Genomic DNA, 57671 nt, shown 5'->3' with positions numbered 1-57671 from the left:
TCTGAAGCAAGGTCAATGCAATAGGTTGCGATACGATGCGGCTCACGTGCAAGGGCTGCGGCTTCAACCTGCCGTGGCAAGCCCGCTATACGCCGCAACACCGCAAGCTCTTCCTCCGCATGGATGGACGAGAGATCAACCTGCGCAAGAGCGGCTTCTGACACAGCGTCTGCACCATATTTCTCTGCGCCTAAACGCAGCACAGAGCGACAACGTGCGTGAGCGTAATTGACGTAAAACACGGGGTTATCACGCGTTTGTGCGACCACAGCGTTAAGGTCAAACTCCATTTGCGCATCAGCTTTGCGCGTCAGCATCGTAAAGCGCACCGCATCACGGCCTACCTCATCGAGCAAATCACGCAAGGTGACAAACGTCCCCGCACGTTTGGACATCCGTACAGGCTCACCGTCTTTCACCACGCGCACAATCTGACACAGAACCGCTTCAAAGCCTGTTTTACCCTCTGTCAGAGCCGATACCGCAGCCCGCATACGAGAGACATAACCGCCATGGTCGGCACCCAGCACATCAATAAGCATATCCGAACGGCTGGCTTTACGGGCATGATAGCCCACGTCATTAGCAAAATAGGTGTTCGTACCATCAGACTTCTTCAGCGCACGGTCGGTATCATCCCCAAACTCTGTCGAACGGAACAAAGTCTGTGGACGTGCTTCCCAATCCTCAAGCTTCTTACCTTTGGGAGGTTCAAGTACGCCTTCATAAAGCAAGCCTTTACGGTCTAGCGTCGCGATAGCCTCGTCAACCTGCCCGCTTTTGAGCACCTCAGCTTCACTGCTAAACAGCTCATGATGGATCCCAAGAGCAGAAAGGTCTTCCTTAATAGCGGCCATCATATGCTCAAGAGCGACGTGGCGAACCGCCTCAAACCAGACATCCTGCGGAGCAACGCCGCCCTCATCAGTGGCAAGGGCTCGGCCATGCTCTTTTGCCAACGCCTCCCCAACCGGGATTAAATAAGCGCCTTGATATTGCAAACCATTCGGCGTGAATTCCGCAAAGGCTTCTGCGTCAATCTCTGTGCCAATCGCCTGAAGGTAGCGCCAGTAGGTGGCCCATGTTAACGCCACAACCTGCGTGCCTGCATCGTTGACATAATATTCCTTGGTCGTCTGGTAGCCTGCAGCCCCAAGCAAGTTTGCCAACGCATCACCCACAACGGCCCCACGACAATGCCCGACATGCATCGGCCCTGTTGGGTTGGCAGAGACATACTCAATATTAACGCGCTGCCCTTCTCCAAGAGTGGAGCGCCCATAAGCCTGCTCACCACGCGTTAAGACCGTACGCGCCACATCCTGCAACACCGTCGGCTTGAGTGTCATATTCACAAAGCCAGGGCCTGCCGCTGACACTTCGGCAATTTCTGGACATTGAGCCAGCTTTTCAACGAGTTCTTCAGCAATATCACGAGGCTTACGCCGTGCTGGCTTCGCCGCCAACAGCGCAGCATTGGTCGCCATATCACCATGAGCAGGATCACGCGTAGGAGTGACTTCAACACGTGCTACAATGGCGTCATCAATCTCTGGCAAGACCTCTTTAAGAACCGTGCACACACGTGTGCGCAGAAGCCCAAATAGACAGTCAGGAGAAGAAGTGGTCGCGGTAATGCCAGCCATGGTCACGGTGATCCTGTTTATTCAACGTCAAAGACAATGCAATCAATCTGTTGTGCTTATAGAGGGGGAGAGCCGTTTAGGGAACGCATCCTCTGCCCTCACACTCTAAAACTCTCTTATCCCAGCACAGAAAGATCCATCAAACGACGATGTTCCTCCATCGCAAAGCGGTCTGTCATACCGGCGATGAAGTCTGCCACAACGCGGCGTGCCGCCATTTCGTTGCTCTGTTTTTGGTAATGGAGGGCTTTCTCACGCCATGGCGGTGGGAGAAGCTGTGGCTCATCACCCAAGATCGTACAAATCTGCCCTAGGGCTAAACGCGCTTTACGCGCCATACGCACCACGCGCCAATGCCGATACATATTCGCATACAAGAAGATGCGAATCTCTTTATTCTTTCGCGCCATAGCCGGTGAAAAAGCCACCACATCTTTGCCAGCATAACGCACATCATCAGCACATGTCGGTGCCAACTCAGCAAGATTGAGACGCGTACGCTCGGTTAAGTCGCTCACGAGGCGATTAATGACACGCCGCACTGTTTCATGACGAATCCGCTGCTCACACTCAAACGAGCTATAGCCAGACCAATCAAGAGAACGAGCCTCTGTTAAACATTCGTTTAAAAGAGGCACGGCTTCAATATCGTCCAAACTGAGCAGCCCGGCCCGCAATCCATCGTCAAGATCATGCCCATGATACGCAATATCATCACAAATGGCTGCAATCTGCGCTTCAACCGACGCATGTGTCTTCAAGAGCAGCCCACCTTCTTGCGGATAGCGCTCGTCAAATGTTTTCAGCCACGCTGATGGCCTGCGCACGGGGCCATGATGTTTCGCGAGGCCCTCCAGACTCTCCCACGTCAAATTGAGCCCATTAAAGCCATGATAGCGAGATTCGATTTCTGTCACCTGACGCAAAGACTGCACATTATGGTCAAACCCACCCCAAGACGCCATGGCCCCTTGCAGAGCATCCTCCCCAGCATGGCCAAATGGCGTATGCCCTAAATCATGCGCAAGAGCGATCACCTCAGCGAGATCCTCATTCACCCCAAGAGCGCGGGCGATAGAGCGCGATATTTGCGCGACCTCAAGGGAATGCGTCAAACGTGTTCTGAAAAAATCACCCTCATGATTGAGGAAAACCTGCGTCTTATATTGCAGCGTGCGAAAACCCGCCGAATGGAGAACGCGGTCACGGTCACGTTGCCAAGGTGAGCGCGTTGCACTCTCTTCTTCAGAAAATTGGCGCCCTCGGGCCTCCTTATCTTGCACAGCGTAACAAGCAGTCATGGTGGCGTTCTTCTCCCCTTTTAGAGGTCATCATAGAAGAAGATGGACAGAGTTCCTCCTCTTTCCCTTCGATTCTCAGCTGTGCTTCCTATATAGTCAACCATGTTATCTCTCTCTGTTGAGAAACGTTTTTCCATAAGGAAGGATTTATGGCCCCCTCTTTCCGTATTTCTCCGGCCGCTGCAGCCCGCATCGTCGAGATTGTGAACGCACAACCCGACGCCGATACACTTGCCCTCCGCGTCGCCGTGCTGGCAGGTGGCTGTAACGGCTTTCAATATCAATTCAAACTTGAGCGTGACCGCCAGGAGGATGATCATCTTATTGAAGACAATGGTGCACGGGTGCTGATTGATCCCGACAGTTTGGAACTTCTCGAAGATTCTGAGCTGGAGTTTGTCGATAAACTCATGGGGGCACATTTCACGATCAGCAATCCCAATGCGGCTTCTGCCTGTGGGTGTGGTAGTAGCTTTTCGCTAACCTAAGCGACATATTTTGAAAGGAACGTCTCTGATGCCCCTCACCTTTGCCAGCTGGAACATTAACTCAATCCGCGTTCGCGCACATCTGGTGAAGGATTGGCTGGATCGTCATCAAGACTGCCAGCTTTTGGGGGTTCAAGAGATCAAATGTGAAGCGGCCCAGTTCCCCAAACTTTTTGAAGAGGAAGGCCTTCACACCGCCGTTGTTGGGCAGAAAAGCTATAATGGTGTGGCCTTTATCAGCCGCTCACCGCTCACGATCACGACCGACCATCTCCCCGGCTTTGACGACCCCGCCGCACGTTACATTGAATGTGAACTCAATGGTGTGGTGATCGGTAATCTGTACCTTCCCAACGGGAATTCCGGTGGTGATGCTGGCTTTCAAACAAAGCTTGCTTTTTTTGATGCGCTTTATAAGCGCGCACAGTCCCTCCGTGCAGCAGGCAAGCCTTTCGCCCTCATGGGGGATTATAATCTGTGCCCAACAGACCAAGACTTCGCCCCCGGTGCGCTCTCACCTAATGATGCCCTTGTCCGCCCTGAAAGTCGTGCGGCTTTCCGCCGTCTTCTTTGGTCTGGCCTCACCGATGCGGTAAAGATCGACCATCCGACAACGCATCCTTATACATTCTGGGACTATCAAGCGGGCGCCTTCCAGCGGAATGCCGGCTTACGCATTGACCATGCCCTTCTCTCCCCTGCACTCGCCGACCGCTTCCTTAAAAGCACCATTGATCGTGATGAACGCGGGAGAGAACGCCCCTCTGACCATGTACCCCTTATGGTAACGATGAGGGATTCCTAACTATTTTCATACATCTTTATGACGTCGGTCGCTCCTATAGTTTCTTCTTGAGTGAAGAAACTTAGGTGGCTCACCATGAAGTCAGAGAAAATAGCATTTTTCTTTTTCAAAAACTTTGGAATTTCAACAGACAAAAGCCCTTCATCATCATCCCATCTTACAGCCATATGTCTGAGATTCTCACCTCTCCAACCAACAAAATTAATAGAGATCCTCACGTCATGTTCAACTAAAACCTCTTCAAATAATAAGGGCCTTTTATTATTCATAACAAAATACTCATGAAGAGCACGTGCCTTTTCACCGCTCTCCCACAATGACCCCCCAAAACCATCATCTATTTTTTCAAATATTCCGACTTCTTTAGGCAGATTCCCGGCCTCTTGCTGAAGAGAAGCGCAGACCCCATTATTGAGGACATTAGCTGAAATGAGAAAATACTCTTTATAATCCCGTATCACCCTTATAAAATCAGGAAGTTTTCCTTCATCTAAATAAACAATATCATCATCACATTTAAGGAAAATGTCATTCTTAAAGTCTTTATAATGTTCTGTATAAAATTGATATGCTTGCCAATAAGGCTTTTCCGCCCCTACATCTCCTATAAATCTAAATATCTTCTCATCAATATCACACATCTCTAATGAGCTACCCAATCCTCCCTTCACATATAAATCAATATCACTTCCATCAATTTTTGTTTCTGGATACACAAAACCATTTACAGAAAAACTAATAATACCTTCAGATGATAATTCTATAGTCATCTCACTGTCAAAATCACCATGAAATATTCCCGGTGTTAAGTGTTTACAAAGTACATGGTTATTATCTCTCTCACAGGCTTGAAAAAATTTATTTTCTACTTTCCGCATGACAGAAGTACTATTCTTCCATCCTCCAGTAACATATTCTATAAAGAAATCTGCGTTTTTTATTTTCAATGCAAGATGGAAATCAGCCGCAATACGGAATCTACGTTTTATCTTATGCCCTTTTGTGAGAGAGCCAATTTTCTGATAATCAGCATCTGGCCTTAGAAACTTAGCGGGACCATAATTTTTAGCTATATAATCTTTGTCTCTCTCATTTCTTGTAAAGTCCCACACATGCCACTCATCAATAACTTTTTTATCCAAAAGCGACCTAATATGCTTGCGCAGCATACCCATTCTATCCTCACGCCCAGCAAATGTAATAAGTATCGTCTTCGACATATTTCCCATGCCTTCAAAAATCTATGATGACAAACAACTAATACGACCATGAGAAGAAGAGCTCTCTCAAACCTTTTTTATAACATCATAAGCAGTCTCTCATCCAATCATTGACGGACTATCTTCTCAGCATACAAAGATGATAGATTTTCTACGCAAACAAATCCAATAATTGCTATAAAGGTCCCTATTTATATGAGCACCTCTCAGGCAGCCACGGTTAGCATTCTTCTACGCACAAAAGATCGTCCACTTTTTCTCGACCGCGCGCTGAAGAAAATTAAAGCGCAAAGCTACCCACATTGGCATATTCATCTTCTCAATGATGGTGGAAATGAAGAACAGGTTCAAACCGTTCTGGCACAGCATGACGAGGCTTTTCTGAACCACGTCACCGTTATGCACAACCCCGCACCTGTCGGCCGTGGCCGTGCGCTTTCCCAGCTTCTCTGTGCAGCGTCTGAGACGTATCTTCTTCTTCACGACGACGATGATTATCTCGAACCCGATTTTCTGCGTGTCACGGTAAATTTCTTAGAGACCCCAAAGAACGCTCATTGCGCTGGGGTTGTGGCGAGCAATAGCGACATCATTGAAGCCGTTACGCCCGGTGGCCTGCGGGAACTTTCCCGCGATGCAACCTCTGGCAAACGCACAAACGGTTATATTAGCTTTCTCTCTTTCCTCAGCCAATCGAATGGGGTGTTCCCCCCAATCAGTACACTCTTCCGCAAAAGTGCTGTTAAAGAAGCAACAACAGACAGCTACACACGCAACTACAATGAAGATGTCGATCTATTCATTGATCTCATGAAACATGGCGAACTTGCTACTTTAGATGAGACACTCGCTGTTTATTCTATCCGCGCCACCAACACAGAAGACGACACCACACGGCCCGTTAAAGAAGAACAAACCATCCTTTATATGAACAGCAAAATTCGAGAGGCTCTATCGAAAGGTGATACACTAAACACCTTGCGTAGCCTTCTTAATGCTGACCGCGGCTACGCAGACTATACCGGTGCTCTTCTACAAACGAGCCATGAGGACATCATTAAACATATCGTCGAGAGTAATGTTCACATTCAGAAGAACATTAAACTTCTCGCAGAAATACTCGAAAATCTGAATCACAAGGTCTCTTCGATTGAGAAGAATATGAAATAACCCCTTCACAACATACAGCCGGCTCAAGGTATCTCACCATCAGCCGGCTGTGTTTATACAATCGTTAAACCTTCGCGAAAAAATCAAAAATATGGGTGCTTTCTGTCACCACCATCCTTTTTGGTAGTCCTGGAAAATCTTGGTGATGATAAGCTCCCACCGTAATACCACTCACAAGCGGGTCAATCGATTTATGTGTATTCCATCCAATCATCAATAAAGCATTCTCTTTAGAGAGATAATGAATATTTTTTATCGCCTCTTCTTGTTCAGAACGACTATTGATCCCCCAACCGATAACACCATTGAGCAGAACAATATCAAAATAACCTTTTCTAAAATACTTATCTATATCTTCTGTCGAAGCCGTAATATGTCTTCCCTTTCTAACTCCATAAACACGATTTCCTTCCTTGATATCAAGCGTCCAAACCTCGTCACATTCATTGCCAATTTGGTCTGCATCATACTTGCTACATGACTCTGTGCCTATAACAAGGATTTTTAGATCACTTTTACCGAGAAAACTATTTTGCTTTTTAATCGCCATCAAAATAGTACGCTTCATCGTTTGCCGCACATTGCCTTGTCTGACAGAGAAACCAACCATTTCATCGCCTATCCGACCAGGAATAATATTCCCTATTTTTTTGATAACCTTCAGAAAACTCAAGATATTCACCTCTCTTAATATAGAAATAATCTATTTTATATAGAAATTTACGATTAACTTACTTAGGTAATACTTATATTACCTTTATAATACTTATATTATATTTTTAGAACGCTCTCAAGAAAACCTCAAAAAATAACCCTTGCCGAATCTAAAAAAAATTTCATAATTGTGTTGAAAATAATTCTCATTTGCGGAGCTTCTCCCTCATGGTCACCAGAAGAGCCTCTTTCTTGGCCTGTGCTAGTACTGTCTTCCTCCCCTGTTCAATTGAGCGTGCTTATAGTGCCGCTAACAAAATTGTTGAAAAGGAAACCGCTCAGCACGAAAAAACGTCACACCAGCAAACGCCTCCACCCCGTAAAGAACATCTGCATGTCCATGGGGAAAAACATTCTTATGCGGCCCTGAGCAGCTCTATTGGTGACAAAATCCCCACCAGCTTCCTTCAACAAACGCAAACAACCAACACCGTCACCCATCAAACGATTGAGGATATGGCTCCTCAAACAATGGAAGATGTCAGCAAATACATTCCCGGTATTTCAATCGGTAATAGCTTTGGTGGCACGCAAGACAGCCTGATCAAACGCGGTTTCGGTGGTGCCGATGATGGGTCTATTCTTCGCAATGGGGTGCGTATGCCCATCGGGCGTAACTTTGACCCCGCAACGACTGAGCGTGTCGAAGTCCTCAAAGGGCCGGCTTCCCTCTTTTATGGCATGCAGGAGCCTGGTGGTGTAATTAATGTCATCACCAAACAGCCACGTAAAAAATGGGGTGCATCCGTTGATACAAGCTGGGCTTCTCTCGGGGGTGGCTTTGGGAATATTGATGTGGGCGGACCCCTCGCACCGGGGCTTGCCTTCCGCTTGATCGGTGGGTTTAAAAATGAGAATTACTGGCGCAATTTTGGTGCTAATAAACAAAAGCTTGTCGCCCCTTCACTGAGCTACACGCACGGGCCTTTAAGTGCAGAGGTCTCTTATCAATGGACTGATTATCATAATGTCCTCGATCGCGGCGCTGTCTTTTATAATGGTAGCCCTATTAGTGGACGCAAACACCGCCTTGATGAACATTGGGCGGCCGACTATGGAACGCGTCATCTCTTGGCAGGCTCCATCAATTATCGCCTTACCGCTCATGATAAACTCCGTCTTTCCAGCGGATGGAATGAGGACAACTATCATGACCGTCAAGCAGACCCTTCCTCTTACAATCCAACAACAGGGCTCTTAACACGTCGCTTCCGCAGTAATGCGGGCACGGTTCGTGACAATAGCTATGTCTCTCTCGATTTTATTTCCAATCACCACTTTCTGGGTATGACGCATGATTTCGTCACCGGTGGGGATTATGAAAATCGTCGTATTACTCAGGGTGACTTTCTCACTGGGAAAAATACAGGGGGCTTCAACCCCTATAGCCCTGTTTATGGCATGATCACGCCCAGCGCCCCTGTGGATAATAATTTAAGTGGTTATCATACACGGATCAATAGTGCCTCTTGGTATCTGAAAGACAGCATTCATCTTGGGCATGGCATCACGATTGCCCCGGGTGTTCGCTATCAATGGTTCCATTACAGCTATGGCGGGCGCTATCCTTTTGTGAAAATGACCGATGCGTCTTACACCAAAGCGTTGCCTTTCATCGGGATTGTGTACCAGCCAACCAAACATTTCTCTCTTTTTGGGGACTATTCACAATCGTTCAATCCCAATCAGATTTCTGCTGGAAGTCTTCTCAGCGGCCCTTATAAACCCACCAGCGGACGGCAATTTGAAGTGGGCGCCCGTTACCAAAACGCTCTGTTGACCGCTGATGTTGCCCTCTACAATATTCATAAAAAGAATGTTCTTCAGGCAGCTGGTCTAACGGCAGATAACGCCATTCTTCAGCGTCTCTCAGGCCTTGTCGCCTCTAAGGGGATTGAAGCAGAAATAACAGGTCATCTGACCCGTCACTGGAATATCTTAGCCAACTACGCCTTCACCTACGCACGGACGATTAAAGACACGCCACAAACTGCCGGGAAACTGGTCTATAACGTCGCTAAACATACCGGCGGCGGCTTTTTGACCTATCAAACGACGATGCCATGGCACCAATCCGCTTTCCGTATCGGGGCTGGTGCGCGTTATGTTGGCCGTCGTCCGGGGGATATTCGCAATACATTCTGGCTGCCCGGCTACGCTACAGTCGATATGTTCGCCTCTTGGAAACTCCGCAAGATCTATCACCACACCGCTTCCCTGCAGGTAAATGCTGAAAATATCGCCAATAAAGCCTACTTCACCTCGACAGCCGGCACCGCCAACCGTGTTTCATGGGGGCAAGGCCGCACCATCCGCGTGAGTGTCGGTGTAGAACTCTAACACTCTCCCACAGCCTCTATAAAAAAGCCCGGCTCCCCCGTAAGAGAGCCGGGCTTTTTACATTCTCATAAATGAGAATATATCACTTGGACGTTGTCTTCGGTTTAGGAAGATCCAGCTTCAAGGAAAGTTCTTTTAAACGAGATGGTTCAACAGGTGCTGGTGCTTCCATCATCGGGTCAGACCCATTCTGGCTCAGTGGGAAGAGGATCACCTCACGAATATTGGGCTCATCCGCCAACAACATCACGATACGATCCACACCCGGTGCCGCCCCACCATGTGGCGGTGCCCCATAACGGAACGCATTGAGCATGCCGCCAAAGCGCTCTTCCACGACTTCTGGACCATAACCAGCAATTTCAAAAGCACGAAGCATGACATCTGGGCGATGGTTCCGCACAGCACCAGACGAAAGCTCTACACCGTTACAGACAATGTCATACTGATACGCGTTAATGGTCAGCGGATCTTGCGTGTTCAGCGCCTCAAGCCCACCTTGCGGCATGGAGAATGGGTTGTGGGAGAAATCAATCTCACCTGTTTCCTCATTGCGCTCATACATCGGGAAGTCCACAATCCAGCAGAAGCGGAAAGCGTTCTTCTCAATCAGGTCGAGGTCTGTTGCAATCTTGGTGCGCACAAGACCTGAGAACTTCACGACCTCGTCGCCCTTACCTGCAGCAAAGAAGACCGCATCACCAGCCTTCAACCCACATGCTTGGCGGATCTGCTCAACACGCTCTGGCTCTAGGTTCTTAGCGATGGGGCCTTTCCCGCCCTCTTCACCAAAGATGATATAGCCCAGACCACCAGCGCCCTGCTCACGTGCCCAATTATTGAGCTTATCGAAGAATGCCCGTGGACGGTCTCCAGCACCCGGAGCGGGAATAGCGCGCACACGTCCGCCCGACGCTGCGATCTTCGCAAACAGGCCAAAGCCAGAGTCCGCAAAAGAGTCCGTCACGTCTTTAATCAGCAGCGGATTACGCAGATCAGGCTTGTCGGAACCATAGTCACGCATGGCATCAGCATACGGAATGCGCGGGAATGTCCCTTCCGTAATCTTCCAGCCTTCTGGGGTGAACTCATCAAAGATGCCGGCTAGGACGGGCTCAAGAACCCCAAAAATATCTTCCTGAGTGGCAAACGCCATCTCGAAATCCAGCTGATAGAACTCACCCGGGCTACGATCCGCACGTGACGCTTCATCGCGGAAGCATGGTGCAATCTGGAAATAACGTTCAAAACCCGCCACCATCGCAAGCTGCTTAAATTGCTGCGGGGCCTGTGGCAGTGCGTAGAACTTACCCGGGTGCAGTCGCGCAGGCACCAAGAAGTCACGCGCTCCTTCAGGAGAAGACGCTGTGAGAATAGGTGTCTGAAACTCAGTAAAGCCCTGCTCTACCATCCGGCGACGCATGCTGGTAATCACCTGACTACGCAGCATGATATTACGGTGCATCTTTTCACGACGCAGGTCGAGATAACGATATTTCAGGCGCAAATCTTCAGGGTAATGCTCTTGACCTGCCACTTGGAACGGCAGCACATCAGCACTGGATTGCACGTCAATGCTCTCAGCACGAACCTCAATCTCACCGGTTGGAAGCGAAGGATTACGCTGCCCTTCATCGCGCACCACAACCTCACCGGTTACCGTAATGACACTTTCAACACGCAGACGCTCTGCCTGCTCCAAAAGCGCTCCACCAGCTGGCACGACGATCTGTGTCATACCGTGATGGTCGCGTAAATCGATAAAGAGCAAACCGCCATGATCGCGCTTGCTATGAATCCAGCCAGAGAGCCGTACAGTCTTGCCTGCATCATCAGCCCGCAAGGCGTTACAAGTGTGGGTACGGTACTGGTGCATGAATAATAACCTCGTCTCTCTTACGGCTGAACAAGCGCATGATCATAATGCTAAGGGAGAAAGCCTGCCAGCCCCTCCACTGTCAAGCAACCTCTTAACATTTAACACCGCATTGCAGAAGCCACGACAAACAGTACGCCGTTTTGGTTTACCTTATAAAGGCACGCTCGGGGCCTCTTTCTCAGCAAATTCATCAAAGCTAACCGCGGCTCGCGCCATCTCTGTTGCACGTCCAGCGCCACTTAATGCAACAACACGATTGTTAGACCGATAAGTCGCTAGGAATTTAAAATCCTCAAGCGCCCCCTCAATCAACACATGGTCAAAGGCTTCCCCCCAACCCAACCATTCAATCTTCTTGCCAAATTGCTGCGTCCAAAACCACGGCACAGGCATCTTTTCCACCGGAAAACCCATAATCGCCTGAGCTGCAATCCGTCCCTGCACTTGCGCATGACGCCAATGCTCGACTCGCCATACACGGCCATCCTTCGTCACAGCGGCAACATCACCAGCTGCATAGACCCCCGGCGCAGCACGCATCGCCTCATCGACCAACACACTACCCTCAGGCCCTTTGAGACTGTCACGAACATAGTCACTCTGGGGTTGAACACCCGTTGCAATCAAGACATGCCGGCACGGAAGGCGCATGCCATCGTCCAGCTCCACCCCTTCAACACGCCCTTCACCATAGATCCGCGTCACCTGAGCATCCGAGATAAAAGCAACGCTATTTTCCTCGTGAAGCTGGTGCAAACGCAGGCCAATCTCTCGCCCAAGCTGGGCTTCCATCGGCACGCCCTCGTTCGTGATGATCGTGACCCCTACGCCTTTTTGACGGAGAGAAGACGCGACTTCCAAGCCAATCAACCCCCCACCAATAAGAATAACGGGCTGATCTGGCGTAATCTCTTCAGCCATTTTTAACGCATCGGCCTGGCTATGAAGGCCCATCACCCCATCGCGCTCAATGCCAGCAATGTCCGGGCTGCGCGGCCGCGACCCTGTCGCGATAACGATATGATCACCCTGTAATGTTTGACCATCCTCAAGCGTAACGGTCTTCGTATGATGGTCTAATGCGGTAACGCGCCCCTGCAAGCGCGTGATGTTATGACGAATATAATAATTTTTATCTAAAATATCCGGGGCCTGCCGCCGGGATGGCTCTGCGAGAAGGAATGATTTACTGAGCATCGTCCGGTCATAAGGAGCCCATTCTTCATCCCCTATAATCGTAATCTTTCCAGCAAATCCTTCATGACGGAGGGTATACACCACACTGGCAGCCGCCGCACCGCCTCCTAAGACCAGAACATGCTCGCCTTCTTGACGCGCTACAGCTGGAGCTGATGGTAAAGGGCGAGCGCCGACAATGATACGCCCCTGCACAATTTCCACCGGATAACGTGGCAAATCCTCAAAGGCGATCGGCTCAACGACCTTGCCCGTTTCCGCACTAAACACAGCCTTATGCCACGGGCACACGAGCACATCACCGTGAGACGCGCTCTTGCAATAGGCTCCTTTATTGAGGGGGGCGCCCTTATGTGGGCACTTGCCCCCAAGGGCATGAATGCGCCCCTCTCGACGCATCAACACAATGGAACGCTTACCAATGGTGACGATCTTCAGACCATCTTCTTTAATCTCTTCCAAAGACGCGACATCATGGAAGCTCTGTTGCTCAGCGCGGTCGGACATAACTTGATGACTCCTTAGAAAGAGTTGTCATCAAAGCCGCCACCATCATCGAAGCCACCGCCTCCCATATCTTGGCCAGTGTCTTCTTGCGCAAAGCCATCATTACCGCCGAAATCCTGCTGTGTGAAACCACTTGCATCACTTCCAGCACCACCGAAGGGATCGCTCTGCTGCGCAGCATCGCCTGCTGAATCACCGTAATTATTGGTAATATAGGTGTCACCGCCTTGGTCAGCACCAAAACCTCCAGCGGCATCACCGCCTTCATGGCCATGATGATCCGAAAAGAGCCCTTCCAAGGCGTTCGCCGCCATCATCCCACCAGCAACACCGGCGGCTGTGGTCAAGGCAGAGCCTAAAAAGCCAGAACCAGAACGCGGGAACATCCCGGCCTGCACGCCCGGTGCAGGAGCATAATTCCCAGCGGCTGCCGTTGGAGCGCCACCGCCCGCGGCTGGCCCCCACCCTGGAGGTAAAGCCGAGCTACGCTGCTGCGGTTGCGGCTGTGCAGGGCCGGAACGACCAAACATATTAGACAAGAACCCACCGCCAGATTGAGGCGCTGATTGTTGCGCTTGCTGCTGGCTGAGCTGAGTGCGCGCCTGCTGAAGCTGCATTTCAAGCTCGCGAATACGATTCTGTGCTTGCGCTAAAGCGGCCTCTTGCACAACGGCAAGCTGCGTCACGCGATAACGTGCTTCAGGATATTGCTGGAAATTTTCCGCAATAAAACGGTCTGCTTCGGGGTCAATAGCAGGGAGGTTGCTCGCTGCTGGCGTGCCACCACTTCCCTGACCGCCGCCAACGCGGGCAATAAAACGGCTGATTACATCCCGTTCTTCGGAGTTCATCGCTAGCTTGTCCTTAAACACTATTCAGAGCCGACTCATCGCCGAGCCATCTTTCAGAAATATGATACGCTATCGTGAGCCTCGCAAGGGCTCCTGTACGAGAACATCCACTCTCCTTAAAAGGCTCACTAGAGATTATGCGCACCATTCGATAAGATAGTGTGTATCGTCTGTTCAATCGGAGCCTAGTGAATTGTCCGTAACCCGGCCGCCCAGCTTTCAGGAATTGATCCTGCGTCTTCATCAGTTCTGGTCAGAGAAAGGCTGCGCCATCTTGCAGCCTTACGATACCGAACTTGGTGCAGGGACGCTTTCGCCCCATACAACCCTTCGCGCTCTTGGTGCCAAGCCTTGGGCTGCGGCCTATGTGCAGCCATGCCGTCGCCCGTCCGATGGACGCTATGGGGAAAACCCGAACCGCCTTCAGCATTATTATCAGTATCAGGTTCTTATCAAACCAACGCCACAAAACAGCCAAGAGCTGCTGCTGGAAAGCTACCGTGCGATTGGGATTGATCCTGATAAACATGATATTCGCTTTGTCGAGGACGACTGGGAAAACCCCACGATTGGCGCTTGGGGCCTCGGCTGGGAAGTCTGGTGTGATGGAATGGAAGTCACCCAATTTACCTATTTCCAGCAAGTGGGCGGTATTCCAACAGTCGTTCCGTCAACAGAGCTTACCTATGGGCTTGAACGCCTTGCGATGTATGTCCAAGGTGTCGAAAATGTGTATGACCTCGACTTTAACGGTCGCGGCCTAACCTATGGTGACGTCTTCTTGCGCGCGGAACGTGACTATTCACGGTATAATTTTGAACTTGCTGATACAGACATGCTGCTCACCCAGTTCAATAATGCTGAGAAAGAAGCCATTCGCCTTGCTGAAGCCGGGGTGGCCCAGCCAGCGTATGATCAGTGCTTGAAGGCTTCTCATACCTTTAACTTGCTGGATGCACGCGGGGTCATTTCCGTCTCTGAACGTGCGTCCTACATTGGGCGCGTGCGGACACTCGCCAGAGCGGCCTGCGAAGCGTGGCTTGCTGGTGAAGAGGAGGAGAAATAACCGTGGCTGAACTGCTTCTTGACCTCTTCTGTGAGGAAATCCCTTCTGGCATGCAGGCGCGTGGCGCCAATGATCTCACGCGGTTGCTGACCCAAGCGCTAAAGGAGCTCAACCCACGTCAGATTCGTGCTTTTTATAGCACGCGTCGTATCGCCGCGGTAATTGAGCTGGATGACATGATTCCAGCCCGCTCCGTCTCAGAGCGCGGCCCGCGTGAAACAGCACCTGAAAAAGCTTTAGCTGGCTTTTCTCGTAAACATGGCGTGACACCTGATGAGCTGACAAAAGAAAATGGCTTTTGGGTGCTCAACCGCACACTCCCGGCGGTGAATGCAACCACGCGTATTGCGGAGATTTTGCCAGACCTTCTCTGGAAATTCCCATGGCCTAAAGCTATGCGTTGGGGCAATGGGTCGCTCTTCTCATGGGTGCGCCCTCTTCACCACATCGTTTGCGTGCTAGACGGCGCCGTCGTGCCCGTCTCTTTGGCACGCGAAGGCGATGACGGCCATGGGCTCACCACCTCCAACATAACAGAAGGCCATCGTTTTCTCTCTCCCGGTTGTTTTGAGGTCAAAAATGCCGAGCAATGGCTCACCGAACTCAAACAACGCCATGTGATTGTGCGCGATGACGAACGCCGCGCGTTGATCTCTGATGGGGTGCATGCTCTCGCGAAAGAAAAAGACCTCGCCCTTGTTGAAGATGATGGGCTCGTTGCGGAAATTAGCGGCCTTGTGGAATATCCCGTGCCTCTGCTCGGTCGTATCGACGACGCCTTTATGGGCCTCCCACCCGAGGTCATGCAGGTTTCCATGCGCGTTAATCAGCGCTATTTTGCCCTGCGTCATCAAGACGGCACCGCAGCCCCCTATTTTGCGTTCGTGGCGAACCGCACCTTTAGCGATGGCGGCGCACTCAGTATCGCAGGCAATGAGCGCGTCCTTAGTGCTCGCTTCGCAGATGCCCGTCATTTCTGGGATCTCGACCGCAAAACACCGCTCCACCAACGTGTTGATGCCCTCAAAGCGGTGACGTTCCACGCCAAGCTTGGCACTCAGGAAGAGCGCACCCAGCGGATTGCCGCCCTTGCCGGGACGGTTGCGCAGGCTATGGGGCTTGATGACGCTCAGCAGAAACAAGCCCAACGTGCCGGACTCCTTGCGAAAGCCGACCTCACCACCGGCATGGTGGGGGAATTCCCCGAGCTGCAAGGCGTTATGGGAGGCTATTATGCTCGCCATGACGGAGAAGATAACGCCGTTGCTCAAGCAATTGCCGAGCATTATATGCCCCGCGGTCTCAATGACGATACAGCACGCGCGCCTGTTTCTGTCGCCGTGGCCCTAGCGGATCGGCTGGATATGCTGGCCGGGTTCTATACCATTGGTGAAACACCCAGCGGTTCAGGCGACCCCTATGCCCTGCGCCGTGCCGCTCTTGGGGTCATCCGTACGATTCGCGATAATGGCCTCCGCCTTGACCTTGGTGCGTTGCTGATGACCGCCAGCATGGCGCTAACCCATACCACCACCAAGCACAGCGCCCTTGCAGAGCTGGAAAGCTTCTTTGCCGATCGGCTTACCGTCCAACTTCGCAGTGAAGGGCGGCGTCATGACGTGCTGGAAGCAACGCTGGCTGTCGGCACAACGGAAGGGGACGATACCCTCTTTACAGAATTCCTTGATGGAGACCTTCTGCGCCTCCTTAACCGAGTGGAGGCGCTCTCCGCTATGGTTGATTCTGAAGACGGGAAAAACCTGCTTGCCGCCTATCGCCGTGCAGCAAATATCTTGCGCATTGAGAATAAGAAAGACGGCCCCCATACCGGCCAGCCTGATACTTCCCTTTACACGCAAGACGCCGAGCGTGCTTTGGGTGACGCCCTGCAGCAGGTTGGCCCTGAAATACAGACGCATCTGACACACGACAATGTCACCGCCGCTATGCAAAGCTTAGCGCAGCTGCGCCCTGTGATGGATCGTTTCTTTGAAGACGTGACCGTCAATGCAGAAGAGGCTCAACAGCGGTTAAACCGCCTCCGTCTGCTGGCTGCCTTCTGTGACAGTGCTCGGATGATTGCCGACTTTGGGAAAATTGAAGGGTAAATTGCTCTTCTGTCACACCCCAAAAAACCCCTGCCCGGTTTCACCGAAGCAGGGGTTTTTATGAGAAACGCTTTAATGCGGATTATGTGTCATGAAGAGCTTGGCCCCAAACCCGATAAAAATCAGTCCGGTAAGACGATCTAAACGGCGCATCACCGTTGGACGATTGAAAAACCCCGCTAAAGGCACCGTCAACAGCACCAAAAGCCCAAGCCATAGAACCGACAGAACCACCTGTATAAAGGCTTGAAGCAACGTAAACAGCGCCATATCGACATGATGCGGGATGAATTGCGGGAAAAACGTAATGACAAAAATCCCAACCTTTGGGTTCAAAATGTCCGTCAACAAACCGCGCTGAAACCCCATCCAGAAAGGATGTGTGCTCTGTTTATGCGCTGATGCACGCTCCTCTGGAGCCGTCAGCCCCGACCGTGGCCGCAATAACAGCCCTATCCCCATCCATGCGAGATAAAGAGCGCCGGCAAATTTCACAGCCATAAAGGCCGTTGCGGACGCTGCCAGCAAGGCTGTAAGCCCAAAAACAGCTCCGATACCCCACAGACTAAGCCCGGCGCCAATGCCCAAAATCGCCCCCGCTGCACAGCGGCGCCCGTCAGCCGCTGCGGTGCGAAGGATCATCACCGTATCGAGCCCCGGTGTAATCGTAAAAACTAACGCCGCAACCGCAAAAGCAGCTAAAGGAACGACGTAATGATGCAACATAACCAACCTCCGCTTTCCCACCGCTCACATTCTGCGGTTATCATGCTCCGCTTTTACCTATGAAGAATGTTGTTGATCAGTCCCTAAATCAAGGTCATCACGATAAACCCACGTTGAAAGCAGCAAACCGAAGCCGAACATCATCGTCAGCATCGCAGAGCCACCATAGGAAATCAGCGGTAAAGGCACACCACCAACCGGGATAACCCCCATCACCATCGACAAATTGACAACGCAATAAAGAAAGAAATCGACCGAAATCCCTAACCCCACCAAACGACCAAAACGATTACGACAACGCAGCGCCATCACCATCCCGCTCAGGACAATGACACCCAGAAGGACGATCACCGCCACGCCTCCTGCATAGCCCCATTCTTCACCAATCATCGTGAAGATAAAATCAGTTTGTTTTTCAGGAAGGAAGTTCAGCTGCCCCTGACTCCCGTGCAGATAGCCTTCCCCCCAGATACCGCCAGAACCTAAGGCAATTTTTGACTGAATAATATTATAGCCTGCTCCAAGCGGGTCATGCTCTGGATGTAAAAACGTATCAATACGCGCTTTTTGGTAGTCGTGAAGATGGCTATACACAAAATTCCCAAGGAAAGGGATCGGTGCAACAAGAACAAAGATTTGCCACCAGCGCATCCCCGCTACAAAAAAGAGAGAGGCCCCAATCATCCCGACAATACTGGCAGTGCCTAAGTTAGGCTCCTTCAACACGAGAATAACGGGCAATAAAACCAACAGTGCCGGGACAATAAGCCGTAGAGGATTCCCAAGTTTTTCACGCCCTACTCTGTGGAACCATGTCGCGAGGATCAAAACGAGGGCTATTTTAGCAAATTCAGAGGGCTGGAACTGAAAGCCACCCATGTTAATCCAGCGTTCAGCGCCCTTACCGACATGCCCCATCTTCAACACAAGACCCAGCATCAAAATAGACAAGATATAGATCGGGACAGAGAGCAGACGCAGCACACGCGGGCTCAAGAGCGCCACCACAATCATCATCAGCACGCCAAAGCCAAAGCGAATAAGCTGCGGTTCGGCAAACGGAACGGGCTTTCCCCCTCCTGCAGAATAGAGAGCTCCATACCCAACGCCTGCTAATAGACAGATCAATAAGACAAAAATCCAATTAATCCGCAATAAAAGTGAGAAGAGCTTAAGCTTTGGCTCTTCCCGCAAAAAACGGCGCGCAGCACGGGGAACGGTTAGGTCAGGCATTAGGACGACTTCCCATGACTCTCATGCTCAGATGGGGCCACTGGCGGGGACTGCCCTTCACGCGAGAAAGGCGTTCTCTCCGCAGGGTTACGCAATAACGTATCCGTCATGATGCGCGCAGCGAGAGGAGCAGCTTCCGTTGCACCGGCATTCCCATGTTCAACAACAACAGAAACAGCGTAGCGTGGATTGTCATACGGCGCGAAGCAAATAAAAAGCGCGTGAGGGCGATATTCCCAAGGAAGATTCATCGAATTAAAATGCCCGCTCTCTCGCAAAGCTCTCGGGACACGCCGCACCTGAGCCGAGCCCGTTTTGCCTGCCATCTTAATACCAGGCAGCGTAAGCCGCGCAGCCGGCGCCGTGCCTTGCGGTTCATTGACCACCGCGAACATACCCCCTTTCACCACATCAAGATGTGCTGCCGTAAAGGGCATTTTACCAAACAATCCCGGCTCTGCCTCTGGCACAAGAGAATGCTCTACCGTGCGCAATAAATGCGGGGTGACCAAGCGCCCCGTCGCTAAACGCGATGCATAAGTGGCCAAGGCCAGTGGTGTAACCTGCACTAGCCCCTGCCCGATACCCGCATTAATCGTATCGCCTCCATTCCAATGGAAACCCTGTTTGCGGCGCATCGCCGGAGTTGGGATAGATCCAGCTCTGACATGAGGCAGCTCAATACCCAGCTTACCCGTCAGCCCAAAAGTTCCACCAGCCTGATGGATAGCATCAATGCCACAACGACGCGCTACCTGATAAAAATACACGTCACACGAATATTTTAGCCCCTGCCGCATGTTGATAGACCCGTGGCCATACCGGTTCCAACAATGGAAACGCACCCCACCCACATCATAATAACCAGGGCACGTAAAACGCTCCTCAGGCGACACAGAACCTGAACTTAAGGCTGCCATCGCCACGGCCGGCTTAAAGGTGGAACCGGGCGGATAAAGGCCCGACACCGCTTTATCAACAAGCGGTGTCCGTGAGTCAGACATCCAGCTATTCCACTGAGCATGACTCACGCCTGAATCAAACAACGACGGATCAAAAGAAGGGGTGCTGACCATCGCCATCACCTCCCCATTGCGGCAGTCCATCACCACCGCACTCGCAATCCTCTCGCCCAACCGGTCGCGCACTTGCGCTTGCAAGGCGCTATCAAGGGAGAGGCCTAATGTATTGCCGGGCAAACCTTCTGTGCGCTCCACCTCACCGACAACACGCCCAACCGCGTTCACTTCCATCTCTACAGAGCCAGGATGTCCGCGCAATCGCTCATCCTGCGTTTGCTCAAGCCCAGCACGCCCTACGCGCATTCCAGGAAGAGCAAACGTCCCATCTTTTTGCACATCTTTCTCATTCGGCGGGGCCACATAGCCCACCAAATGCGCTGTCAGCTCTTTAAGGGGATATTCACGCGTTGACCCAACATCAACCAGCACACCCGGTAACGTCGGAGCATTAAGCCCAATACGGGCCATATCATCCCACGACAAAAACTCTTTTAATGTAAGTGGAACATAACGACGCAAATGACGACGATCACGCTCAATCCGCGCATGATCACGCTCATCAAGGGGGACAATACTCGCAAAGCGCTCAATAACCGCCCCAATATCGGTCGTTTCTTCAGGCATCAATAACGCCCGCCAATTAGGGCGGCTACCCGCTAGCAACACACCGCAACGATCGTACAACGGCCCTCGTGCAGGCGCAATTAGACGCTTACTTGTACGGTTCCGCCGCGCTAACGCGCGCAGCTGCTCCCCCTGCACGGCTTGCAAATTATACAGTCGGTGAGCCAGCGTCCCCAACACACCCACCTGCACAGCCATCATCAAGAGAGCACGCCGTGTAAACACACCACGCCCGCTCGCTCCACGCTCCGACTCTTTGGAAGGAGACGACGCCTCAAATGTTTTAAATGATGACGGGCGCTGGAAGATCATGAAAACAAAACAGTAAGAGATAACCACTGGTAGAGAAGCTTGCCCGAAGGCTTACTCCCCTTAGGGATGATCAGATGGATGAGAAAAATGACGCCCTAGAACAAACACAACATGAAGAAGCGGATAAACCCCTACACTCAAGCTCCACTGGAAAAACAGTGCAGACGGCGAAAGGATCATCATAGCGCGCACGGATAACAGGCACCATTCCAAGACCGCACCCACCAGCACTGTCAAGGAATATAGCCCCCAGTAACGAAAAAACCCCCCTTCTGCAAAATGGAAACGCACCATATGCGCAACACCATAAACAACAAGCATCCAAAGCAACAAAAGCCCCGGAGGGGTGGAAACAAAAAGCTCAATGATTAATCCGCTTATCAAAAGCAACCATATCGGCATTGAAGCGGGACGATAGAGCGACCAAAACCACACAGTTCCTAAAACTAAGCCCGTTTGAAGCTCACCTTGCCCAAGGATACGAAAAGGGGCTGCAAAAACAATGCTCAGCACGACCATAAAAAGGCTCGGAAGCACCGTCTTCCACAATGCCCGTAAAGTCTGCCTCATCGTCCGTTGTGGTAGATTATTCTGCCGGAGAGACGCACGATCATAATGAGTTGACATGCGCTCCCCCTTACTCATGATTAAACTGAGAAAAAGGCCAAATATGCTTCAACCCCTGTGAGAAAGTGCCTTCTTTTTTGTCATCTGGTGCATTTCTCAAAAGAGGCTTTTCTTTCACACGGCCCGCTGCGGGGGGGGATTCAAGTGCTGTGTCATTATCAAAAACGCGCACTAAATCCAGATGAGCGAGATCTGCATCAGGCACAATGACAGGCCGCCGCTCATTCAGATAATGCACACGCCCAACAGCCACCCCTCCTGTGATCCCCGTTTGACCACGCGTTTCGACACGTTCGCCTTCCACAGGGTGCACATCCTGACTGTAATACATCAAGCGCGGATAAAGTGAGTTATCCCCGGCCATAATAGCATCGGCATGAGACGAAACAAGCCGAACAGGAATACGACTTGTCGCATCATTAATGAGCAATACCCGCACGACACGTGCACCCACCTCACTCACGCGCCCAACGATGCCATTCGCATCGACAGCAACACTGCCCATATGCACAGGGTTTTGCTCACCTATATCCAGCAAAACAGCGTGTAGATAAGGGCCGCTTTCGTCACGCACAACCCAACCACTAATATCGGCTAAATTAGGGTCATTCCCCCAATGTAAGATCGACTTAAGACGCGTATTTTCCGCTGCTAAAGAGGTAGAAAGCGCGTACCAATGCTGAAGCTGACGGTTCTCCTTCCGTAAGCGAGCATTTTCCTCCGCAATATTCGTTACCCCCTCCAGCACGGTCTCCCATTGGATGACCTTACGCTGTGGATAGGTCAATACGCTGTAAAGCGGTGCCATCTCTCCTGCAACAGCCAAACGTACAGCTTGCACTTTATGCGGCCATACCTGCCCAACAAAGACAAGTGCAATAGCCACAAAGATGAGGACTGGTAGCACCAACCCTTCAACAATCTGCCGTGCATGAATCGATAACATCGCCCCTTCAGCTCCGGAATGGGATTAGTACATGCTACTCAGCACACTCCGAAGCTGACGCATTTCTTCCAAAGCACGCCCTGTCCCTAAAGCAACACAAGACAGCGCATTTTCAGCCAAAATCACAGGCAGGCCCGTTGCCTCGCGCAGCACATCATCAAGCCGGTGTAACAACGCCCCCCCGCCTGACAGAACGATCCCTTTTTCCACAATATCAGCAGCCAGCTCTGGTGGAGTATTTTCCAACACGATAGCTACAGCCTCGACAATCTGACTCACAGGCTCTTCTAACGCTTCAGCAATTTGAGCCTGACTGACCGTTATTTCACGAGGAACACCATTGAGCAGGTCGCGCCCTTTCAATGACTGCAAGGGCCCCGGGCCACCATCAGGTGGCAATGATGCTGCGCCAAGCTCCATCTTAATGCGCTCAGCAGAGCTCTCACCAATCATCAAATTATAATTGCGGCGAATATAGGCCGTAATAGCCTCATCCATCTGATCCCCACCGATACGGGCTGAACGGGCATACACAATCCCCCCCAGCGAGACGACAGCGACTTCCGTCGTACCACCACCAATATCGACAATCATGCTGCCTGAAGCTTCAGTGACCGCTAGACCAGCACCAATCGCAGCAGCCATTGGCTCTTCGATCAGATAAACCTTACGCGCACCAGCACTTTCAGCACTTTCCTGAATAGCCCGACGCTCCACCGCCGTTGAGCCAGACGGAACGCAAATGACGATCTGCGGGCTAAAACACATGCTGCGATTATGTACCTTACGGATGAAATGTTTGATCATTTCTTCCGCACTCTCAAAATCCGCAATCACCCCATCACGCAATGGACGAATCGCCGTGATATTACCTGGCGTCCTCCCAACCATGAGCTTTGCTTCATTACCAACCGCCAGAACCTGCCGGCGACCACGCACCTCCGTAACAGCCACAACGGAAGGCTCACTTAACACAACACCACGCCCCTTGACGTAAACGAGGGTATTGGCTGTGCCAAGGTCGATCGCCATGTCGGCAGACATGAGACCCAGCAGACGAGAGAACATCCAAAACTCCTGGCAAGGATCGCCTCACAAAACTGTGAGGATAAAAACAGAAAACGCTGAATACTTCCATGTACTCGGCGGCAATTTAGAGGCAGGAGCCCCTTTTCAGCAAGGCTATCTTCACAATGAAAAGCAATTATTACAAAGAAAATAGGATGAAGCCCTCAAAAGAGAGTTTTTCATCCCATTCGCCATAAAAAGTTTTACAGGAATAATCTTTATATCATCCTAAAACCGATTAAGAGCAGCAACAAGCCCAGCACCCATCGCTGCAAGCCTTCATGACACCGCCCAGCGCATGTCGTGCCTAACAAGATCCCCGGAATCGACCCACTTAAAAGCCACGCAACCACGTAAAAATCCGTTGATCCTTGCAGCCAATGCCCTCCTCCGGCCACCAGCGCAAGCGGAACCGCATGAGCAATATCAACAGCAACGAGCGTTCTCATCGGTGTTTTCGGATACAGCATCACAAGAGCGGCCATTCCAATCGCCCCAGCCCCAACTGAAGACAGAGCCACCATACCACCAAGAATTAATCCCAGTAGCACCGTTAAGCCCCGTACCCGTGCCTCACCAAAAACAGCTCTCTTAGACACCCATGCCTGCAAGTAAGGGCGAAACAAAATAGCTGGAGCGGTAATCAACAAACTCACCCCAAGCACGACATGAATGAGATGAGCCGTTGAGGCCGAGGCTCCCATATGATGCAGAAAAATAAGGCAGATGAGCGCACCAGGCATACTCCCTGCCATCAACCAACCAACAATCCGCCAATCAACCGTGCCAAAATGTCGGTTGAGCGTCGTCCCTACCAGCTTCGTCACAGCCGCATAAATAAGGTCTGTCCCGACAGCTGTCTGCGGCTTAACACCGCAGAGCAAAATTAGCAGGGGCGTCATGAGTGAGCCACCACCAACACCGGTCATGCCAACTAGAAAACCAACCAGCAATCCTGAGAGTGTATAAACCCACCCATGTACCATCGGTAACTCTCCCTCGCCTCTACACCCTACATCTCGTTATAGAGGCGCCGTTTTAGAGGCTTAAACAGTCAACTCTTCTGGAGCGCGGCGCTCCCGCTTGACCAACAGCTTATTGAGCGCATGGATATAAGCCCGCGCGGCAGACACAACCGTATCGGCATCGCTCCCTTGCCCATCAACAAGACGCCCGGCCTCTTGCAGACGCACCGTTGTGCGTGCTTGCGCATCTGTTCCTTCCGTCACATTCCCAACAGAGAACAATGCAAGCGTTGCTTCATGCGGGAAGGCTTCCCCAATCGCACGGAAGGCAGCATCAACCGGGCCATTACCTTCTGCTTCAACCTGACGAAGCTCTCCATCAACCGTCATTTCCAAGCTGACATGCGCGGCATGGCGCGTACCGCCTTGCAGCGTTAAGGACTTCAACTCAACACGGTCATGGTCGCGGCCTTCTTCATCCACCAAAGCCCGCACATCATCATCAAACACGACCTTTTTCTGATCCGCCAGCTCTTTGAAACGCTTAAAGGCAGCAGCGAATGTCGCGTCATCAATCTCTTCATACCCCAGAGCGCGCAATTTATCGCGGAAAGCCGCACGGCCTGAATGTTTTCCCAGCACCAAGGACGTGCTGTTCCAGCCCACGCTTTCAGGCGTCATAATTTCATAGGTACCCGCATGTTTCAGCACACCATCCTGATGGATGCCGCTTTCATGGGCAAAGGCATTCCGCCCCACAATCGCTTTGTTGGGCTGAACATCGAAGCCTGTCGTTGCAGCCAGCAAGCGCGATACACTCAACAAGCGCGGCGTTTCAATCTGCGTATTCAAACCATACCGATCATGACGTGTCCGTAACGCCATAACGATTTCTTCCAGCGCGGCATTACCGGCACGCTCACCAATCCCATTGATGGTGCATTCAATCTGCCGAGCCCCACCTTCCAAAGAAGCCAACGTATTTCCTACCGCTAAACCCAAGTCATTATGGTTATGCGTAGAAAAGATAACGCGATCAGCTCCTGGAACACGCTCACGCAGCATCGTAAAGATAGCTTGCATCTCATCAGGCGTCGCAAAGCCAACCGTATCGGGAATATTAATCGTTGTGGCTCCGTGACGAATAGCGGTCTCCACACAACGACACAGGAAGTCTGGCTCTGTGCGTGATCCATCTTCAGCAGACCATTCCACATCATCAGTATATTGACGAGACTGCTTATTCCCTTCTGCGATCAACTCCAGCACACGTTCTGGCGCCATACGCAGTTTATACTTCATATGCAGAGGTGATGTAGAAATGAAGTTATGGATTCGTCCACGTTTTGCTTTTTTCAGCGCCTCACCAGCGGCCTCAATGTCACGCTTGCCACCACTGCGAGCCAACGCACAAATAACCGAGCCATCCACATTTTCAGCGATTTGCCGCACACTTTCAAAGTCGCCCTCGGATGCAACGGGGAAGCCGGCTTCAATAACATCAACACCCAATGCCGCCAGCGCATGCGCCATACGCAGCTTCTCGCCCAAATTCATCGAGAAACCGGGAGATTGCTCACCATCACGCAATGTCGTGTCAAAAATAATAACACGATCATCAGATACAGAACCAAAAGAAGGATGCTGAAAGGACATCGCTTGCCTCACCTAAATTTATCATTAAAAGCGCAGTTTTTATTGGCTTCCCCTGAACGCAGCAGACCATCCCGTCCGCATCATAGAGCGTTCAGGGGCTGATAAGTCGTAGGGTGAGGCATGCATTCAATGTCATATCACGATGGACGGTATATGGAATTTTCACTCAACGCAAGACGATCGTTGTTTATTTTTTCAAAGCATTACAAAAGACGTGATGCATCAAGCTGGGTATACCCCGCCCCATTCATAAAATAGCGGTCAATGGCCTGTTTCATCGCTTGAGCCACCTGCTGGCGATGGCGCACCATCCGCAACGCTTGCTCATCTAAATGGTTAGACATAAAGCCCATTTCCACTAATACAGAAGGAATATCAGCCGATTTTAACACCACAAAATGAGCATGTCTGACAGGATGACGTAAAAGCCGCACATGGTTCTGAAAAGAGCCAATCACACTCGCTGCCATATGGGCCGAACCACGCCGTGTTTCCTCACTCACCAAACTACCCAAAATCTGCTCCACATCAGGGGATACCCCTTGGAGAGAGCTACCGGCATAACGATCCGCGCTATTCTCGGTTGCCGCTAAAAGCGCCGTCTGATGGTCTGACGCTTTATGCGACAAGGTATAGACACTCGCCCCCCGCACGTTCGCTTGATGCAGCGCATCCGCATGAATCGACATAAAAAGCTGTGCTTTATGTCGATGAGCACGCTCAACCCGTCCTTCTAGAGGGATAAAACGGTCATCCTCACGGCTTAACACCACCTGATACTGCCCCGAGCGCATCAGAAGGCGACGCAGCTCCTGCGCAACAGCAACGGACACATGCTTCTCATAGGTGCCAGAAACCCCGATCGCGCCCGGGTCTTTCCCACCATGGCCGGGGTCGAGCATAATCACAGGGCGTTTCCGAGCATGCCGTAAAATGGCTGGGGTGTGTGGTCGCACATGCAAAGGCGCCCGTGCCTCACCTCCAGAAGGGAGCCATAGCCCACCAGCTGCCAGGCCAATCATGCCACGTCGCGTTAAAAGCATGACCTCCCTCCTTTGCTTATTCTCTACGTTCTGACTGTGCCATTATGGCAAACGCATCTGCTCAATTTGCTCGTAAATAGCCTTGAAAGACACTCTCTTTTAGCACAGAAAATACTTCAATTATCCCTAAACTTGCCATAGCACCATATTTGCGCCATCTTAACGCACAAGACTATAGCGAGAGTGGTTCGATCCTTCATAGAGGCCCCGGTGGGATAATCCGATGAGGCTGTTAGGCTCCCATCTCGCGTAGATTCTGTCGTGATGTGCCTGTTATCGTTTGGTGTAAGAAAAGCTGTTTTGTAGCTGACACACCCTGATAGAGGCACTCCGGCTGTGTAAAAGAAGCCTCCATGACATTTTAATGTCGTGAAGGCTGACCATATATTTTTCCGGTATGTCGAGGCTACTGCCGGACCGTTTCACTCAGGGGCGTCATGCAACATAGTGCGTCAATAACAAGCTGCTATTTTATAGGGCCTTCTTGCGCGACCTGCACCGTGATGACCTCTGCCCGCTATGACAATCCGCGTATTCGCCAGATGAGCCTACCTGCTGAATACGCCACGGAGTCCAGTCTTTCATGACAAAACAGATGCTCATTGACGCTACACACGCCGAAGAAACGCGTGTTGTAGTTATGAACAACAAGCATATTGACGATTATGACGTTGAAACGTCAGCCCGCCGTCAACTCAAAGGCAATATTTACCTCGCTAAGGTGATCCGCGTTGAACCAAGTCTTCAAGCGGCCTTTGTTGATTATGGCGGCAACCGGCACGGCTTCCTCGCTTTTAGTGAGATCCACCCTGATTATTTCCAAATCCCTGTAGCAGACCGCGAGAAATTGCTGGAACTACAGGAAGAAGAATACGCTGCCGAACAGCGTGGCCAAAGCCAAGATGAGCTCGACTCCACCCAAGAAGACGAGCAAACCGATGGTAGCGATGATGATGACCATCATCCAGAAATTGTCAGTGGTGAGCACGACACCGGCGAAGAGCAAACAGCAAGCCGGCGCACAGCGCGTTTTCTGCGTAATTACCGCATTCAAGAAGTGATCCGCCGCCGTCAGATCATTCTGGTGCAAGTGGTTAAAGAAGAGCGCGGCAATAAAGGGGCTGCTCTTACGACATACGTATCGCTGGCTGGCCGTTATGGGGTGCTGATGCCAAACGCCCTGCGCGGTGGTGGGGTCTCCCGTAAAATTACGTCGGATACCGATCGTAAACGCCTGCGTGAAATCGTCTCTCACCTCAATCTCCCACGCTCTATGGCGATGATTATCCGCACAGCGGGTGCAGGCCGTCCTGAAGCGGAAATTACACGTGATTGCGACTATTTGCTGCAATTATGGGACGATATCCGCCAGCACGCACTCACCTCTGTCGCGCCTGCTCTTGTCTATGAGGAAGCAAGCCTCATTAAGCGGGCCATTCGCGACCTGTTCACTCGTGATATTGAGAGTGTTTATGTGGATGGGGAAGCGGCATGGAAGAATGCGCGTGAATTCACGCGCCTGCTTATGCCCAACAATGCAAACCGCATTCGCCTTTGGCAAAATCGTGGGCAAAGCCTCTTCTCTCATTATCACGTTGAGAGCCATCTTGATGCGATGTTCTCCCCGACGGTTCGCCTCGAATCAGGGGGGTATTTGGTCATCAACCAAACCGAAGCCCTCGTTGCTATTGACGTAAACTCCGGGAAATCGACCTCTCAGCGTAATGTTGAAGACACGGCTCTGCGTACCAACATGGAAGCAGCAGAAGAAGTGGCGCGTCAGCTCCGCCTGCGTGACCTTGCCGGCCTGATCGTGATCGACTTCATCGATATGGAAAGCCGTCGTCATAACAACCAGGTTGAAAAGCGCCTGAAAGACTCTCTCCGTCTTGACCGTGCACGGATCCAGATCGGTCGTATTTCCCATTTCGGCCTACTGGAAATGTCACGCCAACGCTTGCGTCCTTCCCTTGCTGAAAGCATGCTCTCTCCTTGCCCGCATTGCCAAGGAACGGGCACCGTTCGTGGCGTAGAAAGCACCGCGCTGCATGTCTTGCGCAGTATTGAGGAGGAAGCGTGTCGCCAGCGCGCTGCCGAGCTCGCCGTTCATGTGTCGCCTAATATCGTGCTGTACATGCTCAACAGCAAACGTGTTTCTCTTGCTGAGCTAGAAAAACGCCATAACATCAAAGTGACATTTGAAGCAGATGACAGCTTTGTTGGGGCTGATAACCGTATTGATCGCGTACGTCCTCGTCAGGTGACCCGTGACCTTCCAGCACCTGCACCCGCACCTCAGAATGCTGATCATGTCCGCACCATTGAAATTGTGGAAGGAGAAGCACCCGAGTCCTCAACAACGACGATCGCCGCTGCTCCTCAGCATGCTGAAGAAAACGATAATAATCCGCGCCGTCGTCGTACACGCCGCCGCCGTCGCTCCAACACGCCGCAGGACGTACAGGCTGAGACACTCAACCCAGAAAATCACCAAGCCGTAGAAACAACCTCTTCTACTGAGCCAACCGGTGAGCCTAAGCGCGATGAAGGGGAACTCATGCCCGGTCGTCGTCGCACGCGTGTGCGCCGTGTGGCTTCCTCCAAAAAAGAAACCGATGCTGCGCCATCAGACAAAACGGCTGAACGCAAAACACGCCGCAAGCCTGAGCTTCGCAAGCCCAAAGCTTATCAGGGACCTACACCGGCTGATCCATTCCAAGGGTTCGATATCTTTGATGCGATTGAGCAGACCGAAGCGGCTCGTGCTGTAGAAGCAGCAGCTGACCCTTCCGTTGCTGAGGAAGCACCTCAGGCAAAAGAAGAGCCCACACGTCGTACACGCCACAAACGCTCCACACGCAATAAAAAGACGGACGTTAGTGATGTAGAAACGACAGTGCCGACTGAAACGGATAAGGGGACTCAGCAAGCAGAAGAGAGCCCCGCACCTACGCAGGAAGAGACACCGGCACCTAAGACACCCCGCCGTCGTCGTCGCACTCGCAAGACAGAAGAGACGGCGCCAGCTGTAGAGCCTGTTGCGCAAACTGAGGAGCCGTCCCCTGCTCCTACAGAGGAAGAACCTGCGAAGGAAGCTGCTAAGCCTGTGCGCAAACGCCGCACAACACGGCGCAAAAAAACAGAGGCTGAGACTGCTCCTCAGGAAGAGGTAGCCGCTCCACAACCTATCAATGTGGATGAAGCCAAGCCAGCTAAGCGGCGTGTTGGATGGTGGAAGCGTTAAAACGCTCCTCCCTTTCTAGCAAAGAAAAAGGCGGCCCGGTATTCCGGCCGCCTTTTTTGTATCATTCACAACGCGCCATCATGGCGCATATAACGACACTTCCCAGCTCATTGCAGGAGAGATTACCTAACGCCAGTACAGGGGGAATACGGATCACTGAGTCCACCCTTCCATAGCTCAACTATTATACTGAAAAATGCACTAAGCCCTGTCGGGGTTCAGAGAAGGCTGGAGACGTATTTCCGGCCCAACGAAAGAGAAAGGACTGCCTACTCTTCTGAAGTCGCCGTATGTGCGGAGCATTCGCCGCTAGTCATCATGCTTACGCAAGACAGTCAGCCTCCGCTATACCTCACCGGCAAACGCTATTCGTGCCATTTTGAGAAATGAACGTGCCTGTCAGCGGCTGGAAGCACGCATTTTGTGCGCAGCTATTACCGCTGGTCATGCCCTGCGTATAGAGCCCTGCCCCTGTCTGCGCTTGCTCTCTCAAGGCGGCACCACAAAGCGGAGTATTCAGCGGAGCGGAAGGAAGGTTCGTTTTTTGCATTTCTGAAGCACTCGTCTGCGCAACCGGCTGTGTTTGCGTTTCAGCAGCAAAACCCTGTGCCGTATGCTCAACATGGGACGTTGGAGCCGGCGGCGTTGAGGCGCAGCCTGACATCTCTATGGCCATGATCGCGACACTCCAAAAACCCGTCTTTTTTACCCACATACTGCCTCCACCATCATACCCTTTGGGCCTATTATCTCTCATAGCCCAAGTTCACCTTGTGAGGGAGAGGGTCTTTTTTTCGTTACCACGCGACGTTTTTTCCCAGATGAAGGAGCTGTGCTCTCGCCGGCTGCGGGGTCTAGCTGCGCCTGACGCTGACCATCTGCAAAACGGAGGGAGACAATCGCCTGATCCGCTGCTTGTTTGGATCGCGTAATGGGTTGCCCGTCACCATCCTGCACCATCGCATAGCCCCGCTCCAAAATGGCCTGTGGAGAAACCGCTTCTAAGTGCCCAGCCACGCCATCCAGCCGTGTCTTTTGCAAGGTTATTTGCGCACGGATAGTCTCAAGCCTTAACGGATAGCGGAGCAAGGCCATACGCCGTTGTTGCAGAAGGGTCTGCCAACTTCCTTCCAGCACAGAAGACACCCTCTCAAGCGCAACACTCCGGCGCGTGAGCAATGTTTCCGGCGTCGGAAGATGGTGCGCAGCCCCGCCAAGTCGGGCACGAGCACGCATGACAAAAGCCGGAAGCGCAAGTTCAAGCCTCTGCCCACGGTCATCTAAACGCATACGCGCGGTATCGAGCATACTCGGCAAATCTGGCATCCGGCTCGTCACATGTTGCAGCTGCATTTTATAGTGCTGCAATAAGGAGGACAGCCCTCCCGTGAGCCGCGCTGTGCGATGAGTAAGATCGGCCATTAATTCCGACCGTAACGGCACCGCCAATTCCGCCGCGGCCGTTGGTGTTGGCGCCCTACGATCAGACGCATAGTCGATCAAGGTTGTGTCTGTTTCATGTCCAACAGCAGAAATCACCGGCAATGGGCACGCCGCAACAGCACGAACAACGGCTTCATCATTAAACGCCATCAAATCTTCGAGTGACCCACCACCACGCGCAACGATCAAGACATCAGGAGGGGATGGGAGCTGTGCGATCCCCTTAACCGCCTGCACAATCTGTTTCACAGCTCCCTCGCCTTGCACCGCCACGGGCCAAAGTGTCACAGGCCGAGGGAACCGCCGTGAAATCGTCGTGCAGATATCATGCAAAACGGCACCAGAACGTGACGTCACAACACCAACCGTGCGCGGCAAGAAAGGAAGCGGCTTTTTCCGCTCGCTCGCAAACAGCCCCTCGTCACGAAGCTGAACACGAAGCCGTTCTATCCGAGCAAGCAGAGCCCCTTCCCCAGCAAACTCCATGCGGTCGATCAAAAACTGATAGTTCGAGCGCTCTCCATAAGAAGAAACCCGCCCTGTCGCGATCACTTCCGTGCCATTTTCGGGTGTGAGGCCAAGATGAGCGACTTTACCACGCCAGATGACACCTGAGATCTTACCGCCCTCATCTTTGAGCGATAAATACATATGCCCCGAGGCGTAGCGCTTTAATTCTGTAATTTCACCGCGAATACGCACGCGGCCAAAGGCGTTTTCAAGCGTACGTTTAATCGCACCCGAAATATCCGATACAGAATATTCAGGAATATTCGACGCTTTCGCGCCTGACTGACCAAAGGGGAACACGCTCTCACTTTCCATCATGGGGGCAGTTTATGCTAAGCTTAGGTACAAACGAAGCCCGAAATTAGGTCATCGAAAGGAAATTCCTGCATGCGTGTTCTTCTGGTTGGTTCTGGAGGGCGCGAGCACGCGCTAGCCACAGCCCTTGCCCGCTCTCCTTTGCTTGAAACGCTCTACGCAGCCCCAGGCAATCCCGGCATGGCCGAATCGGCACACTGTGTGGATATTCGCGCGGATGATATTGACGCGCTCGTTCAGTTCGCTCGTGAACAGAACATCGACCTGATCGTTCCAGGGCCTGAAGCCCCTTTAGTCGCCGGGCTTACCGATGCATGTGCCCAAGCGAACATTGCCTGTGCAGGCCCTTCTCAAGCAGCATCCGCGCTTGAGGGGAGCAAAGCCTTCACGAAAGAAGTCGCTGATGCAGCCGGGATTCCCACAGCACGCTGGCAGCGTTTTGACCATGATAAAGACGCAGCCCTGCGCTATATTCGCGAGCAAGGGGCCCCTATCGTCATTAAGGCTGATGGGCTTGCCGGCGGGAAAGGCGTGATCGTCGCCCAGACGGTGGAAGAAGCCGAACACGCCGTGCATCAGCTGGGTCTACCCTTAGTGATTGAAGAATGCCTCGTTGGGCGGGAAGTCTCTCTCTTTGCGTTCTGTGCCGATGATGACGCCGTGCTGATTGGTGCCGCGCGTGACCATAAACGCGTTGGCGATGGCGATACCGGCCCCAATACAGGCGGTATGGGCGCCATTTGCCCTCCTGCTGATTTTGATCGCGATGCCCAAGAAAAAGCACTCGACCTCACCGTTCGCCCCATGCTTGCCGAGATGAAACGCCGTGGCACGCCTTTCCGTGGTGTCATCTTCGCAGGCTTGATGCTTACGGAAGAAGGCCCAAAGCTGATTGAATATAATGTCCGCTTTGGAGACCCAGAGGCACAAGCGCTCCTCATTCGTCTTGAAAGTGATCTCCTGCCTATTTTAAAGAATTTAGCAGACGGAACACTGTCTCAAGAGGCGATTACTTTCTCCGAAAAACCGTCTATCGCGCTCGTCTTAGCGGCCAAGGGCTACCCAGATGCCCCCAAGAAAGGAGGCATTATTGAAGGGACAGAACGGCTTGAAACCCTCCCAGGAGTTCAGCTTTTCCATGCAGGAACAGCACTGAAAGACGGGAAGCTTATCGCCTCTGGTGGACGTGTCTTGACCGTCTGCGCCACTGGGAAAACCCCTGCGCAAGCACGCGCTCGTGCCTATGAAGCTGCCGCAACCATCCAATGGGATGATAAAATGCTCCGCAGCGATATTGGCGCTGTGTAAAGAGGATAGCGGTACGGCTGCCAGTTACGACCGCTGGTAGCCGCCTGATGGATCTATAGACACTATTTTTCACATAAGGACAGAGTGAGTGAGCACCGAAACAATCCCCGTCGTCATGGCGTTTGATGAGAAATATGCGACCTACGGATTTACGGTTTTACAGTCTATTCTAAACCGTTCGGATCGATCTTTTTCCTTCTTTGTCCTCTATGAGGAAATAGACCCAACACTTATTGATAAAGCTCATCAGCTTTTTGATACACGTCGTTCATCTATTCGTTTTGTTGATGTTAAGCCGTATTTCGAGAATACAGACCTTATCATCCCCATGTATTTTACACGGACGATTTATTATCGTCTCGCCATTCCTCGTATCTTTAAAGACCTCAACAAGGTTATTTACCTTGATTCAGACGTCGTCGTAAAAGACGATCTCGGCCGTTTGTTGGACGCTATGGATGATCAAAAGTCCCTCGGCGTTGTGCATGACACACTCCGCAAGACCTCACGCGTCAATAACACTAACGCTCCCCCAGATTGTGGCGGGCAACCACAAGAAGAGTACGAGCGAACCAATCTCGGCCTTTCAAACCCTGATCACTATTTTCAGTCTGGCGTGCTGGTGTACAATATTCCACGCATTAACGATGAAAAAGTCACTCAGTGTTTTCAAAAACTCCAAACACCGCATTGGCTGCCTGACCAAGATATTCTTAACGCAGTATTCTACGGAGAAACGCATTTTCTTGATGAACGCTGGAACATGGTCAGCACCCCCTCTGATTGGGGGCCTAACCTTGCCAATTCGCCTTTTCTGCCCAAACAATGGGCTGAAGACTACGGAAAAGCCTTCAACAACCCCGCTATTATCCATTTCCCAGGTGACCCAAAACCATGGCTAGGCGGGCCTCCACGGCCTTATATGGAACATTTTGATGCCACCCTTGCCCATGTGCGCGCCGCCCTCATCCACGCGTCACCAGCCGCGAAGATAACAACAGCAGCAAGCGTCCCACACTCAGCACAGTTTCCATCTGAGCCCATTACAGTCGTTGTGGCGTTTGATTCCAATTATGCACGCTATGGCTTTACCGTTTTACGCTCTGTTCTCAACACAGCGCCACTCGACCAACCTTTTGCGTTCTTTGTTCTCCATGAAGGGCTCAATGAACATGCTTTAGATATTGGTCGGAAGCTTTTCACAACAGACCGCTCATCTATTACTTTTATGGATGTTAGCGATGAATTCTCAGCCCTCGACCTCCCGACGCGCTGGCATTTTGCCCGCCAGACCTATTACCGGCTGCGCATCCCCTCTCTTTTCCCTGATCACCGCTACGTCATCTACCTCGATTCTGATGTAATCGTACGTCGCGATCTTTCTCTTCTTCTCAAAGAGATGGATGACAGCAAAGCCATCGGAGCAGTGCGTGATGTTCTTCGCATGTCCGTACGCCATATGCGCCATCGCTCACCTCATGAGTGCCGTGGCCCTCATGGTGAAGATTTTGGTAATATGGAGGAACTTGACTATCAAAAGGTTGCTCTTGGGTTAGAAAGACCCGAAGATTATTTCCAAGCAGGCGTCATGATCTTCAATGTGCCGCGCATTACGGATGCACAGATGGAGCAATGTCTGTCCATGATCCCGCAAAATTTGTGGATGCAAGACCAAGACATTCTCAACGCCGTCTTCAAAGACACTCTTTGTCTTTTTGACGAACATTGGAATGTCCTCTGTGGGAATGAGGCTCTCTCCTTAGCGCGTGATCTGCCAGAGCCGTGGAAAAAGCGTTACTTTGAGACCCGCCAAGACCCCCATATTATTCATTATGGGGGCGGTCTCAAACCATGGATTGATCCTGATGGGGATTATGCCAGCGCGTTCACGCAGGTTTTCGACCAAGTCAATACCGCTATCCGTAAGCTGACAAAGTTTTAGGATAGAACGTCCAGAAGCTCTGACAGCCGGTCTATGCGATAGTCCGGCGTCAGAATGCTCGCAATGGCTTCCTCTGTGCTATGGCCATAACTTGCCCAGCACGAAGCAATCCCTGTATTGCGAGAAAAACCAAGATCAGCCGTTGTATCTCCAACCATCAGAAAATCGGAAATAGGCACATTGGGGAAAAGCGGACGCACACGCTCAGTCAGCACCTCTTTTTGAGGTTTGCGTGGCTTATCGTCCTCTGCCCCCATAAAGGCTGTCAGGTATTTTTTAAGGTCAAAGCGCTCCAAGCTCGGCCCAAGCGTTGGGGCATGTTTGTTGCTCAGCACAACAAGCTGATGACCACGTTTCACCAGAGCGTCTAAGACCTCATGAACACCGTCATATAGGTGTGTTTCTTCCAAGTCAGCTTGGATATAATGCTTACGATATGCCGCAGCAAAAGCCAGCCCCTCTTCTGCTGTGCTCCCAGAGACCATTGCCTGATAAAACTCTTTAAGCGTTCCACCACGCCCAAGCTGACGCCCCAATGTTTCAGGCGATGGCGGCGTAAGCCCTTGGTCGGCAAAAGCCTCACTCAAACTCCTTAAAATAGCAGGACGTGTTTCGGCCAACGTGCCATCATAATCAAGTAACAGAACAGGGAAGCGGGGCATAAACCGTCTTTCTTATGGGGTAATCACAGCATGAAGGCGCCGCATAAGGCTTTCTTCATCTAGGGCCGTCGGCACGCTCGCAGCGTAGCGACCTTGAGGGCTCATCACAACAAAAGAAGGCGCTGGGATATAATAGCCATCTTCTTTCGTCAAAGGCGCATGATACAGGTCCGTCATCGCTTCAATCATGCTCTGACTTGCATAAGCTGGCACGGTATGAGGCGCATTGTTCATCACATAATCTTGCAGATCATCCGTATTGGGGGCCGTTGCATCCAGCGATACCACCAAAGGTGACACAGAATGGCCTTCCTGATGCAGACGGGCTGCCACGCTATCGAGGCGCTTCAGCGCTGGCATACAGCGTTGAGCAGGGCAGCGCGGATCAACAAACCAGACAATCAGCCAAGAACCACGGAACTCCCCTTCTGTCACAATAGACCCACCCATTGAGGCGACACGGAAATTCCCACCAACAGGATTGCCCTCTGCGCTCACCAAAGCACCACGCCCTGCATGAGAGGCCCAATAGAAGCCGCCATAGCCCAATAGGCTGCCCAACACAAAGCACGCCGCCACCACAACGCCAAAACGTCGAAGCCGCCGCCGCTCTGGTGAAAGAGGTTGTTTGTTTTTAGTGCGCATCTGACCAGCTTTGTCCTATTCCTGTTTCAACCGACAATGCCACATCCAGCGTGGCAGCCTGTTCCATTTCCTGCTGCACAAGTGCGGCAAGCTTTTCTGCATCTTCATCAGCAACGTCAAAAAGAAGCTCATCATGTACTTGCAGCATCATACGGGCCTGAAGACCACTCTGTGGTAAGACCTGCGCAAGGCGCACCATCGCTTTCTTGATGATATCCGCAGCCCCTCCTTGAAGCGGGGCATTAATCGCTTGGCGCTCGGCATAAGAACGACGTGCTGCCTGCTTTGCCTTAATTTCAGGCACATAACAACGGCGCCCAAACGGCGTCAGCACATAGCCTTGGTCTCGTGCTTCTTCTTTCACGCCTTCCATATAGGCCAAAATTCCGGGATAGCGCTCAAAATAAGCCTCAATATAGCGCTTCGCCTCCGATTGTGGCACTTGCAACTGACGCGCAAGCCCATAAGCGGAAATACCGTAAATAATACCGAAATTAATGGCCTTCGCCCGGCGACGCGTGAGCGCGTCCATCCCTTCCAACGGCACACCAAACACTTCAGACGCGGTGCGTGCATGAATATCCTGCCCTAAGCGAAACGCTTCCAAGAGCGGTTCAATCTGAGCCACATGCGCTAAGAGACGTAGTTCAATTTGGCTATAATCGGCGGAAACGATCTTCCGCCCCTTCGCCGCTTTAAACGCCTGACGAATACGCGCGCCCTCCTCTGTGCGGATCGGAATATTCTGCAAATTCGGCTCATTGGACGAGAGACGCCCCGTCGTCGTCACCGCCATTTGGAACGTCGTGTGGATACGGTGCGTCTTAGTATCCATCAACTTCACCAGCGCATCCGCATAGGTTGATTTCAGCTTGGCCAGCTGACGCCAGTTGAGAATACGCGTGGGCAGATCATGGCCCTTCTCTGCCAACCCGTCCAATACGCTGGAATCCGTGCCCCATGCGCCGGTTTTGGTGCGCTTCCCACCGGGGAGGCCCATCTCGTCAAACAAGATTTCACCCAACTGCTTGGGCGAACCAATATTAAACTCTCGCCCTGCGCGATCATAAATCGCACTTTCCATCTCGCGCATACGCCGGGCAAAATCGTCCGACAGACGGCGCAATTCCTCAGCATCAACGCCAATGCCCACCTCTTCCATATCCGCCAGAACAGATATAAGAGGGCGTTCCATCTCCTCATACAACGCCACGGCCTGTTGATGCGGCAATGATGCCCGCAGAACCTGCCAAAGCCGCAACGTCACATCGGCATCTTCCGCCGCATACGCCGTTGCGCGCTCAAGGGTAACATGCGTAAAAGCGATACGATTGCGCCCTTTCCCTGTCACCTCGTCATAGGTGATCGGCGTATGACCAAGATGACGCCGGGAAAGCTCGTCCATCCCTTGCCCATGCGCACCAGCCGATTGCACGTAGGAAAGCAACATCGTGTCATCAACAGGGGCAATCTCTCGCAATCCTGCTTGGCGAAAAATCGTGAGGTCATATTTCGCGTTTTGAAAGATTTTGAGGACGCTCTCATCCTTCATTAAGGGCGCGAGCGTCTCTAACACAGCCTTTACATCAAGCTGCTGACCAACGGGGGCCTCCAACGTGCCTTCATGACAGAGGGGGATATAACAGGCCTTCCCCGCTTCTGTTGCTAACGAAATACCCACTAGCTCGGCTGTTCGGGCATTCAGCCCCGTTGTCTCGGTATCCACCGCAACAGCCCCTGCCTTACGAGCCGCCGCAATCCAACTTTCCAGCGCTTCAGTCGTCATAACCGTCTCATAAGGCCCAAACGCCGCTTGCGGTGCAGAAGCGACGTCTTCCTCCACATTATCTTGCGAAGGTTCAGCCGCTGGGTGGCGCGCTTTACGGGTAAAGCCCATGCGCTGCAAAATGGAGCCGAACCCCATACTTTCCAGCCAATGACGCAGGCTTTCCCCCTCCGTTGGATGAACATGCAACTCCTCAACAGGACGCGGCACCGCCACTTGGTCAGCCAACAACACAAGCTGTTTGGAAATACGCGCTAAATCCGCATATTCAATCAAATTTTCACGGCGTTTGGACTTCTTCATCGACGGCGCTGCGTCTAAAATCGCTTCCAGACTGCCATATTCCTGCACTAGCTGTGCCGCGCCTTTTGGGCCAATCCCCGGCACGCCGGGCACGTTATCCGTTGCGTCGCCCATCAAAGCTTGCACATCCACCACTTGAGCCGGTGAGACGCCAAACTTCTTCTCAACCTCGGCTTCCCCAATGGGTTTCTGCTTCAACGGGTCTTTGAGCATGACACCGGGGCGCACAAGCTGCATCAAATCCTTGTCAGATGAGATGATCGTGCATGTTCCCCCTTGCTCCACCGTCAAGCGCGCATAAGTCGCCAGAAGGTCGTCTGCCTCCCATCCCGGTAACTCTATGGCTGGCACTCCGAACGCTTCCGTTGCTTTACGGATCAGATCAAATTGCGGACGCAGATCTTCCGGTGGCGGTGGACGATGCGCCTTATAGTCAGGGTAAATATCGTTACGAAACGTCTTACGCGCCGCGTCAAAAATAACAGCGATCGGCTGGCCTTCATGGTCTTTTAGCAGGCGCGAAAGCATGTTGGTAAAGCCGTACACCGCATTAACAGGCACCCCGTCGGGGCTGCTCATCGCAGGGATGGCGTAGAATGCTCTAAAGATAAATCCAGACCCATCCACTAAGACCAGATGCTTTGTCTCTGACGCCACGCACTTCCCCCATTTGGCTTTCTCAGCCTATACTCATCAATAATGCTGCCATGATAAGCGACTTCCCAATGGTTTCAAAACGCCTTTCTTCACTTCGTCATTTTTTGCGTTTATTCCCCCTCTACGCCGCGGCCAGTTGCGCACACGTACCGCCCCCATCGCATTTCCGCCATACGGCCCAAGAGGCCGCGCTCATCCCCGCAGACACCCACCTGACAATGAGTGATGGGGCCTCTATCCCCCTCCGTTTTTACCCTTCACCTGCACCTCAGAAACCATGCGCCGTCATTCTCGCGTTCCATGGCTTTGGCGATAGTCGTGACGCGTGGGAAAGCATGGCGCCGGCTTTTAACGCCCAGAATATCCTCATCATCGCTCCCGATGCGCGCGGTTTTGGCCAAGCCCTCGCCCCTCATCAGTGGAGCAGTACCCCGCGTATGATCGCTGATGCGAAAGAAGAACTCGCTTGGGTGCAGCAACACTGGCCTCATACCCCGCTCTATCTCATGGGCGAAAGCATGGGTGGGGCAACAGCTTTGCTCCTAGCGGCCCAGCCCAGTACGCCCTCTTCCGTCAAAACGATCCTGCTCGCCCCTGCCACGGTCGATATTGGCCAGCCCTTACAAACGATTCTGGATGGTTGGACGCTTCTCACCCCCAATAAACGCCTCACAGGGGCGCATATCCCCGGCCATCGCCGCATTGCTACCGACAATCTCGCCGCTCTCCGCCGAATGTTCTTTGATCCTCTCACCCAACACGGCACCACGGTTGAGGCGCTTGATGGCCTGACACATCTCATGACACACGCGCTGAATGACGCGCCGTCTGTGCGCACGCCCGTGCTGCTGATTTACGGGAGTAATGACCAGTTCGTCCCACCCTTTGCCACACGCTCCCTGCTCCAGCGCCTCCCCTCAACAGTACGCTTTGATTCCATTGATGGCGCGCACCATCTCCTCACACGCGACAAACGAGGCGTAAGCGATGATATTTTGGCATGGATGAACAACCCTGAAGCGTTTCTCCCCTCTGGTGGAGACTTCGCCGCCACGCAATGGCGTTGGCTCTACGAAACGCAATGACGCCCCCTTATGCAAGGGGCTCTTCATCCTCCGACGCATCAAATGACCGCCCCAAATCATATGGAAGCCCTCCATGGTTTGAGCTTTCTTCGGGCTGTTCCAGCGTTTCCACCCGCTTCAAGTTGCGTTCAACAGCGCGCGTTCTCCGCCCGGCTTCTTCCACCGTGCGTCGTGCGGTATCAAGCTGTTTGCCCAACTTTTCCCAAACCTGTCCATATTTCCCAAACTCAGCCTTCGCCGCACCCAGCACATGCCATACTTCACTTGATCGTTTCTCAATCGCGAGGGTGCGAAACCCAATTTGCAAGCTGCTCAATAAAGCCGACAACGTCGTAGGCCCCTGCACAATAACACGATGATCCTTTTGCAATTGACGGATCAGACCTGGCCTCCGAATGACCTCCGCAAAAAGCCCTTCTGTTGGGAGATACATAATAGCAAAGTCTGTGGAATAAGGCGGGTGCACATAATGCTCACAAATTTTCTTCGCCTGTGCCTTCACCTCGCGTTCTAATGCTTTGCCTTCCCGTTCTGTTGCCTCAACATCGCCACTCTCCTGAGCATTAAGAAGACGGTCATAATCCTCGTAAGGGAACTTTGCGTCTATCGGGAGCCAAACCGGCTGATCATCATGCTCTTTCCCCGGCAGTCTAACAGCATATTCAACAACCTCTGTGCTAGACGGAGGTATATGCACATTGCTTTGATATTGCTCACCCGTCAGCATATCCTCAAGCAACATCCCGAGCTGCACTTCTCCCCAGCCACCGCGCGACTTTACATTACTTAAAACACGCTTGAGGTCTCCCACCCCCGTCGCGATCGACTGCATCTCACCCAGCCCTTTATGAACCTGCTCTAGGCGGTCACTCACCAGCCGAAAGGATTCACCGAGGCGCTTTTCGAGAGTGCCCTGCAGTTTTTCTTCCACCGTCGCGCGCATCCGCTCAAGTTTTTCCGCATTATCACGCTGCAAATTGGTCAACGACCCTGACACGGTCTCACGGAGCTTCTCCTGCGCCGTCGCGTTCACCTCAATCAGCGAGCTCACCTTGTCAGTGACCTCCTTCAGAGAAAAACGCACGTCATCAAAGCCCTTCTCTTGCCCTGCCAGCAAGCGATCAGACAGACCTTGCACCGCCTCGTTCATCTCTTTAAGACGCGACGTTTGCGCACTGGAAAAGCTTTCCACATGACGTTGTAAGGCCTCTTCTAAATGCCTTCGCCCTTCCATCGCCTCCCGTCGCATAGCAGAAAGCTGCTCCGCTTGAAATTTTCCCAACTCCCCAAAAGATGTCTGCGTTTTTTGATACTGATCCTGCAAAACGCTGCGCACATCCTCCCGCGCAAAACGTCCTTCTTCACGCAAAGCAGTGGGAAGCTGTTCGATAGAAGCCAAATATCGTGCATCGAGCGGTGAAGATGTTGTTTTACGCAGCGATAGAAACACATTCACGATGAGAAGAATAATCACGACAATTAATAAAATGAATTCTATACCCACCGTTTACACTCCATACGTATTTCCTGCGCTTTATAAGAGTATAACATTTTCTCAAGGCACTTATTCATAACAGCAGCAGTTTTTCTCACAGAAGGGCTGGTCAAATCCCCCCCAACACGATAAAAGAGCGCCCATGGACTCGTAGCTCAGCTGGATAGAGCGCTGCCCTCCGAAGGCAGAGGTCGCGCGTTCGAATCGCGCCGGGTCCACCATCGATTCCCCCCAGTTTTCTGTCATTGTTCACTTTTAAGTATAGGGCCATCCCGCAGAAAATTGACCCAATTTTAACCCAAGCCATGACGCTATGCCAGTCAGATCGGGTTGAGAGATCACTCTGATGGGAAACAGATTACTACCTACGTCCGTCCTGGAAAAACTCAATCACCGTTTGAAAAACCATAAAGGCTACCACCTCCGAGGCCGTCATTCCATTGAAGTGCGCTTCAGCTCACATAGGCAGAGAGTGTCCAAAACCTTCTCAGCAAGCATTGATATATTAGACAACCTTGAAACCGCCATTCAATGGCACCGTGACAAGGAAGCTTCTCTACATCTGATACCTTCCTCCGAACCACTAGCCCCTTCTCCTTTTAAGGATTGGTTCGTGGTGAACCTGTTGGAAGCCTTTCAGGAACATCATAGAAATACCGGTAAAACCAGTTATAACAGTCACACCTGCACATTGCTCAATCAAGTCGGCAAGCTCCCATCCCTCTCCTGCCTCTTAACCGAGAGGAAAGCAGCCGATGTGCGCACCTTTCGTGAAGCGATAAAGAATATCCCGTTAAAAGGTGCCACAATCAATAAGCGGCTTAGCCTAATCGAAACCGCTATCAATTTCCTTAATCGTGAGCATGACACTGATCTAATCAACTACGCCTCTTCCCGTTATATCAGCAGCATTGAATATGCCGACAAACGCCGCAGCCGTCGTGTTAGTGATGAAGAGCTGCCCCTTATCCTCCATCATTTCAAAGGCCCGACGACTAGAAATGCCGCCGCTCTGATCCTCTTCTGTTTTCATCAAGGCACGCGCCGTTCAGAAGCGTTCAACATGATATGGGACAATATCAATCTTGCCAAAAGCTATACTGGCCATAAGGATGAACGATCTCTGGTTCGTTCCTCTCATGCCAGCCCCAGGAAAATTCATGAAACCGTGCAACAATTACAGGCACAAGATAGCCGGACCGGAAGCACAACAGGGGCCGTCTTTTTCCGATATTGCAATACTTGACCATAATCGGAAGGAGAAAACTGACCTTATGAAAGTGATTGATGACATCAAGAATGATAAAAAATCAAAATCCATTCTTGTAAATTTTTCTCTTCTCTCTTTGAGAACCTATAATTTGTAAATTACATTTTCTTTTCATATAATGATCTTCTTTTTCATGTACGGTCTTCCGTAACTTTATACCAGCGGTCTGATTTGTTGCACAAATCAGAGCTGACCAGGAGGGATACTCCCCCGTCCCCCCTAAACATGAAGAATAGCATAAAAGAATTATCAAGACGAAGCAGCACCATGGGCATACGCATCATGCCCGCACAAGCCCGACAATGGAGGGTGGCGTCTCTCAGTAACAGACCATAAAATCTTCCAGCTGGCTGAAGACCCTGGCCAATCGGGCCGCCAGAACCGACGGGGCAGGTGGAGAGCTGGGTAAGAAACTTGCCGCATTGCACAGGGAGCTGGAACAGATCCGCAATAACCTGAACCAACTCACCCATTACAGCTACCAGCAGAGCCAGATACAGGATGTGGAAGCCTGTTTGAGGGAGGTGCGACAGACAGCCCGAAACGCTCATATTACGCTGTAAAAACTAATCCGGACATCCCAAACGTCACGGACAGGAACACTCGCCCGTAATCATCAATAGTGACGCCCTCAGAACAGCTTCCGGCCCCGGCGGGCTGCTGCATCATCTGCTCGGCGAGCCTGACGATAACGAGACCATCCGGCTTACGTCCGGCTCCCGTTACAAGAACGCCCCTCCCCCCACCAGCGAGAGGAAAGGGCCAACCACAGGAAAGCGGCTGATCGACTATTCCTAGAAAACACTTCATCAAGGCAACCGGGCGGCCAACGCTTCAAAAGAACTGCTGAACCTGTTCAACCAAGCACCGGAGGCGCGGGAGAACGACCCTATCCAGCTTCTGCAGGACACATTGGTTCAGTTTGTGGAGCTGGAGATAAGCAACGCAGAAAGGCTGACGAGTCCAGAAGAAGCCCTCTTACGGAGCAGGTCAGAAAGCTCCGGCAGCCCGTCACAGAAAAGACGTCATTGATTGCAAGGGCGCGGCTGAAACAGGAGCTTGATCCAGCCTATTTTGCCGATCTTCTACCTCGGAATGAGGTCAGGGAGCCTGTATCAGGCAATACCGTTTACCAGGCCATACTGATACACCGCTATTACGATCTTTGACAGAGAAGGGCCTGTCGATCAGCATAAAACGCTTATTGAGCGGGCCAGGCACACGGCATAGATTGGAGTCGAGGTAGACCATCTCCGCATCAGACTGAAAAACGTAGAGCAGTTCAGGGATTATGGGGACCGTATGACCTGCCTCCCTGACCCCATCCAACCTGCCACGGCACTGGGAATCGTGCTTTCAGCCGTTACCAAGAGATGGACAGCTATTGAATTGACCGGCTCGCAAGAATTCAAGGATGAGATTGCTACATATGCTAGGATAAATAGCATCGCATATAACCATAAATTATCGGAGAGTACAAGGAGACAGCTAGATATGATTATAAAAGAAGAGGAATAGCATTCCAAAAAGGGCAAAAGAGCAAACCTACCCAATTCACAAAATTAAAACCATACATTCACGATGTCATAATAAAAATAATCAATGAATAACACTATATTAATAGTAAGCTATTTAGCCGCTTTGTTAAGTATCTGCGTAAGTTCAGGATCTATTTTTTCATCCGCAAAACTAGCAAGAATTCGGATAAATACTTTTTTTTCAGAATTTATACCTATACTACGCTTCAACATATTAAATAATACTGGAATAATATAGTCTTTTGCTGAACACATCTCTATCGCTTTCAAAGTCACCGATTGTTTTCTTACAGCCTCCTTAGTTTTCTCGACAGAATCGGACCCAAATTTATTTCTCATAGACTCGTACAAAGAGAATATTCTTTCTTCGACTTTTTCCCGGCAGTAATTATTATTATCTAATAGTCTGTGACATCCATAACTCACAGTCGGTTCTCCAGAAAAAGATAGATCATATGCCACAGCATAGCATACAAACAACTCTTTCAGAATATCTTCATTATCCTTTACCCAGCGTTCGATATTTATATCCGTATCCGTATCTTTCTTACCAAGAGTTAGAGCAACTCCATCAATACTAGACTGACTGACCAAGTAATTTTCTACACAATATCGTTTTAGTTTATAGAGATGTTTAAGCCTTTCTTTTCTTTTTTGAAGAACTATATCAAAATCAGAATCTATTATATATAAGCGTTTACGACTATTATTGGTTTGGTCACATCTACATGCTTCCAATACCATATCTCGCCCTCCTAACGGATTAATACTGCCAATCTTCAAATTAATATTTGGCGCATAGCGCTGCAATAACAAAAGCCAGAAGCGGCGTTGACTCTTATCTTCTACAAAAATTTCCAGTTCATTACTATGAGCTTTAAGTTCACCAAGACCTTGCGCAGCCCTCGCAGGGTACATAGTTCTTGTACTCACTTATTTAGCCCCGGCGAAAGATCAACACATTTTTCTGTTCTATCTAAAATTATGGAAGGGGCATGAGTGGCCGCAATAAACTGCGTATCATTATCAGCACATTTCTCAACCATAAGATCTATAAAACGTTCTTGCCATTCTACATGAAGAGAGAGCTCAGGTTCATCAATAATAAAAATGTTTGATTCTACTATATTTTTATTGAAATGGAAATGAACAAATATCAACAAAATCTGTATCTCTCCCGATGAAAGTAATTTTATATCATTTTCATCCTCGCAATCATTTATTTTAAAAATAATATCTCCGACATTATTGAAATGTATTTCTTTTCCACTATCACTAAAGAAGTAATTGACATCTTTTTCAAATTTCTGCAATTCTGAAAATATATTGTTTGTATCTTCAGAATATTTCGAAATAAGATTTGAGATAGAATCAATTTTATATATAAGATTTTTGTTAAACTCCCACCTCAACGCAACCTCTGCTCTATTCCTATCTTTTGGGCTTTTCCCAGTAGATAGCCCATGCTTCTTAGAAAGACCGCTTTGTATACTTTCCACGAACTTAAAAAGTGGTTCGGTTTTTGTTCTTATCTTTTCTGCATCGACCCCCAAAAGTCCAGGCAACCTGCTCAAGTTATCCTTCGCCTTCTTGATTTTTTCAAAATCATTTTCATTTGGCTCACTTAGTTTCCCAGAAAAATCTGACGGGGTCAAATCAATGAGGTCCAAAACCAAATCTTGTCGGAATTTTTTATCAAGTTCTTCTTTTCTTCTTTGAGCGCTTCGATACTGTACAGAAGCAAAAGGAAGGGCGTCATCAAGCCCTTGAGACAAGGGTATAGAAAACACATTCCTACGTTTAGGTCTTCCCAAAAGATTACGATATCCATAACGCCTGACAGAGTCCTCACCTGTATTTAAAATTCGTCTATTTAAACCAAGATACATAGGCGTCGGAAGCTGCTTGATAAACGACATAATCGGATGATGAGCATGCTGTAAAAGTTGCTCATCATAAAAACTACTTTCAGCTCCTTTTCCATCCCGAAAAGAAGCAAAATCATTCCATTCAAAAGCGTTTATCTGCAACACTTCTTCTTTATTTCCCTTTTTAAAGAGCAAAGCTCCATCTTCTATCTTCTGAGAACATAATGTTGTCATCTTTCCTTCATGCTTGATACATATGGACACTAAACTGTAATTTTGAGTCGCTAAAAAATCAAACTTTAACATAAGCAATGAAACAATAAAGTTCAAAACTGTAGTTTTACCTGTTCCATTTATACCAACAACAAAAGTTATATCTTCGTGGAAATTAACTTCTATATCTGACTGACCATTGATATTAGATCCGTTGAATTTAACAATCTTCATTTGTATTTCCTTATCAATAATTCTATTAATGGATATAATAAGTATATTATCATTTTCAAAATAAAATTTATTATGTTTACGTATTATTTTAATAATCAATCCCTATAATTATTCCTCTTGGTACCGTGGCCAGTGCTTTTTTATCTCCAACACCTTCAGGAAAAATAGGAGAAGCCATTCGGAGTCTTTGGCTTTGGAGAGGACTCAGTAGTTGGGGGTGTTGGTGATAGTAGAGCGTTTGTCTATTTTGACCTACTGGCAGTCCATGATCCACTCAAGGGCGGACTTGCCATTGACCTGATATTTATAGGCTTCCAACGTGATGCCTGTGATCTCGATATGATCGTTATAGATCAGATGAGTTTTGTCGGGGATGCATTTGCCATCCTTGTTGCGGATTTTAGCAAAGGCTATCTTCTCGACACGATAGAGCTGTTTCTCTGTGAGGCCCGCCTTGTTTTTGATATGCTGGTGAAATAGGGCTCTACCGCCTCATAGCGCAGATGGAGCCCAGAAAGCTCTCGCCCCGCTTTGGAGAAAGCCCGGAAGTCTTCTTCCTTCTTCACGCAAGGGATGGGGGGAGTTCTTTGGAGAGGCTGGCAGCATAACGGCTGCGATAATCTGAAGCATGAAGCAGGCTATAGATGTAATAAAAACATCCTCCTCCGTAAAGCGCGCCTCTGGTTATGCTTTACGGAAATACGCGATCTCCTCTGGGTTATGGCACTTTTTCGTTCATAAGCAGGAATAGCTTGATTGGAACCTGCCTGCTGGAACATATCACCATCAGGATGCTGTGTTTCTATGGGTTCATATCGGTAGAGCGGGAAGCACTGCGTATAATGAATCAACTCTGGGTCAGGCAAAAGTCTGTCATTAAACATGAAAAATTTACATTATCCGGGGCAACGCAAATCACCCGATTTTCAGCCCGCGCATGGCAGAATACCTTGGGAAGCACCAATTCTCAACGGCATTTTCACACTACACCATGGAAGGGAGCCGCCAAAACAACTGCTCCCACCCCGACTTACTCATGGCCCTTTCTGTTGAACAGACATACGCGGGAATTACAGAGCATAACGATTATTTCCTGTCCGTGTCAAAACCCCTAATGAAACGCGTCCCATCAGATCGCGCGTGGTCGTGGCGGATGAGACCCCTGTGATGAAGCGATAATTACGAGCACTAAGCCCACCTTGGAAACCGTCAGGGCCCTCCGCCAGCATTCTTAGTACAACCTTCTCCTGCCGTTCATTAAGCTACCCACTCAAACGGTCCAAAAGACGGGTCTTCTCAATAAGAAAGTAGACATGCTGCGATGTCCGAGACTACGCCTTCAATACAATATGAGCAAACTACATCATCCAATCGTCTATCTAATTGGTCTCACTGGCCCGGTTCAGTTCGATATAATATGCTTTTTTGTGTCGGCTGATCGTTGCAGCGGGTACCGTCAATGTAGGAGCTATAAAATTAAACTAAGCAACAAACTCCGCCATCTCTGAAGGAACGGCAACAAATGGCGGTGCTTCGAAATGAATATGGGGATCATACACGGGACCGGAGACAATCTGCATAGCCTCACCATGTATCATGAGCCTCTTCGTAACAGTATCTAATTTATTGCCTATATTTGTCAATATTTGAGTTTTTAATCTAATACCAATATCATATTTTCTTACATTCTCCCAAAAATATTGCTAGACTTTAGCACGCTCTTCTCTCGTCTGTTCTGGATTCTTTAACTATGGGTCATTATGAAGAAAAAAACCAACTACAGCGCTTATACCATTTCCCAAATTATAAGAATTATTACCTTTAGGGAATTGCATATATACTTCACAAAAAACGTAATGTCTTCATGAAGTACTTCCATATGATATGTTAATTTAACTATTTTGACTAAAATACCATATTTCAATACTTTAAACTGTATAAAAATACGTTTTTTATAAATATTAATGCATTGAGCTTGTTCAATGGCTTCTTGGGATCAAGATCTAGAAACCTTCTTAAAGAGTCCATAAGTGAGAATATAAATGATTCTAATATCAATAGCTAATGGAAATTATATCTCATGTTCTGCATATATAGTCTTTAATCATTATACAGTAGGAACACTCTCAACTAAACAACCGCCAATTGAGAGCATCCTGCGAATATCAACGCTGATACACATCCTGTAAGCGTACGATATCATCCTCTCCAAGATAAGGACCGGATTGCACCTCGATTAGCACAAGCGGAATACGACCCGGATTTTCAAGGCGATGGATGCATCCTAACGGCAAGTAAATACTCTCATTTTCACGCACGAGCACATTTTCATCATCTCGTGTCACAAGAGCGGTGCCTTCTACAACGACCCAATGTTCTGCACGGTGAAAATGTTTTTGTAATGAAAGCTTTTCCCCAGGGCTCACCTGAATGCGCTTAACCTGAAAGCGCTCTCCTTTATTGAGGCTTTCATAGAAACCCCACGGACGGTACATGCGCACATGCTGCTCTGCTTCAGGGCACCCCTCTTTTTTGAGACGTTCAACCATCTTTTTAACATCTTGTGCTCGGTCTCGATGAGAGACCATCACAGCATCACGTGTTACGACGATAATAAGATCGTCCACACCTGTAACCGTTGTGACGGCTCCTTCTGAATGCACGTAACAATTATGGACATGATCTAGAAAGACATTTCCATGCGCTGCATTACCATCACTATCTTTAGTGGTAAGCTCCCACACGGCATCCCAACTTCCCACATCCATCCACTCAAAAGAAGCAGGCACTACAGCAGCACGCGTGGTTTTTTCCGCAACAGCATAATCAACCGAAATTGATGGAGCGCGACCAAAAGCTTCTTCATCCAGTCTCACAAAACCAAGGTCTGATCCACTAGAAGACAGAGAACTTTTAACGGCATGGTAGATATCAGGAGCAAGCAATAAAAGCTCCTCCAGAAAAACACGAGCACGAGCAATGAACATGCCCGAATTCCACAAATAATGCCCGTCTTTAAGAAAATGCTTTGCAGTTTCTGCATCAGGTTTTTCTAAAAACCGTGCAATCTGATAGACATTATCCGTATTTTCTACAGAAGAACCTTGCTCTATATAACCGTAACCTGTCTCCGGTCGATTAGGCTGCATGCCAAACGTTACGATATAATCACGCTCGGCTGCTTGCTTGGCCTGAGAAAGAGCTGTCGCCAATGCATCAAGATTCCCAATGGCAGCATCAGCAGGCATAAACCATAAAACAGCATCTGGGTCTTTATCAGCTTGCCAAAAAGCTGCTGCCGCCATCGCAGCAGCAGAGTTTCGAGCAACTGGCTCTAAAATAATACTGGCATCTTCAACGGCGAGTTGCCTTAGCTGCTCCGCTGCAATAAAACGATGATCCCTATTGGCCACGACAATAGGTGGTGCTGTGATTCCCATCCGTTGCGCACGTTGCACTGTTTCCTGAAAGGGGGTTCCCTCTGACAAAATCGGACAAAACTGCTTCGGGTATGCCTTGCGCGACACGGGCCAAAGCCGACTTCCAGAACCACCAGACAGGATAACAGGTACCACCATACACATAAACTCGCCGTTTTCTAAAAACCACAACTATGCCATTTAGCACTCTCTTACATATTTGATAACAACCTCAATAATATGCATTCCCTGAGTGAATTATCACACATCATTTCACTTTGAAAGTTTCTTTTCCCACCATGAGATTGTTGTTAATTTCTGCAAATTATCTACCGATAACTTTCTATGATGAATAAAAATTACAAATAATGAACCTATGAGATCTTTCAATATCAAGAAATGTTCTTTCTTATCTAGGCTCATAAAGAATAAACCTCTTCCCTTATATATATATAAGCACACAGGATATATTTTTGTTCCTACATTCCAGTCCTCAAACGAAAAAATATAATGCCTTTTATGGTTCGCTCTATAATATTCCCTTGAGAAAAAGTTTCTGAAAATCCTAATCAATACCATCATCGTTCTTACTATAGGTCTCTTTTCAAAAAAATTATTGTCACATTCTAAATCTAAATTTTCCACGTCCGGAATATGTTTATATTTTCTCAGGTTAAAATCTTTTATTCTCTTATAAGAAACAAAAAACTCTCTTATTGACTTTATACCCATTCTTGCATTCAGATAATCGTAAAGCACGATAGAGTTAATTATACCTCTATATTCTCGGAAAATACCCTTCCAGGGGATACGTCTAGTATTTAAATACGCGCAAATGAAGGCATTACGCCGATCATAAAAATGGTGCCACGGCTGTGAATATGAACTTAAATCTGGATGAGAAACTTCAATACCCGGCCACATTAAGGTCGGATACCCCTCTCGAGAAAGGCGAAGACCAAATTCTAAATCATCTCCCCTAATAAAGAGAGGAAGCGGAAGACCAGTTTTTTTTATCGCTACTTTAGGAAAGCAAAAGCTCCACCACCCACAAAAATCTACTGGGGCATATTCAACCATAGAGCCGTATAGACGCTCATTAGTGTCTGGGACAAAAGAATATGAACAACATTTCGATGAATTAAACTTATGTCCAAATGATAAAATACTTTTTTTATCACTTAAACTTGTCATTCCACCCCCTATACAATAATTAGGATGTAAATAAGAAATAATAGAATGAAGACGCTGAAAAAAGATTTCATCAATTTCGACATCATCATCCATTAGTTGGATATGAGTAGTCTCAATATCTTTCAATGCTTCTATAATTCCTCGAGAAAAACCTCCAGCTCCACCAAAATTTTCTTGATCAAAAATTAAAATCTTTTTCTGACCCGAAAAATTATCTTTTGAAATTTTTATTTTATTATCCCCTTGGTTAATAATTATAATAGAATGCAAAAAATTTATTTGTTTTTTAAGCTTTGCTAATAAAGCCATCACACTATCAGGACGATTAAAAGTACATATAACTACTGATATCTTTGGTTCCAAAATAACAGAAGAAAATGTCGACCAAAAAAAACTATGCTCTTTTTTAAATGGGGTTAATAAACTACAGGAAAGACGATCCCCCAAATCATCAATAGAACCCAGATGAATTATGTGCTTACCTGGTGTTAAATTATATTTTCTTTCACAAAAAATAGTATTGTTTTTATACTGAGTTAAAAGAATTGAGCCTGTTTCTTCCACCGTAACGGATAGGATCAATTCTTTTAAAGCAGTATAACGCCTCCATAATTCAACAAAAAAGTCTCCCACTAATGTAGAAGTATCTTTGCCGGGTATAGCGCTATGAATTAATTTCATCATAAACTCATTTTATGGTTCAAAACTCCTAGAGAGTTTTTCCCAAAAAGTTTTACTAATCATCTCCTCATAAGAATTAGACCATTCAAAATGACAGTCGTACACATTTTTGCGATATCTTCTAAGTATCTTTGCCATTTTCTTAGAAAGAAGCATATGCTTCTTCTCATCATACGCATAACTATGATACGCTACTTTTTGAGGGTCGTAATACGCCCAACTTCTTCCCGGATGTATCTCCCGCCAATTAATGTCATTTCTACTATTAAAGAGAGTTAGTTGTCTTTTCCGACGAGAAAGGGTGGATAACGGCCGCAAACTTTGTTTCAAAACAGGAGCATTTCTTCTTCTATCTTGATAGAACCTATATACTGTAGAAAAAAGAATATTTTTTTTATTCTTCTGATTATTCCAAGGAACAATAAACTTATCAGTCGTCCCAGGAGGAGTTGGAATACTACCCAAAGGAAGCTCTAAAGAAAATTTATAATTCTCATTATTCTCTTTATACAAATTCATAATACTTGCATGTAAATTCGAAGCATCACTTTCCAAAAAAACACTCGGGCCTTTCAAGAAATCTTCAATCGCTTGGATTAACAAAGCTGCAGAACCATAGTGATAGATTCGAATGAAACCATTAAATCTTTTCTGAAGATGATGAGCAACATTCTCCATTAATTTACCAATTCGTTTGCGCAAGGCATCTGAATTATCCGTGTAGTCTTCCGCTAAGATCTTTCGATAAAGAATCTCAGTATGACAAGCCATTCTCACTAATTCATTTCTGATGTTATAATAAGCAAACCAGCCCTCAGGTTTTGCATAGTAAGGCTCATGCCAAACTGCTACCCCAGGCATAGATAATATTTCACCGCCCTGCATAGTCAGGCGAACACCATACTCCACGTCATCCAGGTGGACAAAACAAGGCAAAGGCATGCCAAAATTTTTGAAGCCTTCTAATGTACCGCCAAACAACCACCATCCATTAAAATTAAGAGGATGGTTTCTCATGAGCTCATCTTTAGCTGCAATATCTCCTAAATAGCTTGGAGGTAGTCGTCCATAAGGCCGTTCAAAACGATCTGGAATCCAATGTGCCCCCCCATCTGCCAAACGCACAGGATCATATACATCCAACTGAGCTCCGCCTAAAAATACATTAGCATCTTCACTCAAGGAAAAAAGATTAAGAAGCCTTTTTATAGATATAATGTCTATATCGGCATCATCATCGAGCATAGTAATATGCGTGCATCTATCCTCTTTGATTGCTTCTAATATACCTCGCCCAAAACCTCCGGCCCCACCAACATTTCTTTGAGGAATCACTCTAACATTATCAGGCCAATCTGATCTTTTCCTAAATGTTTGTGCATTATCAATTATGTTAATCACATAATCTTCATAATTTCCATCAAGCACCGAAATAAGGCTATCAATATTATTAGATAGTTGCTTTTCTCTCTTATACGTACAAATAGCAAAACAGGGTTTTACATTTTTTAATCTTACATTAAAAACCCCCCAAGTAACTGACTTAATCAATAAATCTTTCTGTGATTTCTTCTTTTCTAGGGAAGTAATGCTAAAGTACCATCTCCCTAAATGAGCTTCAGATCCTATAATATCAAAATCGATCTTAACTTCTTTAAAAGAATCTTCGCTATCTGTACTTATTTTTATCCTTTTATATTCCAAGTTAACGCCATCTTGCGTCCTGTGAAACAAAACAATCCGACACTTTCCTTTCACTTCAAGCATCAAATACATATGAGCATTAGGAACAATGCGATTAAATTCACGTTCATAAAACGAAGACATAAATCCATCAAAGACGATAGTCTCTTGGCCTTCAACAGCTATATAACCGTCCTCGCTCCTCCCAGGGTAAGGCTCACTTGTATATAATGCTTTGCAACGATCACTATAATCCAAATTAACGGGGAAAAAAGGAAACTCTTCCACGAGATCACCACCATCGCTTCCAGAAAATGTCTCTATTTTTTTTTCCATTATCTTACCCCGTCCTGTAGAGATTTTACTCTCCCATAATATGAAAAAGAAAGAAAAGATAGTCTGTTTGAAAAATTATCTTTCTAAAGCAACGTATCTCTTTTCGCCTATATCCCCACCAGAAGACACTATACATTACACAAGAAAATGCACACATAAAACATAAAAATATATGAATAAATAATTACTACATATTTTCTTTATACTTATCTTCAATCCTCTGAAAAGCTCTATTAATAATTTGGAAAAGTAGTTTCGAGCCATTCCCATGATCTGGATGGAAAAAACGCAAATATTGCCGTCTTTTTTCTCGAATAATGTTAAAATCTGCCGTCCGTGAGACACCCAGAACATCGTAAGGATTCAACATATCTGGAGTAAATTGACGCTGTCCTTGATGATGGAACCGTCTCAATTCCTCTTTTAAACGAAAAATTTCGGATCGTAGCGTATTAATTTCTAATGCTTTATCCTCTTTCGCAATATCAACGGCTTCTTGGGCGGTCTTTGCTGTAATAGGCGAATAAAAATGCCTAAAAGCATAATCATATGGGCGGAAACCCTGCTCTACATAGATATCCAAAAACCCCATATCATTCTGACTATTATCAAGGACAGCCAGCCATATGTCTTCTCTCTCCAAAACGACATAACGCCGTGTCTGCTCAGTCATCTGATGTCCTTTTATACAATGAAGCAGCCCATCACTGTCTTCACATCATTATAATCCTTGATCAATCCTGCCAAGATGCCCGCTTTTTAAAGGTACAATAGCCAATCAGCCGTTAACAGCAGCCATATCCTCCGCTTCTCCTCCCTTTAGAAAGATAAGCGCAAGCGCTGCAATATCAAAAAGATAAAGGCACGCCAGTAGGCTAATCGTTACACTAAAACCAATATGCTCGGCTAAAATACCGATGATGACTGGCCCAAAGCCACCAACCATTCGCCCTGCATTAAACAGCACTGTCTGAGCTGTTGCACGTACAGCGCGTGGATAAAGCGTGCTGATCAAGGCGCCATAGCCGCCAATCATCCCATTAACGAAGAAACCCATCACGGCGCCACCGATTAACAAGGTAAGAGGCGAATGAAGCATTGCATAGACAACGACCATGACAGCTGCCCCCACCATCCAGAGACGGAATGCCCGTTTCTGGCCCATACGATCCGCAACATAACCAAAGACCATCATACCAGCGATCATCCCCAGTATTGTCACTGCCGTCCACAGTCCTGAACGTGTCGTGCTATAGCCTAACGTGCTGTTCAAATAATTGGGCAACCAAATCATCACCCCATAATAACCAAAGTTCTGAATAGCACAGATCAGGAACACACCAAGCGTTGTGCAGCATCGTTTTTTATCAGCAAAAAAAGCGTGCAGAACGGCCTTTGTCCCTTCCCCAGAAGAGTTATCATCTCTCACAGGTTCAACCATGCCATTACGTAAGCCATAGGCTACAAGAGCTGGGACAGCACCGAGAGCAAACAGGCCCCGCCAACCAACGAGAGGAAGAAGCAAAGGCGTTAACAGCGCCGCAGCCAAGACGCCTAGCTGCCATCCTAACCCAACATAAGACGATGCGCGCGTACGATACGCCGCAGGCCAGCTCTCAGCGACAAGCGCCATCCCTATTCCGAACTCTCCCCCGAGCCCAATACCAGTAATCACGCGATAACAAAGTAAGTCCCAATACCCATAGGCAAGAGCACTCAGCCCTGATGCCATAGCGAAGAGTAAAATACTCCAAGCGAGCACCCTTACACGTCCGAGACGATCAGAAAGCGCCCCGAAGAAAACTCCTCCGATAACCGTCCCCAGCAATGTAGCAGTTACGAGAGATGCTGTTTGTACAGGAAGAAGGTGCAGATCCTGAGATAAAACAGGAATCATAAACCCCATAATCAATAGGTCGAACCCATCCATCATATAACCGACAGCAGAACCAAAAACGGCTTGCCATCGTTGTGCGCGGGAAGAGCGAAATGATGATGTCACCGACTGAGCATCACAAGGCATAAAGGCACGTTCCTTCACATGAGATCGCTTGCTTCTACCCTGTTTTTACAAAAAAGAAAAAACACTGCCGCTTAACCAGACCAATATTGCGATTTATGCAATGAATAATCCTATAGGTCAGCTTATTGAGACCCTCTTCAAGATAGTATGGCTGAGCGCTCCTGTGAAACATCGTGCTTTCTAGGTTTTGTTGACAAATGATGGCATCCAGATTTTCATGGCAGCGATGTTGAGAAAGGCGAGGAAGGATTTTCGTGTTTTGTCATACCGTGTGGCGATACGACGAAATTGCTTTAGTTTATT

Annotated in this window: 44 protein-coding genes, 1 tRNA gene and 2 pseudogenes (1 of these 47 running past the window's edge); 13 read left to right on the top strand and 34 right to left on the bottom strand. The window is 49.2% G+C overall.

Annotated features, from left to right (window positions below):
* Positions 1-1646 carry the 5' portion of an arginine--tRNA ligase gene (gene argS, locus F457_RS0100255; RefSeq protein ID WP_018979116.1) on the bottom strand. 169 nt of this gene lie to the left of the window's left edge, so only the first 1646 of its 1815 coding nucleotides appear in the window; the start codon lies at positions 1644-1646; the stop codon falls past the left edge of the window.
* 116 nt (positions 1647-1762) lie between these two features.
* On the bottom strand, positions 1763-2947 hold the full coding sequence (locus F457_RS0100245) for a deoxyguanosinetriphosphate triphosphohydrolase (protein ID WP_018979114.1): 1185 nt from the start codon (positions 2945-2947) through the stop codon (positions 1763-1765).
* A 149-nt stretch (positions 2948-3096) separates the two neighbouring features.
* Between F457_RS0100245 and F457_RS0100240 the strand changes: the two genes are divergently transcribed.
* Both F457_RS0100240 and F457_RS0100235 read left to right on the top strand, forming a co-directional pair.
* On the top strand, positions 3097-3435 hold the full coding sequence (locus F457_RS0100240; protein ID WP_018979113.1) for a HesB/IscA family protein: 339 nt from the start codon (positions 3097-3099) through the stop codon (positions 3433-3435).
* 28 nt (positions 3436-3463) lie between these two features.
* Entirely contained in the window at positions 3464-4240 is a 777-nt protein-coding gene (locus tag F457_RS0100235; RefSeq protein ID WP_018979112.1) for an exodeoxyribonuclease III, read from the top strand.
* On the opposite strand, the gene F457_RS0100230 is transcribed toward F457_RS0100235, so the two are convergent.
* Positions 4237-5409 carry a hypothetical protein gene (locus F457_RS0100230; RefSeq protein WP_156809296.1) on the bottom strand — a complete coding sequence of 391 codons (1173 nt, stop codon included), beginning with the start codon at positions 5407-5409 and terminating at the stop codon, positions 4237-4239. The genes F457_RS0100235 and F457_RS0100230 overlap by 4 nt on opposite strands.
* A gap of 246 nt (positions 5410-5655) precedes the next feature.
* Here F457_RS0100230 and F457_RS0100225 point away from each other — a divergent pair, with 246 nt between their 5' ends.
* Positions 5656-6630, top strand: coding sequence for a glycosyltransferase family 2 protein (locus F457_RS0100225; protein ID WP_018979110.1), 975 nt, complete (start codon positions 5656-5658; stop codon positions 6628-6630).
* A gap of 64 nt (positions 6631-6694) precedes the next feature.
* Here the strand turns inward: F457_RS0100225 and F457_RS13190 are convergent, their stop codons facing one another.
* A complete protein-coding gene (locus F457_RS13190; RefSeq protein ID WP_156809295.1) occupies positions 6695-7303 on the bottom strand; it encodes a hypothetical protein in 609 nt (202 codons plus the stop codon).
* Between the two features lie 209 nt (positions 7304-7512).
* On the opposite strand from F457_RS13190, the gene F457_RS0100215 reads away from it, so the two are divergent.
* The gene (locus F457_RS0100215; RefSeq protein ID WP_040920513.1) at positions 7513-9684 is read left to right on the top strand and encodes a TonB-dependent receptor; all 2172 of its coding nucleotides are present in this window, start codon (positions 7513-7515) and stop codon (positions 9682-9684) included.
* An 82-nt stretch (positions 9685-9766) separates the two neighbouring features.
* Here the strand turns inward: F457_RS0100215 and aspS are convergent, their stop codons facing one another.
* From aspS to F457_RS0100200, 3 genes are all read right to left on the bottom strand, one after another.
* Entirely contained in the window at positions 9767-11560 is a 1794-nt protein-coding gene (gene aspS, locus F457_RS0100210; protein WP_018979107.1) for an aspartate--tRNA ligase, read from the bottom strand.
* Between the two features lie 153 nt (positions 11561-11713).
* Positions 11714-13267, bottom strand: coding sequence for an FAD-dependent oxidoreductase (locus F457_RS0100205; protein ID WP_018979106.1), 1554 nt, complete (start codon positions 13265-13267; stop codon positions 11714-11716).
* A gap of 14 nt (positions 13268-13281) precedes the next feature.
* A complete protein-coding gene (locus F457_RS0100200) occupies positions 13282-14118 on the bottom strand; it encodes a DUF2076 domain-containing protein (RefSeq protein ID WP_018979105.1) in 837 nt (278 codons plus the stop codon).
* A gap of 193 nt (positions 14119-14311) precedes the next feature.
* Here F457_RS0100200 and F457_RS0100195 point away from each other — a divergent pair, with 193 nt between their 5' ends.
* Positions 14312-15184, top strand: coding sequence for a glycine--tRNA ligase subunit alpha (locus F457_RS0100195; protein ID WP_026294035.1), 873 nt, complete (start codon positions 14312-14314; stop codon positions 15182-15184).
* 2 nt (positions 15185-15186) lie between these two features.
* Complete coding sequence (glyS, locus tag F457_RS0100190) at positions 15187-17292, top strand: glycine--tRNA ligase subunit beta (RefSeq protein WP_018979103.1); 2106 nt, start codon at positions 15187-15189, stop codon at positions 17290-17292.
* 72 nt (positions 17293-17364) lie between these two features.
* Here glyS and F457_RS0100185 read toward each other — a convergent pair whose 3' ends face one another.
* The 9 genes from F457_RS0100185 to F457_RS11715 all read right to left on the bottom strand — a co-directional run bounded on the left by F457_RS0100185 (position 17365) and on the right by F457_RS11715 (position 27514).
* On the bottom strand, positions 17365-18018 hold the full coding sequence (locus tag F457_RS0100185) for a LysE family translocator (RefSeq protein WP_018979102.1): 654 nt from the start codon (positions 18016-18018) through the stop codon (positions 17365-17367).
* Between the two features lie 57 nt (positions 18019-18075).
* Positions 18076-19251 (bottom strand): rod shape-determining protein RodA, encoded by a 1176-nt coding sequence (gene rodA, locus F457_RS0100180; protein ID WP_018979101.1) that lies wholly within the window; start codon positions 19249-19251, stop codon positions 18076-18078.
* A complete protein-coding gene (gene mrdA, locus F457_RS0100175; protein ID WP_051081265.1) occupies positions 19251-21209 on the bottom strand; it encodes a penicillin-binding protein 2 in 1959 nt (652 codons plus the stop codon). The genes rodA and mrdA overlap by 1 nt, the downstream gene beginning before the upstream one ends.
* 60 nt (positions 21210-21269) lie before the next feature.
* The gene (locus F457_RS11720) at positions 21270-21836 is read right to left on the bottom strand and encodes a hypothetical protein (RefSeq protein WP_018979099.1); all 567 of its coding nucleotides are present in this window, start codon (positions 21834-21836) and stop codon (positions 21270-21272) included.
* Between the two features lie 10 nt (positions 21837-21846).
* On the bottom strand, positions 21847-22782 hold the full coding sequence (gene mreC, locus F457_RS0100165) for a rod shape-determining protein MreC (protein WP_018979098.1): 936 nt from the start codon (positions 22780-22782) through the stop codon (positions 21847-21849).
* A gap of 24 nt (positions 22783-22806) precedes the next feature.
* Complete coding sequence (locus tag F457_RS0100160; protein WP_018979097.1) at positions 22807-23850, bottom strand: rod shape-determining protein; 1044 nt, start codon at positions 23848-23850, stop codon at positions 22807-22809.
* Between the two features lie 218 nt (positions 23851-24068).
* Positions 24069-24836, bottom strand: a complete 768-nt coding sequence (locus F457_RS0100155) for a sulfite exporter TauE/SafE family protein (RefSeq protein ID WP_018979096.1) — start codon at positions 24834-24836, stop codon at positions 24069-24071.
* Positions 24837-24896: 60 nt separating this feature from the next.
* Positions 24897-26471 carry a 2-isopropylmalate synthase gene (locus F457_RS0100150; RefSeq protein ID WP_018979095.1) on the bottom strand — a complete coding sequence of 525 codons (1575 nt, stop codon included), beginning with the start codon at positions 26469-26471 and terminating at the stop codon, positions 24897-24899.
* A 203-nt stretch (positions 26472-26674) separates the two neighbouring features.
* Positions 26675-27514, bottom strand: coding sequence for an N-acetylmuramoyl-L-alanine amidase family protein (locus tag F457_RS11715; protein WP_018979094.1), 840 nt, complete (start codon positions 27512-27514; stop codon positions 26675-26677).
* Between the two features lie 583 nt (positions 27515-28097).
* Between F457_RS11715 and F457_RS0100140 the strand changes: the two genes are divergently transcribed.
* On the top strand, positions 28098-30758 hold the full coding sequence (locus F457_RS0100140) for an Rne/Rng family ribonuclease (protein WP_026294034.1): 2661 nt from the start codon (positions 28098-28100) through the stop codon (positions 30756-30758).
* A 352-nt stretch (positions 30759-31110) separates the two neighbouring features.
* Here the strand turns inward: F457_RS0100140 and F457_RS0100135 are convergent, their stop codons facing one another.
* Positions 31111-31515 carry a hypothetical protein gene (locus F457_RS0100135; RefSeq protein WP_156809294.1) on the bottom strand — a complete coding sequence of 135 codons (405 nt, stop codon included), beginning with the start codon at positions 31513-31515 and terminating at the stop codon, positions 31111-31113.
* Complete coding sequence (gene xseA / locus F457_RS0100130) at positions 31512-33029, bottom strand: exodeoxyribonuclease VII large subunit (RefSeq protein ID WP_018979091.1); 1518 nt, start codon at positions 33027-33029, stop codon at positions 31512-31514. Before xseA ends, F457_RS0100135 begins: the two co-directional genes overlap by 4 nt.
* 69 nt (positions 33030-33098) lie before the next feature.
* Here xseA and purD point away from each other — a divergent pair, with 69 nt between their 5' ends.
* Both purD and F457_RS0100120 read left to right on the top strand, forming a co-directional pair.
* Complete coding sequence (purD, locus tag F457_RS0100125; protein ID WP_018979090.1) at positions 33099-34334, top strand: phosphoribosylamine--glycine ligase; 1236 nt, start codon at positions 33099-33101, stop codon at positions 34332-34334.
* 88 nt (positions 34335-34422) lie between these two features.
* A complete protein-coding gene (locus F457_RS0100120) occupies positions 34423-36276 on the top strand; it encodes a glycosyltransferase family 8 protein (protein WP_018979089.1) in 1854 nt (617 codons plus the stop codon).
* Here F457_RS0100120 and F457_RS0100115 read toward each other — a convergent pair.
* The 3 genes from F457_RS0100115 to polA are packed head-to-tail and all read right to left on the bottom strand — an operon-like array spanning position 36273 to position 40329.
* Positions 36273-36938 carry an HAD family hydrolase gene (locus tag F457_RS0100115; protein WP_018979088.1) on the bottom strand — a complete coding sequence of 222 codons (666 nt, stop codon included), beginning with the start codon at positions 36936-36938 and terminating at the stop codon, positions 36273-36275. The genes F457_RS0100120 and F457_RS0100115 overlap by 4 nt on opposite strands.
* 12 nt (positions 36939-36950) lie before the next feature.
* Positions 36951-37583: an SCO family protein gene (locus F457_RS0100110; RefSeq protein ID WP_018979087.1), complete on the bottom strand. Its 633-nt coding sequence runs from the start codon at positions 37581-37583 to the stop codon at positions 36951-36953.
* Complete coding sequence (gene polA / locus F457_RS0100105) at positions 37573-40329, bottom strand: DNA polymerase I (protein ID WP_018979086.1); 2757 nt, start codon at positions 40327-40329, stop codon at positions 37573-37575. Before polA ends, F457_RS0100110 begins: the two co-directional genes overlap by 11 nt.
* Positions 40330-40397: 68 nt before the next feature.
* Here polA and F457_RS0100100 point away from each other — a divergent pair, with 68 nt between their 5' ends.
* Entirely contained in the window at positions 40398-41414 is a 1017-nt protein-coding gene (locus F457_RS0100100) for an alpha/beta fold hydrolase (protein ID WP_018979085.1), read from the top strand.
* A 7-nt stretch (positions 41415-41421) separates the two neighbouring features.
* Here F457_RS0100100 and F457_RS0100095 read toward each other — a convergent pair whose 3' ends face one another.
* Complete coding sequence (locus F457_RS0100095; RefSeq protein WP_018979084.1) at positions 41422-42918, bottom strand: DNA recombination protein RmuC; 1497 nt, start codon at positions 42916-42918, stop codon at positions 41422-41424.
* A gap of 135 nt (positions 42919-43053) precedes the next feature.
* On the opposite strand from F457_RS0100095, the gene F457_RS0100090 reads away from it, so the two are divergent.
* A tRNA-Arg gene (locus F457_RS0100090) sits at positions 43054-43130 on the top strand.
* A 251-nt stretch (positions 43131-43381) separates the two neighbouring features.
* Positions 43382-44155 (top strand): site-specific integrase, encoded by a 774-nt coding sequence (locus tag F457_RS0100085; protein WP_018979083.1) that lies wholly within the window; start codon positions 43382-43384, stop codon positions 44153-44155.
* A 155-nt stretch (positions 44156-44310) separates the two neighbouring features.
* Here F457_RS0100085 and F457_RS0100075 read toward each other — a convergent pair whose 3' ends face one another.
* Complete coding sequence (locus F457_RS0100075) at positions 44311-44730, bottom strand: hypothetical protein (RefSeq protein ID WP_018979081.1); 420 nt, start codon at positions 44728-44730, stop codon at positions 44311-44313.
* A 679-nt stretch (positions 44731-45409) separates the two neighbouring features.
* On the opposite strand from F457_RS0100075, the gene F457_RS14345 reads away from it, so the two are divergent.
* Positions 45410-45697 (top strand): LPD7 domain-containing protein, encoded by a 288-nt coding sequence (locus F457_RS14345; protein ID WP_408735138.1) that lies wholly within the window; start codon positions 45410-45412, stop codon positions 45695-45697.
* Positions 45698-45807: 110 nt separating this feature from the next.
* Here the strand turns inward: F457_RS14345 and F457_RS0100060 are convergent, their stop codons facing one another.
* The 11 genes and pseudogenes from F457_RS0100060 to F457_RS14170 form a co-directional block, all read right to left on the bottom strand.
* Positions 45808-46650, bottom strand: a complete 843-nt coding sequence (locus tag F457_RS0100060; RefSeq protein ID WP_156809292.1) for a DUF4435 domain-containing protein — start codon at positions 46648-46650, stop codon at positions 45808-45810.
* A complete protein-coding gene (locus F457_RS0100055) occupies positions 46647-48032 on the bottom strand; it encodes an AAA family ATPase (RefSeq protein WP_156809291.1) in 1386 nt (461 codons plus the stop codon). Before F457_RS0100055 ends, F457_RS0100060 begins: the two co-directional genes overlap by 4 nt.
* A gap of 252 nt (positions 48033-48284) precedes the next feature.
* The gene (locus F457_RS14340) at positions 48285-48497 is read right to left on the bottom strand and encodes a type ISP restriction/modification enzyme (RefSeq protein WP_169584099.1); all 213 of its coding nucleotides are present in this window, start codon (positions 48495-48497) and stop codon (positions 48285-48287) included.
* Positions 48443-48678: pseudogene (locus tag F457_RS14335) on the bottom strand (type ISP restriction/modification enzyme). The gene F457_RS14340 and the pseudogene F457_RS14335 overlap by 55 nt, the downstream one beginning before the upstream one ends.
* Before the next feature lie 424 nt (positions 48679-49102).
* Positions 49103-49261 carry a hypothetical protein gene (locus F457_RS14050; protein ID WP_018979075.1) on the bottom strand — a complete coding sequence of 53 codons (159 nt, stop codon included), beginning with the start codon at positions 49259-49261 and terminating at the stop codon, positions 49103-49105.
* A 936-nt stretch (positions 49262-50197) separates the two neighbouring features.
* Positions 50198-51616, bottom strand: a complete 1419-nt coding sequence (locus F457_RS0100035; protein ID WP_018979073.1) for a mannose-1-phosphate guanylyltransferase/mannose-6-phosphate isomerase — start codon at positions 51614-51616, stop codon at positions 50198-50200.
* 108 nt (positions 51617-51724) lie between these two features.
* Positions 51725-53329 carry a glycosyltransferase family 2 protein gene (locus F457_RS0100030; RefSeq protein ID WP_083912677.1) on the bottom strand — a complete coding sequence of 535 codons (1605 nt, stop codon included), beginning with the start codon at positions 53327-53329 and terminating at the stop codon, positions 51725-51727.
* Positions 53330-53338: 9 nt separating this feature from the next.
* Positions 53339-55345: a glycosyltransferase gene (locus tag F457_RS0100025; protein ID WP_018979071.1), complete on the bottom strand. Its 2007-nt coding sequence runs from the start codon at positions 55343-55345 to the stop codon at positions 53339-53341.
* 187 nt (positions 55346-55532) lie between these two features.
* Positions 55533-56018: a J domain-containing protein gene (locus F457_RS0100020; RefSeq protein WP_018979070.1), complete on the bottom strand. Its 486-nt coding sequence runs from the start codon at positions 56016-56018 to the stop codon at positions 55533-55535.
* Positions 56019-56123: 105 nt separating this feature from the next.
* On the bottom strand, positions 56124-57368 hold the full coding sequence (locus F457_RS0100015) for an MFS transporter (protein WP_018979069.1): 1245 nt from the start codon (positions 57366-57368) through the stop codon (positions 56124-56126).
* Between the two features lie 180 nt (positions 57369-57548).
* Positions 57549-57671: pseudogene (locus F457_RS14170) on the bottom strand (IS5/IS1182 family transposase); the annotation flags it as partial.

Origin of the sequence: Saccharibacter floricola DSM 15669 (genome assembly GCF_000378165.1) — a bacterium.
GTDB lineage: Bacteria > Pseudomonadota > Alphaproteobacteria > Acetobacterales > Acetobacteraceae > Saccharibacter > Saccharibacter floricola.
The sequence above is the reverse complement of the archived record's forward strand: the minus strand, read 5'-3'. Positions and strand labels throughout refer to the sequence as shown.

Coding starts and splice junctions, on each gene's coding strand:
- F457_RS0100245 (WP_018979114.1), bottom strand. CDS start 2,947: ATGACTGCTTGTTACGCTGTGCAAGATAAGGAGGCCCGAGGGCGCCAA.
- F457_RS0100240 (WP_018979113.1), top strand. CDS start 3,097: ATGGCCCCCTCTTTCCGTATTTCTCCGGCCGCTGCAGCCCGCATCGTC.
- F457_RS0100235 (WP_018979112.1), top strand. CDS start 3,464: ATGCCCCTCACCTTTGCCAGCTGGAACATTAACTCAATCCGCGTTCGC.
- F457_RS0100230 (WP_156809296.1), bottom strand. CDS start 5,409: ATGCTGCGCAAGCATATTAGGTCGCTTTTGGATAAAAAAGTTATTGAT.
- F457_RS0100225 (WP_018979110.1), top strand. CDS start 5,656: ATGAGCACCTCTCAGGCAGCCACGGTTAGCATTCTTCTACGCACAAAA.
- F457_RS0100215 (WP_040920513.1), top strand. CDS start 7,513: ATGGTCACCAGAAGAGCCTCTTTCTTGGCCTGTGCTAGTACTGTCTTC.
- aspS (WP_018979107.1), bottom strand. CDS start 11,560: ATGCACCAGTACCGTACCCACACTTGTAACGCCTTGCGGGCTGATGAT.
- F457_RS0100205 (WP_018979106.1), bottom strand. CDS start 13,267: ATGTCCGACCGCGCTGAGCAACAGAGCTTCCATGATGTCGCGTCTTTG.
- F457_RS0100200 (WP_018979105.1), bottom strand. CDS start 14,118: ATGAACTCCGAAGAACGGGATGTAATCAGCCGTTTTATTGCCCGCGTT.
- F457_RS0100185 (WP_018979102.1), bottom strand. CDS start 18,018: ATGTTGCATCATTACGTCGTTCCTTTAGCTGCTTTTGCGGTTGCGGCG.
- rodA (WP_018979101.1), bottom strand. CDS start 19,251: ATGCCTGACCTAACCGTTCCCCGTGCTGCGCGCCGTTTTTTGCGGGAA.
- mrdA (WP_051081265.1), bottom strand. CDS start 21,209: ATGATCTTCCAGCGCCCGTCATCATTTAAAACATTTGAGGCGTCGTCT.
- F457_RS11720 (WP_018979099.1), bottom strand. CDS start 21,836: ATGTCAACTCATTATGATCGTGCGTCTCTCCGGCAGAATAATCTACCA.
- mreC (WP_018979098.1), bottom strand. CDS start 22,782: ATGTTATCGATTCATGCACGGCAGATTGTTGAAGGGTTGGTGCTACCA.
- F457_RS0100160 (WP_018979097.1), bottom strand. CDS start 23,850: ATGTTCTCTCGTCTGCTGGGTCTCATGTCTGCCGACATGGCGATCGAC.
- F457_RS0100155 (WP_018979096.1), bottom strand. CDS start 24,836: ATGGTACATGGGTGGGTTTATACACTCTCAGGATTGCTGGTTGGTTTT.
- F457_RS0100150 (WP_018979095.1), bottom strand. CDS start 26,471: ATGTCCTTTCAGCATCCTTCTTTTGGTTCTGTATCTGATGATCGTGTT.
- F457_RS11715 (WP_018979094.1), bottom strand. CDS start 27,514: ATGCTTTTAACGCGACGTGGCATGATTGGCCTGGCAGCTGGTGGGCTA.
- F457_RS0100140 (WP_026294034.1), top strand. CDS start 28,098: ATGACAAAACAGATGCTCATTGACGCTACACACGCCGAAGAAACGCGT.
- F457_RS0100135 (WP_156809294.1), bottom strand. CDS start 31,515: ATGAGAGATAATAGGCCCAAAGGGTATGATGGTGGAGGCAGTATGTGG.
- xseA (WP_018979091.1), bottom strand. CDS start 33,029: ATGATGGAAAGTGAGAGCGTGTTCCCCTTTGGTCAGTCAGGCGCGAAA.
- purD (WP_018979090.1), top strand. CDS start 33,099: ATGCGTGTTCTTCTGGTTGGTTCTGGAGGGCGCGAGCACGCGCTAGCC.
- F457_RS0100115 (WP_018979088.1), bottom strand. CDS start 36,938: ATGCCCCGCTTCCCTGTTCTGTTACTTGATTATGATGGCACGTTGGCC.
- F457_RS0100110 (WP_018979087.1), bottom strand. CDS start 37,583: ATGCGCACTAAAAACAAACAACCTCTTTCACCAGAGCGGCGGCGGCTT.
- F457_RS0100100 (WP_018979085.1), top strand. CDS start 40,398: ATGGTTTCAAAACGCCTTTCTTCACTTCGTCATTTTTTGCGTTTATTC.
- F457_RS0100075 (WP_018979081.1), bottom strand. CDS start 44,730: ATGAGCGTTTCGGGCTGTCTGTCGCACCTCCCTCAAACAGGCTTCCAC.
- F457_RS0100055 (WP_156809291.1), bottom strand. CDS start 48,032: ATGAAGATTGTTAAATTCAACGGATCTAATATCAATGGTCAGTCAGAT.
- F457_RS14050 (WP_018979075.1), bottom strand. CDS start 49,261: ATGCTGGCGGAGGGCCCTGACGGTTTCCAAGGTGGGCTTAGTGCTCGT.
- F457_RS0100035 (WP_018979073.1), bottom strand. CDS start 51,616: ATGTGTATGGTGGTACCTGTTATCCTGTCTGGTGGTTCTGGAAGTCGG.
- F457_RS0100030 (WP_083912677.1), bottom strand. CDS start 53,329: ATGATGAAATTAATTCATAGCGCTATACCCGGCAAAGATACTTCTACA.
- F457_RS0100025 (WP_018979071.1), bottom strand. CDS start 55,345: ATGGAAAAAAAAATAGAGACATTTTCTGGAAGCGATGGTGGTGATCTC.
- F457_RS0100020 (WP_018979070.1), bottom strand. CDS start 56,018: ATGACTGAGCAGACACGGCGTTATGTCGTTTTGGAGAGAGAAGACATA.
- F457_RS0100015 (WP_018979069.1), bottom strand. CDS start 57,368: ATGCCTTGTGATGCTCAGTCGGTGACATCATCATTTCGCTCTTCCCGC.